Genomic DNA, 57,671 nt, shown 5'->3' with positions numbered 1-57,671 from the left:
CTGTTCGATGCGATCCAGTTCGCCACGGCTACGGGCGCGTTGTAAACCGATTTCCGGAGTCACGTCCAGGTACAAAGTCAGGTCTGGTTTAAAATCTCCCAGCACCGCCTGACGCAATGTATCCATAAGTTGCTGATCGAATCCCCGTCCTCCCCCCTGATAGGCGCGGGAAGAAAGATCATGACGATCGCCGACTACCCAGGCGCCACGACTGAGCGCCGGTTTGATAATATTTTCCACCAGCTGTACCCGCGCCGCGTAAAGCATCAGTAATTCTGCCTTATCCGTGACAGGCTCGTTACTCACCCCCTGCTTAATCAGGGTTCGTAATTGTTCAGCCAGAGGTGTTCCGCCCGGTTCACGGGTCAGCACCACATCTGTAATTCCGTGTTGCGCAAGTATTTCCAATAATAAATCGCGGGCTGATGTTTTCCCTGCCCCTTCAAGTCCTTCAATAACAATAAATTTATTTTTCATTTATAGTTTTCTTATCCTGTCCTGCCGCCGACGGGGATTCGGTTTGCCGGCTGCTATCAGTGGACGTTGTCTTCTGAGGATCGCTACCGGCAGAAACGTTATCACGGGTTGTCCCGGAAGTTAATGATTTCCCGTCACCGTCAGAATGTGGCTCACTTTTTTCGGTCACATTTCTTTCTGCCGCTGATGCCTGCGAAGATGCAGCCTGTTTATCTTCCAGTGTCCGCCAGGCCTGAACTGCCCGGTTGTGGCTGGCAAGATTTGTAGAAAAAGTGTGGCCGCCACTACCATTTGCGACAAAGTAAAGATAACTGGTGGTCAGCGGATGCGCCGCTGCTTCCAGCGATGCCTTGCCCGGAATTGCTATCGGACCCGGTGGCAATCCCGGAATAACGTAAGTGTTATAAGCGGTCGGAGTCTCCAGATCTTTACGGGTAAGTACACCATGGTACTGGTCGCCCATCCCGTAAATTACTGTAGGATCAGTTTGAAGTTTCATCCCCAACCGTAACCGGTTCACAAATACCGAGGCAATTTTTTCACGTTCATCACTCAGGGCAGTCTCTTTCTCAATAATCGAGGCCATCGTGACCAGCTGATTTTTGTCGGTATAAGGTAAACCCGCAGCCCGTTGTGCCCACACCTGATCCACCAGTTTTTCCATGCGCTGATGTGCCAGAGTCAGTAAGGCAATATCACTCATATGAGCGGTATACAGGTAGGTATCCGGATAGAACCAGCCTTCAGGATCTGAGGACGATAGTTTTAGCGCAGTGGCGACGGTTGACAGTTGATCATCCACCAGCTCATGTTTCAGATAAGGCGCGTCCCGCAATGTTTTCAGCCACTCACTCAGACGCTGACCGTCGATAAAGCGTACCGGAAACTGAGCCTCTTTGCCGCTGGCCAGTAATTGCAATAAGCTGCGTACTGTCATCCCCGGCTCCAGCCGGTAAGTTCCGGCCTTAAAACGGGCCAGCTCCGGCTCAGCTTTTAGCAACCAGCTAAACCAGAAGCTCTCAGGAATAATTTTCTGCTGTTCAAGTTGTTGTTCCAAAGCTACCCGTCCGGTACCTGCCGGCAGGGTATAAATCGTCTGTTCTGTGATTAACAACGGCGAACCGGCAAACTGCCGGGTTTTCCAGATGCCGCCGCCAACTATTGCTCCAATAATAATCACTGTAGCCAGTGTCGATTTAATTTTTTTTTGCATGCTTACCCTGGTGTATTACATATTTCTGAAAGTCTGCGTGTCAGTTTGCCGGGGGCATAATTCCGGCCATCAATACTGATGACAGGCACAACCGGCAGTAATGAGTTGCAAATAAACACTTCTTCAGCCGCCTGCAAAATGCTGGCATCTGCGGCTGTCTGTTGCACAGCATATCCTTGTGCTGACAGCAGACGAATAAGATAACGCCGCATTGTACCGTCCACACCTGCTTCGTCCAGTCGTGGGGTAAATAATTCATCTCCGCAGCGCCAAAAAATATTGGCAGTACAACACTCAACCACCCGTCCGTGATAATCCAGCACCAGTGCTTCATCAACTCCGGCACTGTCAATAAACTGCCGAATCAGCACCTGCTCCAGCCGGTTAAGATGCTTAATCCCTGCCAGTGCCGGATTTAGTCCTAAACGAACCGGCGAAGTAGCGAGACGTATTCCCTGTTTCCGCCACTGTGCATAATGCGTCGGGTAGGCCGAAACACTAATAATTCGTCGTGGCTGGTCACAACCGCTTATTGCATAGCCCCTGCCACCGGATCCCCGACTGATTAGGACTTTTACAACGCCCTGCTGATGGCCTGCTGCCAGCTGTTGCATCTCCTGCTCAGTCACTGACCAGTGAGTGAAAGGAATAGCCAGACGGTGGCAAGCTTCCTTTAAACGTTGCAGGTGATCATCGATTCTGACAACCTGGCCATTTACTACTAATGCCGTGGTAAAACAGCCGTCACCGAACTGCAATGCCCGGTCAGTCACAGAAATGCTGTCAGCCTCAGCTCCGTCAATCAGTACCACGGAATTCTCCTCTGTAACGCGCCCATCATCCCGGGCGACAACGGCAAAAAAAAGGCCCGCAAAGCGGGCCTGACAGGTAAACCAACGGATCAGATTTTACGGAAAATCACCGAACCGTTAGTTCCGCCGAATCCGAATGAATTACACAGTGTGTATTCCATTCCATTGACCTGGCGGGCAGTATGAGGAACAAAGTCTAAATCACAACCTTCATCCGGATTATCCAGATTAATGGTTGGAGGAACGGCCTGATCACGCAGGGCAAGAATCGAGAAAATCGACTCTATTGCACCCGCCGCACCCAGCAGATGACCGGTCATCGACTTAGTGGAACTGACCATGACTTTATCTGCAACCGAACCAAAGATAGATTTCACGGCCTGAGCCTCAGCTTTATCTCCCGCAGGGGTAGATGTACCATGCGCATTGATGTAGCCAATCTGCTCAACAGAGAGACCAGAATCACGCAAAGCATTCGCCATAGCTAATGCTGCTCCTGCGCCATCTTCCGGCGGAGAAGTCATATGGTAAGCATCGCTGCTCATACCGAAACCGACAACTTCGGCATAGATTTTCGCGCCACGCTTTTTCGCATGCTCATACTCTTCCAGTACCAGAATACCGGCACCATCTCCGAGTACGAATCCGTCACGATCTTTATCCCACGGACGACTGGCGCCCTGCGGATTATCGTTACGGGTCGAAAGCGCCCGTGCTGCACCAAAACCACCGACACCCAATGGGGTACTGGCTTTTTCGGCACCACCGGCCAGCATGACATCTGCATCATCATAGGCAATCATTCGGGCTGCATGACCAATATTGTGTCCCCCTGAAGTACAGGCAGTAGCAATACTGATACTTGGGCCTCTGATGCCATACATAATGGTCAGATGTCCTGCCACCATATTTACAATGGTGGATGGCACAAAAAACGGACTAATTTTACGCGGGCCGCCGTTGGTGAGTGAAGAATGGTTCTCTTCAATTAACCCCAGGCCACCGATACCGGAACCAATCGCAGCTCCGATGCGCGTAGCATTCTCTTCAGTAACAACCAGACCTGAGTCCTGCATTGCCTGAACGCCCGCCGCAATTCCATACTGAATGAAGATATCCATTTTGCGTTGTTCTTTACGCGAAATGATATCGTCACAATTAAAATCTTTGACCAGACCGGCAAAACGGGTTGCATAGGCACTGGTGTCAAAGTGGTCAATCATGCTGATGCCGCTCTGACCGGCAAGGAGAGCACTCCAGGTAGACTCTACGGTATTGCCGACAGGAGACAGCATGCCAAGACCAGTCACAACTACACGACGCTTAGACACGTTTGTCCTCCAAAGAGGGGGAAAAAAACAACACTAAGTGGGGCGGACATAAAACTCAGGCGGTCGAATGACCGCCTGATGATGTTCATTAGCCCTGATGGCTATTGATGTAGTCGATCGCTGCCTGAACGGTAGTGATTTTTTCAGCTTCTTCGTCTGGAATCTCAGTATCAAACTCTTCTTCCAGAGCCATCACCAGCTCAACGGTGTCAAGAGAATCGGCACCCAGGTCTTCTACGAAAGAAGCAGAGTTAGTCACTTCATCTTCTTTAACACCCAGCTGCTCAGCAATGATTTTCTTAACGCGTTGTTCGATATCGCTCATACTATTTAATTTCCTATCAAAACTCGCTTTCGCGACGGTTTTCGTAGTGTATAAAATGTTGAAAAAGATGCAACTAAAACCAGTCTGGTCTAACCACGGTTTGCCATATTTTGCGTTTTAATGCACAAAAAAAGCAAATTAATTTCGCAGTTATCAGACCATGTACATTCCGCCATTCACATGAAGGGTTTCACCAGTGATGTAACCCGCCTCATCTGAAGACAAAAATGCCACTGCATTAGCAATATCTCCGGGGCCACCCAGACGACCCGCAGGGACTTCTGCCAATATACCGGCACGTTGCTCTTCATTAAGTGCTCGCGTCATGTCCGTCTCAATAAAGCCCGGTGCCACAACGTTTACAGTAATACCACGTGACGCAACTTCGCGCGCCAGTGATTTGCTAAAACCAATCAAACCTGCTTTTGCTGCTGCATAGTTTGCCTGGCCCGCATTACCCATTGTTCCAACAACTGAACCAATGGTAATGATTCTTCCGCTGCGTTTTTTCATCATAGCACGCAACACGGCTTTGGACAGCCTGAATACAGAGGTCAGGTTGGTGTCCAGGATATCCTGCCATTCGTCATCTTTCATACGCATGAGCAGGTTATCACGGGTAACCCCGGCATTATTCACCAAAATATCAATTTCGCCAAATTCTGCACGGATGTTTTTCAAAACTGATTCTACAGAATCGGCATCGGTCACATTCAGGGTCATCCCCTTTCCTGCGGTCCCCAGGTAAGTGCTGATATCATCAGCCCCTCTGTCACTGGTTGCCGTTCCGATAACAGTCGCGCCATGCGCAGCCAGTTTTTCGGCGATGGCTTTGCCAATCCCGCGGCTCGCACCCGTAACCAGGGCGATTTTACCATTGAAGTCCATGATTATCCTCTTATTCTTTTGTCAGAGCCGCATTTAAAGATGCGGGATCATTCACTGCTACAGCAGTCAATGAGTCTGCAATACGTTTTGTTAACCCGGTCAAGACTTTACCAGGCCCTGCTTCCACCAGTTGGCTGACGCCCCGGGAAGCAATAAATTCGACACTCTCGGTCCAGCGAACCGGGCTGTACAACTGACGCACCAGCGCATGGCGAATCGCAGCAGGTGTCTGCTCGCATTTCACATCTACGTTGTTAACAACCGGCACCAGAGGAGCGTTAAAAGTCAGTTTTTCAAGCGCTACAGCCAGTTTTTCTGCTGCAGGCTTCATTAGTGCACAGTGAGAAGGAACGCTGACTGGCAGAGGAAGTGCACGTTTAGCACCCGCTGCTTTACAGGCAGCACCTGCACGCTCAACGGCTTCTTTGTTACCGGCAATGACGACCTGGCCCGGAGAGTTAAAGTTCACCGGAGAAACAACCTGCCCCTGAGCACTTTCTTCACACGCCTGACGAATAGCCGCATCATCCAGGCCAATAATAGCCTGCATTGCACCAGTACCTTCCGGTACAGCTTCCTGCATCAGTTTACCGCGTAATTCAACCAGACGTATTGCATCTGCAAAGTCCAGCACTCCGGCACATACTAACGCAGAATATTCACCCAGACTGTGACCTGCCAGTAAAGCAGGCTGTTCGCCTCCCTGCTCTAACCAGACGCGGTAAATTGCGACCGAGGCTGCCAGCAGTGCCGGCTGAGTCTGCCAGGTTTTATTCAGTTCTTCCGCAGGTCCCTGTTGGACCAATTGCCATAAGTCATAACCCAGTGCAGCAGAAGCCTCGGCAAAAGTTTCACCAACTAACGGAAACTGCGCGGCCAGTTCAGCCAGCATGCCTACAGCCTGAGAGCCCTGACCAGGGAATACGATTGCAAATTGTGTCATTTTCAGTTCCTGTCAATCAAAAACGGACTAACGCTGAGCCCCAGGTAAAACCACCGCCGAAGGCCTCCAGCAATACTAACTGCCCCCGTTGAATACGACCATCACGTACCGCCTCGTCCAGTGCGGTTGGCACTGACGCCGCGGAAGTATTTCCATGACGGTCAAGGGTAACGACGACTTTATCCATCCCCATGCCCAGTTTTTTCGCTGTAGCACTGATGATGCGTAAATTTGCCTGATGTGGCACCAGCCAGTCCAGTTCCTGACGATCAATATTATTCGCCGTCAGCGTCTCGTCCACAATATGTGCCAGTTCGGTTACTGCAACCTTGAACACTTCGTTACCGGCCATCGTTACATAAGGAGGAGTTTCCTGATGCTCTCTGTCCTGATACGCCAGCGTCAACAACTGACCATAATTTCCGTCAGCGTGCAGGTGGGTAGAGATAATGCCTGGTTGTTCGCTCTGGCTCAACACCACAGCACCGGCACCATCACCAAATAAGATGATTGTTCCGCGATCGTTAGGATCCAGCGTACGTGACAGAGTATCAGAACCAATGACCAGCGCATTTTTGACTGCGCCACTCTTCACGTACTGATCAGCCACGCTGAGTGCGTAGGTGAATCCGGCACAGGCTGCTGCCAGGTCAAACGCCGGGCAGTCTTTAATTCCCAGTTGCTGCTGAATCATGCAGGCTGAACTCGGGAAAGCATGTGAGGAAGAGGTAGTTGCAACAATAATCAGACCAATGTCATTGGCGGTGATCCCTGCCATTTCCAGGGCATTTGTCGCTGCAGTGAATCCCATCGTAGCTACAGTTTCATGAGCAGCAGCAATGCGGCGTTCATGAATACCCGTGCGCGTGACAATCCACTCGTCGGAAGTGTCTACCATTTTTTCCAGGTCTGCATTGGTGCGAACCTGTTCAGGCAGATAACTGCCGGTACCAATAATTTTGCTATACATCTAGGCTATGTCACTCCTGGCTAGTACTGTATCAAGCCGAACCGAAATTTTTTCAGGGATATTACGTACTACCGCCTGAATTGCGTGTTCGATGGCCACTGCAAAGGCTCGCTCACTTGCGGCACCATGACTCTTAATAACAATTCCGGGCAGCCCCAACAGGGATGCACCGTTATACTGATCGGGGTCGATTTCACCAAAACGTTTCATCAGACGTCCCTTCATACTGCGAACAACCAGGTGACGCCACCATGATCGCTTCGTTGTCTGTTCCGTGCCTGTCATCAGGTTCAGAAAGGTTTTTATAACCCCTTCCATGGTTTTTAATGAGACATTTCCTGCGAAGCCATCACAAACTAATACATCTGTCTTACCGGTCAGTAACTCACTGCCTTCAAGAAAGCCAACATAGTTTAGCTTATCCATCTGTTCCAGTGTAACCGCAGCATGTCTGATATGCTCCGGGCCTTTGCAGGCTTCCTGACCGATATTCAGTAAAGCGACCCGGGGTGCCGGGATCCCCAGCACTTCTTCGGCCATCACAGCCCCCATTAGCGCAAACTGCACTAACATTGTGCTGTCAGCACTGGCATTAGCGCCTAAATCCAGCAGGACTGTGTGGCCACGATGAATATGCGGCACCACCGTCACTAATGCCGGGCGCCGGATGCCTTCCGTCGGGCGCAGCAACAAGGTTGCCAGGCCCATCAGTGCTCCGGTATTTCCGGCACTGATGCAGGCGGACGCTCGTCCGTCTTTCAACAGCTCCAGTGCAATACGCATCGAAGAGCCCTGGCTGTGACGAATCGCACCCGAAGGGGCGGCATCACTGGCAATAACAGACTCGGCAGGGATAATCGTCACCCGCTGATGTATCGAGGAATCTGCTCTGGCAAGTAATGGCTGAATTTCGTCGGGATAACCGACTAAAAGAAGTTCAAGTTGCGAGTGAGAGGCCAGTGCCTGCAATGCAGCAGGCACCGTCACGGGAGGACCGAAATCCCCGCCCATAGCATCAACTGCCAGGGTCAAACGTGTCAAAGTAACGCCTTGCGTCGCAGCAAGAAATTACTTAGTGATGACCTTACGACCACGGTAGTAACCGTCGGCAGTCATGTGGTGACGCAGATGAGTTTCGCCGGAAACTTTATCTACTGACAGAGTGGTAGTGGTCAGCGCATCGTGCGAACGGCGCATACCACGCTTAGAACGGGTGGGTTTATTCTGTTGTACGGCCATGGACCTTACTCCTATTACTTACGCTTTAAACTGGCTAATACGGCAAACGGGTTTGGTTTCTCAGCCTCTGCAGGCAGTTCACCAAAGACCATATCCGCGTCGGACACTTCACAGTGTTCAGAATCATGCACCGGAACGACAGGCAATGCGAGGATAATTTCATCCTCGATGACCGCAAGCAAATCGACTTCGCCATACTCATCGACTTCAACTGGCTCGTAACCTTCCGGTAGCGCCTCCGCCTGTTCGTCATTACGCACAGGACTGAAGGTATAGCTTACGTGTACAGCATGTGGAAAAGGTTGATTGCAACGCTGACAACTCAGGGTGACCTGAACGCTGGCAGTACCCTGCAGCACAGCCAGGCGCTGATTGTCGATTGCAAACGACATATTACATTCTACATCACTGTCCACACTCACAACTGAAGCCGCAATACGTTCTGTAAGTTCAGGAGTATACACGCCATGATAATCAAGGCGCTTCTGAGCAGAACGCAGCAAATCCAGTGTCAGGGGTAATTTTACCTTTTGCATAGGGCGCGCATATTAACTTTGTAATGTCATAGAGTCAAAGAAAAAGGCCGCATTACGGCATCTTTCACCCAATATTCGCATCTGTAGCGGGCGATAGTTTAAAATGACTGAGTCCAATTCGCTATAGATTATGAAAAAAATATGAAACAACCCCTGCTACTGGCTTCCTCCTCCCCTTTCCGTCAGGCATTGCTGGCTAAACTCGGGCTGCCATTTACCTGTGCTTCGCCGGACATTGATGAGTCGGCACTGCCTGGCGAAAGCGCCGGGCAACTGGTTGTCCGGCTGGCCCAACAAAAAGCCTTAGCCCTGGCAGGCAATGCGCCAGACACGCTTATCATCGGGTCAGATCAGGTCGGTTCTCTTAACGGCCATTTTCTCGGGAAACCCAATACTGCGGAAAAAGCGTATCAACAGTTGCGGGCAGCCAGCGGGCAATCCGTCACCTTTTATACCGGACTTACGCTTTACTGCTCCCGCCGTCGCCAGTTCTGGCAGTGCTGCGAAACTTTTCAGGTTAACTTTCGTCAACTGCGGGACGAAGAAATTGAAGCCTATATTGCCAGAGAACAGCCCCTAAACTGTGCCGGTAGTTTTAAGTCTGAAGGATTGGGGATTACCCTGTTCGACTCACTACAGGGCCGCGACCCAAATACACTGGTGGGGCTGCCGTTAATCGCCTTATGCGAATTTCTGCGTGAAGCCGGACTGGATCCGCTGACCAGTTTGTAATTCTGCCAGAGGCGACAGTCCGGGGGCATTATATCCGCCCCCGGTATTTAAAGTTAATGTTGCCCCACCCACACCACCATTACTTTGTCGTCCCCGAGTTGCCGGGTAAAACCATAGCCCTCTGCCAGCGGCAGTGTGGTCTGCTGACCGGCCCCAATCGCCGGATGCCGTGCACGGAACTGACCGAGTTTCTGCCAGTGTGCCAACAGGGCAGCACTCTTGCCGTTCACATCCGGCCAGTTCATATCTGATCGTGTCCCCTGAATCGGGTCAGAACCAGTCGGCCCGAAAGCCCGGGCTGTTTCATCGCCATAAAACAGCTGGACAGCTCCGGGAGCCAGCATCAGTAATTCTGCACCACGGGGCCCGCCCTCACGGAACAAGCGGGTATCATGCGAGGACAGATAACTCAGGACATTAAAGGTCTGCAACTGTCCTGACATCTGTTGCCAGACACTGTCAATTGACGCAAAACAATTTACCGCTGCGGCGGCCTGTTCCTGATAATCAAAATTGATCATCGCGTCGAAGCCGTTATCGTAATAAATGCTGCGCATCACCCCATGTCCCCAGGCTTCGCCGGTCATCCAGAAAGGTGCATCATCAGGTTTCTGTTCCGGATTCGCCTGTTTCCAGGCCGCCAGAGCCGCAACGGACTGTGCTTTGAGCTGCCGGAGAGTGGCTTTATCAACATGTTTGGCCGTATCCACCCGGAATCCGTCAATTCCGTAATCCCTGACCCACTGGCTTAACCAGTGAGTCAGATAATCACGTACTGTATAGCCCGGAAGGGTTTTTGCGCCCGTGTCTGGCTTATGTTGCAGAAAATATGGCAGAGCGACCGGCTCAGGCGATTCGGTTTTCAGGTCCGGCAGGAACGCCAGTGACATGGTTAAATCATCGTATCCCGGGGCATCATAGTCTCCGATGTCGCTTCTGACCCAGTCTTTCCCCCACCAACGACTCCAGCCTGCTTTATCGGAAAAATTGATATAGTCATTATAACTGTGCCAGGTCTGCCCTTTGCCAGGTGTCCAGTCAGTCCAGTGTTCACCTAAGAGCTGGTGCTGCTGTGTGGCGGATAAATATAACGCCCCAAAGCCAAATTCCTGCATATCTGCCAGCGTGGCATACCCGGTATGGTTAACCACCACGTCAAAAAGTATCCGAATCCCCCGCTTATGGGCCGCTGTAACCAGCGCCTGTAAATCGGCAGCGGTGCCCATGTTGGCATCCAGCCGGGTCCAGTCAAGTGCGTAGTATCCATGGTAGGCATAATGCGGGAAATCGCCCTTTGCTCCGCCCCCAATCCAGCCATGGATTTGTTCCAGCGGGGAGCTTATCCATAGCGCGTTCACCCCCAGCTGTTGCAGGTAGTCGAGCTTACCGGTCAGCCCCTGTAAATCCCCGCCATGGAAAGTGGCGATATTTTGCATCCCGTCATCCTTGCGGCCATAACTATGGTCGTTCGCCGGATTGCCGTTAGCAAAGCGGTCGGTCAGCGCAAAATAGACTGTAGCATTATGCCAGCTGAAAGGAGCCGGACCTGTTGTGTCCGCCGACTCCAGTAACAGTAATCCGTCACTGCCACTCGCCGGGGCAAGGGTAATGTGCCCCTGCTTCACCACACTGACAGTGCTGCTGTAGAACTCTCGGACGCGACTGCCCTCGGCAAAAGTACTGCTGACATCGATACTAAGGGGTTTTCCGTTCCAGACCGGACAGCGTGCAGGGGCTACCGATAAGCTGTCAGACTCCGGCTGACGAACGGTAATCATCAGGGTTGGTGTACCACTGCGAGTATCCAGTTGCAGCCGGTAGTCACCGTCCCGGAAAATCCGCCATTGTGGAGGGGTACCAGTGCAGCTGCGCAAAGACAGGCTTTGGTTCAACCTGACCGCCTGCTCAGGTTGCCAGCATTGTCCCGCCTGTTGCAGAGTAAAATCCCGCACGCCTTTCGTCAGCGAGGCTTCGGATTCAACGACGCCCGGCACCGTTGGCCGAAAGTCTGAAAACCCTGTTGCACTCCACTGAGCCAGTGCCACACCGGGAAATAACAGCAGGGATAATAACAAGGGTTTCATACGCATGCCCGTCAGGAAGGATGTCAGCGTAGTGTGGCACAGATACCACACGGCGCCCTCCTCCTGGCGGGGTAATCCACAGGGTGAGCTGGCAGGATGAGTGTGTGAGCTCACAAATTGCCGGACAGCAGGAACGCCGTCCGGCAGAAGATTAACTTTTTTGCTGGCGCAGACGCGTCAGGCAACGACGCAATGTTTCGTCCATTGGTGCTTCCAGCCGTAAAGTTTCACCGGTTGCAGGATGGGTAAAAGTGATAGCCGCGGCATGCAGGAACAGACGATTGAGTCCGGTGCCAGCCAGTTGCTGATCAAAATCCCGATCACCGTAACGGTCGTCAAAAGCAATCGGATGATCAGCATGCAACGTATGTACACGAATCTGATGAGTACGACCGGTGATTGGGCTGGCCTTGACCAGACTGGCGAACTGATAGCGCTCTTCTACTTTAAACCGGGTTTCTGAAGGTTTACCTTCGGCACTGACCCGCACCACACGTTCGCCGCTTTGCAGGATATTTTTCAGCAACGGTGCTTTAACCGATTTCACATGGGATGGCCACTGACCTCTGACCAATGCCAGATAATCTTTTTGCATTCCTTTCTCGCGCAACTGCTCATGCAGCGAACGCAATGCTGAACGCTTTTTCGCCACCAGCAGTACACCTGAAGTGTCCCGGTCCAGACGGTGAACCAGTTCCAGAAAACGTGCTTCAGGCCGTAATGCCCGTAAACCTTCAATTACACCAAAGCTTAGCCCGCTGCCGCCGTGCACCGCAGTGCCGGAAGGTTTGTTCAGCACCAGAATAGAATCATCTTCATAGATAACGGCATGTTCCAGTTCTGCCACTTTATCCAGCTTCGGTGACACTTCCGGAACCTCTTTCTCAGAGACCCGGATCGGTGGAACCCGAATTTCATCACCGTCCAGCAGCTTATATTCAGGCTTGATCCGTTTTTTATTAACCCGCACTTCACCCTTACGCAAAATACGGTAAATCATACTCTTCGGGACACCTTTCAAAAAGGTACGCAAAAAGTTATCAATTCTTTGTCCGGCGTGTTCCGCCGTGATGGCGACAAATTGTACGCCCAGGTTCTCATTTTTCATGGCTGCGATTGTAATAGAGAGTGGCTGTCAGGTGCTACTAATTTGTAGAAACCGACAACCCGACAAGCCGTCGTGACAGTAAAGCGCACTCTTTTTAAACAATATCCCGGCATTGCTGTCCGGAAGATCAAATAAATAACAAATAAAGTGATCTCTGCAGTGAAAGTCACCTTGCTATATTCGTGTGAGCAATGGAATAATGCTCAGGTATCTTTGCCGGGAAACCCCGGAAAATAAGATCGTGTAAGAAGAATTTTTGCCGGATTGAACAGACACGCAGCAATGGCATAAGACGTAATGTTTAATCAGGCACTTAGCGGGCTGCGGGTTGTAGCCTGGACGTAGTGGGGTGTACGTATCACTGCCTTTATAGTGGGTTTCTCCTCATCTGGTCGCGGTTTCTGTTTGAAACCTCACCTCCGACATTTTTTGCGCTCCTTTAGCGATCGACAGCCGTGAGGCTGACGTGATTGCAATAAGCCACGGAGCCATCGGTTAATCGTCGTCCAGGGCAATGATGCCCGCAGCTGAGTCACTTATGAGAAAATGACGAGTACCTCAAAATGAAAAGAATGTTAATCAACGCTACTCAGCAGGAAGAGTTGCGTGTCGCCCTTGTAGATGGACAACGTCTGTATGATCTGGATATTGAAAGTCCTGGCCATGAACAGAAAAAGGCAAATATTTATAAAGGCAAAATCACCCGTATTGAACCCAGTCTTGAAGCTGCATTTGTAGATTACGGCGCTGAACGTCACGGTTTCCTCCCTCTGAAAGAAATCTCCCGCGAATACTTCCCTGCCAATTATTCCATGCACGGCCGTCCGAATATCAAGGATGTGTTACGTGAAGGTCAGGAAGTTATCGTCCAGATAGACAAAGAAGAGCGCGGAAATAAAGGCGCAGCACTGACAACCTTTATCAGCCTGGCGGGCAGTTATCTGGTGCTGATGCCCAATAATCCGCGGGCAGGTGGCATTTCCCGTCGTATCGAGGGTGATGACCGTACTGAACTGAAAGAAGCGCTCTCTTCACTACAGTTACCGGAAGGTATGGGGCTGATTGTCCGTACTGCCGGGGTTGGAAAATCTGCAGAAGCACTGCAATGGGATCTCAGTTTTCGTCTGAAACACTGGGAAGCGATTCAGAAAGCTGCCGAAAACCGCCCTGCTCCGTTTCTGATCCATCAGGAAAGTAATGTTATCGTTCGTGCCTTCCGCGATTATCTGCGCCAGGACATCGGTGAAATTCTGATTGATAACCCGAAAGTACTGGAACTGGCACGTCAGCATATCGCAGCTCTCGGTCGTCCTGATTTCAGCAGCAAAATTAAACTGTACACCGGTGAAATCCCGCTGTTCAGCCATTATCAGATTGAGTCACAGATTGAATCTGCGTTCCAGCGTGAAGTTCGTCTGCCTTCCGGTGGTTCGATTGTTATCGATAGTACCGAGGCACTGACAGCCATCGATATTAACTCCGCCCGTGCAACCCGTGGTGGCGATATCGAAGAAACCGCCTTTAATACCAACCTGGAAGCCGCCGATGAAATTGCCCGTCAGTTACGTCTGCGTGACCTGGGTGGTTTAATTGTCATCGACTTTATCGATATGACGCCGGTGCGTCATCAGCGTGCTGTAGAAAACCGGCTGCGCGAAGCCGTACGTCAGGATCGTGCACGAATTCAGATTAGCCATATCTCACGATTCGGCCTGCTGGAGATGTCCCGTCAGCGTCTGAGCCCGTCACTGGGTGAGTCCAGTCATCACGTCTGCCCGCGCTGTAGTGGTACCGGGACTATCCGTGATAATGAGTCGCTGTCACTCTCTATTCTGCGTCTGATTGAAGAAGAAGCGCTGAAAGAAAACACCAAAGAAGTTCATGCCATTGTGCCGGTACAGATTGCCTCTTACCTGCTGAATGAAAAGCGTGAAGCGGTCAATGCTATCGAAACCCGTCAGGGTGGAGTGCGGGCGATTATTGTTCCTGATGATCGTATGGAAACTCCTCACTATTCAGTATTGCGTGTACGTAAGGGTGAAGAGACGAAAACTCTTAGCTATCACCTGCCGAAACTGCATGAAATCGAAGTGGCAGCCATTTCCGATGAAGAGCCTGCTGAACGCCGTCGCCCTGAACAACCAGCGCTGGCAGCTTTTGCTATGACAGAAGCACCACCGACAATAACTGAAGCACCGGTTGTGCCGGTAGCAGCTGAACAAGTGCCAGCAGCCAAAGGCAGCTGTATCTTTAGTCGTCTGCTTAAAGGTCTGAAAAATCTGTTTGGCGGTTCTGAGAAAGAGACCGTCAGTGAAGCTCCTGCCAAAGCAGAGACGCCTGCCCGCAACAGCGAAAACGCTTCTTCGGCTAACCGTAACGACCGTCGTCGTAATAATCGTAACAACCGTAACGATCGTAATGACCGCAATGAGCGGACTGATCGTAACGACCGGAATGACCGGAATGACCGTAACGAACGTACTGACCGTAATAACGAGCAGAAAACGGATCGTAACGAACGCACCGAACGTAACGATCGCAATGAGCGTTCAGGACAGACCCGCACTAACGATAATGCCAACAGCCAGGATAACCGCCGGAATAATAACCGTCGTAACACTGTTGCGACAGAAAATCGTGAAGAGACACAGCCGACTCGTCAGAACACACCTCTGACCGACGAAGCACGTCAGCAACGCGAGCAACAACGTCGTGAGCAGCGTGCTGAGCGTCAACGTCGTCGCCAGGAAGAACGTCGTCAGCAACAGGAAGCCACCGCTCCGGAACAGCCGACAGTGGTTGCTGAGGTTCAGACTAACGAGGCAGCTGCCGTAGAAGAACCGGTGCAAATCAGCGTTCGTCGTAAACAGCGTACTCTGACACAGAAAGTTCGTTATGGCGTCGAAGAGACCCGGGACACCGCTCCTGCTGAGGTAGCCGCGACAACAGAAACCACAGTGGTCGGTGATGACGTTGTGGCTGTAGAAAGCGCCCGTGAAGATGGACAGGAAAACCGTGATAATAACGGCAATATTCCTCGTCGTTCACGCCGTTCTCCACGCCATCTGCGCGTCAGTGGCCAACGCCGTCGTCGTTATCGTGACGAGCGTTATCCGCAGCAGTCCGCAATGCCTCTGGAAACTGCCGTTGCCTCTCCGGAGTTAGCTTCCGGTAAAGTGTGGATCAGCTATTCTGCCCCGGTTCTACAGGATGAATTTGTTCAGTCTGAAGACCTGCAGGATCAACCAGTGAACGAAACAGTTGTTGAGCCGGTAGTGGCTGATGTTGTTACAACATCGTTGCCTGCAGCGCCACAGCCAGACAGCGTACCAGAAGTGGCAGAAGCCGCTGCAACTGAAACACCAGTTGTTGCTGAACCTGCCAGTACCCTGCCTGCTGCCTCTGCAGCTCAGGAAGTGGTAAGTGCTGAGGAAAGTACCCCGGTCGCTACGGATGCACCTGTTGTCAGCGAGTCTGTAACTTCTGCTGAGACTGTAGTGCCTGAACCGGCACAATCAGAGGTTGTTGCAACTGAAACGGCCAGTCAGCCGTCACCGGTTGCCGACAGTCCTGCCAGCACTGAGGTTGAAGTTGTTCCGGCAACAGCTGAAGTGAATGCCCCGGCAGAAACTGCTGCTGCGGAAGTGGTTGAAGCGCCGGAAGTTACGGCAGTACCAGAAGCTGTTGAATCAGCCCCTGAGACTGAGGAAGTGCGCTCTGTGGTTGCCGAAACTCCGGCAGCAGTCACTGCTGAGCCAGAAGCTCCGGCTCCGGCCCCACAGGAAGCTAAAACAGCACCGGTCGCCGCAACAGTAGCGGCACCGACGACTAAACCTCGTTTCCATGCGACTGCTCCGATGACCCGTGCACCGGCACCTGAATGGGTTGCTGAACCACCGCGTCACAGTGACTGGGTACGTCCGGTTTATGATTTCGCAGGAAAAGGTGCTGCAGGTGGACATACCGCCAGCCATCATGCGACTGCACCAGTAACCAAAGCTTCATAAGGCTAAACCCTGTGATGCTCCCCGTGTGAGCAAAACACAGCCAAAAAAAACCTGACCCTTACCGGTCAGGTTTTTTATTGCCTGCGTTCAGCTGTTGAGCTGAAACAATGATAATTTCGACATTGCGCTAAAGGTTTGATAGCTGGCCTGCAAAGCCGTTTGCTGCATCGTGTAATCGGAGATCGACTGAGTAATATCGGCATCCGTCAGTTGGCTCATCTGAGAACTGAGGATAACGCCCCGATCCTGCCCCTGACTGTCCAGTTTATCCAGCTCCGAAAGTCCGGTACCAATCTCTGAACGTACGCTCAACACATTATTCAGCGCGTTGTGTAAACCACGGTTCACCTTATCCATAGTGTCGCCGAACTGTTCAATAGTCCCATCAGTCGCACCAGACTGCGGCACACTCAGCGCTTTTATCGCTGAATCAAGCATATTAAAAACGCTGGTTTCGCTGGCTGAGCCATCCGGTTCCGGAGTGGCATTTGCGGTTAGCGACATAAATATCTGATTGCCGGGATGGCCAATCGTCATCGTACGCTGGCTGCTGACTTTCTGGCTGATAGCGTCATCTCCACCCTGATAAATCACACTTCCGCCGCTGTTGATAAACGGCTGTTGCTGGGTTTTATAGCCAGCGAAAATATAGCGACCATTACTGTCCTGAGTGTTCGCCAGGTCCACCAGTTGATCGCGAATTCCGGTAAGCTGGGTGGCAATCGAGGCGCGGTCATCATCATTCAGGGTGCCGGTAGAGCCATAAACCACCTGAGTCAGTGCCGTTTCAATACAGTCGCTGACACTGCTTAAAGCGTTCTCTTCATAGGCCAAAGACTGGTTCGCAAATGACTGTGCCAGCTCATATTGCGCATCTTTATTTTGCGTCTGAGACACATTCACTGCCTGGGACGCCGAAATAGGATCATCGGAAGGTTTAGTCACTCTTTTTCCTGTTGATATCCGCATTCCGCTCTCCAGCCAGCGACTCTGCGCATTACTCATTCCCTGCATCTGTCGTGCAAAAATCAAACTGGTACTGAGCCTCATACCTTTTCTCCTTTATGTTAGCTCCACATCAACCGGTAATACTGATCAACGAATTGAATAATGTGTCTGCCGTCTGCAGTACTTTGGTATTGGCGATGTAATATTGCTGGTATTGCGTCAACATTGAGTACTCTTCATCCAGGTTTACTCCGGAAACAGATTGTTGACGCTGGGTCAGCTGGTCAACCACCAGTTGTTGAGTATCACAGCTGCTTTGCAGGCTGCTGGTTTTATTCCCGACATAACTGACCATCGAACCGTAGGCCTGTGTCAGCGTGGCCTTGCCACCAACCATTTTCTCATCCTGCAACTCCAGCATTTTTTTGACATTACTGTTATCACTGGCTGCTCCGGTTTCTCCGGCTGCTGCAATCTGTGAGCCACTGGTCAGTGCCACCGAGAAATCACGACCGGCTTCACTGAGAGGTTTCACCAGGAAGCTGTCTTTTTCGGCCGGAGAACCATTTACGGTCAAATCCAGCCCGTCAAATGACAAATGGGTCTCTCCCTGGTCATCGCTTATTTGTGGGGTAATCGTTTGGTTATCGGAAAGCCGGGTCACCTTCCACTGCCCGCCCTGATAAGCCACACGGTAATCTGAAGCCTGCAGAGCACTGGTGTCTGAATACGCCGCACTGACTGAAGTATCTGAACTATTTTTACTGTTACCGAAAACCACCGGTGAACCAACAGTAAAAAAATCACTCCCTTCATTGCCATCACTGTCATAACCCTGGTGCTGGATCTGGTTCATCCTGGTGGCAAAGGTCACTGCCATTTGCCCCAACTGACTCTGAACACTGTCCAGGTCTTCGCTGCGAAATTTCAGCAAACCGCTCAGAGAACCACCGGTAAATAATTTATCCGGAAGCGGAGTATCACCCGCAGTCTTATCTGTGTAGCCAGGAACCAGCCGGGTAGGATCCGCCGCTGATGGCATGGCTTTCATCTGAGTTGTCTGATCCCCGTTTACCAGCGTCAAACCGTTGGGCAATGACACCACCATATTGCCGTCCTGCACAGAGACATTCACCGCGGTCAGATTATTAAGGTCACTTACCAGCTGATCACGTTGGTCCAGCAGGTTATTAGGGGCTTCACCGTTACCGGATAACCTGGCTATCTGTTTATTTAACGCAGCAATCTGCCGGGTATCTGAATTTATGCTGCTAATCGTATCGCTGATTTGGTCATTGGTATTTGATTGCAGATTATCCAGATACTGCTGCATGGTACGTAGTTGCCCGGCCAGTGACTGAGCATCACTGAACATTGCCTGACGGGCTGACGGGTCTTCTGCACTATCAATTACGTTCTGGATATTTTTAAAAAATGACTGGAATGAATCGGACAGGTCATTGCCGTTCATGGTCATCAGATTATCGATACCCGACAGCTGGGTATACTGGCTGCCGGCCGCGCTGTTCAGAGCGCTGGCAGTCCGTAACTGACGGGTAATCAGTTCATCATATTGTCTTTGCACACCATCCACTTTCACTCCATTGCCATACCAGGCATTACCACTGAATGTACTGTTGGCCTGTGCCAGTAATACCTGCTGCCGGTTATAACCGGCAACGGTGTAGTTGCTGATATTGGCACTGGTAATATTGAGTGCGGACTGAGCGGCGCTCAGACCGCTCATTGCGGAATTAATCAGAGCTGACATGCTGGTCTCCGGAAATCGGTTATGCCACAGGTCATCATTGGCCTGAGGCCTGGTTATCTGTTTCAGTTATCGGTTGAATTGCGGTGAACCTGAACAAAAATCAGAATAAATCGCGCAGATCACTTGTTACGTTCTGTACCGCCTGCTGGCTGCTCTGTTTAAGCTGACGGATCACTGAAATCAGTTTGCCCGCATAATGAGGATCGGTTGCATATCCTGCTGCCTGCAGGGCATGCGCCCCGGACTCAGCCGAACCCGCAGTCGTTACCTGACGGTAACGAGGATTGCTGGTCAGCAGGCGAGCATAATCCTCCAGAGCTTCACGGTAAGAGTGATAAACCCGGAAACTGGCCAGCTGTTTCGCAGCCATCCCTTGCTGATACTCGGTAGTCACCACCGTGGTTGTTTCTCCCTTCCAGTCACTACTGGCTTTAATTCCGAACACATTGAAGCTGGGTAAACCGTTATTGCGCAGTATTTGTCGGTGTCCCCAGCCGGTTTCCAGTGCAGCCTGAGCAAGGATAAGATGATGAGGAATACCACTAAGGTCACTGACCTGACGGGCGGGCTGTCGCAGACGTTGCAGAAACTCCTCCACTCCGGCAGAAGGCGCTGAAAAGTCAGGTACTGCCGCGCGGATCTGTTGCTGTATCGCCGTGGTCTGCGGCAATACAGCCCGCCGCTCATCTCCCAGAGGTAAAGGAACTGTGCCCGTTCGTTCATCGGGTTTCTCAGCAGGAACCATCTGCCGTGCAATCATCTCTGCCATACCCAGTCCCCGTCCCCCGGCCAACTGGGAGATTTGCTGGTCATAAAGCGAAGTAAACAACTTACCCTGCTGACTACCAAACAGCGGGTCCTCAGGCAGAGTCTCACGCATACTTTTCAGCATCATCTGCATAAACAAGCTCTCTACCTGACGGGCCACCGCCATTGCCTGAGTGCGGGGGTGGGCAATGGCCTCCCGCTTCAGTTTATCCAGCGCATTACTGTCATACGCTAAATCATTTACCGTATCGCCGATTTGCATTAAATGATCTCCAGCTTCGCTCGCAAGCATCCGGCCGACTGCATCGCCTGCAGGATAGACATCAGATCATTAGGTGTAGCCCCCAGCGTATTAAGCGCACGGATAACACTGTTGAGGGTGGCGCTGGCCTGTACATGCTGTAGTGCTCCCCCCTGTTGACGCATATCTATCGTCGTACGTGGCGTGGTGACAGTCTGTCCTCCGGCAAGCGGGGTATTCGGTTGGCTTACCTGCTGCTGGCGGTCAATAGTGACCGACAAACCGCCCTGCGCCACCGCACAGGTGCTGAGCTGAACCTCCCGGTTCATAACCACCGCGCCGGTTCGTGAGTTAATAATCACACGGGCATCTTCCACCGGCACCGTCACTTCCAGATTCTGTATGCCAGCCAGTAACTCCACCTGTTGAGTGTGCGAAGGCGAGGCTTTTACCCGGATAGTACTTCCGTCCAGCGGCGCAGCCGCCGGATAACCGGTATAACGATTAATCACATCAGCAATTCGCTGCGCAGTGGTGAAATCCTGCTGATTCAACTGCAATACAAGTTCATTGCGGGTACCAAAATCACTGGGCAGTTCACGTTCAACGATGGCGCCGCCGGTAATCCGCCCGCCATTTAACTGATTCACCTGCACGCTGCTGCCACCGGACTGGGCTCCGGCACCGCTCACCAGGATATTCCCCTGGGCCAGTGCATACACCTGATTATCCACCCCTTTCATCGGGGTCAACAGCAACGTGCCGCCGCGCAAACTCTTGGCGTTACCCATTGAAGAGACGACTACATCAATATTTTGTCCCTGATGAGCAAATGCCGGCAAACTGGCGGTAACCATTACAGCAGCCACATTTTTAAGCTGAATATTGGTCCCGCCAGGCACAGTGATTCCCAACTGTGACAACATATTGGTCATCGTCTGGGTAGTAAACGGGGTTTGCGTGGTCTGGTCACCCGTACCGTCCAGTCCCACCACCAGCCCGTAACCAATCAGCTGGTTTTCACGGACGCCCTGAACGGTGGTTAAATCGCGGATACGTTCCGCATGGGCGGGCAGACAAAGAACACAGCAGATCAGCAATTCGCTGGCCCGTCGAAATAATGCCATCATCAGTCCGGCCTCCTACATAGGGGAAACATTCAGGAAAAAGCGTTGCAGCCAGCCCATCTGTTGCGCTTCATTAATATAACCATTACCGACATATTCGATGCGGGCATCAGCAACTGATGTAGAAACCACAGAATTACTGGCATTGATGGTGCGTGGATTGACCACTCCGGAGAAACGAATAAATTCGGTGCCCTGATTAATCGCAATCTGTTTTTCACCGACTACATTGAGATTGCCGTTGGTCAGCACTTTATCCACGGTAACAGTAATGGTGCCGGTAAAGGTGTTATTCGCAGTCGCGCCTCCTTTTCCGTCAAAATCATGGCCACCACTGCCGTCAAAACTGGTTTTATCACCACCAAGAAGCCCGTTCAGGAAACGGGGAGTTGCGGTTAGCCCGAAACTGCTGCTGCCCTTGCGACTGGCATTACTGGAAGAACTCTTGCTGGCACTGACATTTTCCTGCAACACGATAGTCAGGGTATCGCCAATATTTCTTGGCCGACGGTCTTCAAACAGTGGCTGATAGCCATAACTGACAGGGGCAACTCCCTGAAATATTGAACCGTCCACCACCGGATTGCCCGGAGGCGGCGGTACCGCAGTAGTGGTGCCTTTTACCAGCGGGGTCTGTGGTATCAGGGCGCAACCGCCCGTCATCAGCAACAGGGCCGGGATCATTCCTTTGTACAAAGCAAACTTCGCCACAGTGGATCTCGCTCTTCAGAAATAATACACCGGCAGCCAGAGGCCACCGGCAGCCAGGATAATCAGAGTTGTGTCAGACGCTGTAGCATCTGATCTGAAGTACTGATTGCTTTGCTGTTAATTTCGTAAGCCCGCTGAGTCTGGATCATCGATACCAATTCTTCGGCAACATTGACGTTTGAGGTTTCAACATAGCCCTGATAGAGCAATCCCGCGCCATTCTGACCCGGAGTGCTTTCTGTCGGAGCTCCGGACGCCTGAGTTTCCTGATAGAGATTTTCTCCTTTACTGTCCAGACCAGCATCGTTAACAAAGGTATTCAGAGTGAGCTGACCCACCTGAGCGGCCTGGGTCTGACCGGGCTGAGTCACACTGACAACACCGTCACGTGAGATGGTAATACTCAGCGCATTTGCAGGAATGGTAATCCCTGGCTGAACCTGAAACCCGGTGTTATTCACCAGCTGACCATTCTGGTCTACCTGAAATGAGCCATCACGGGTATATGCCGAACTGCCATCCGGTAACAGCACCTGAAAGTACCCCTGGCCATTGATGGCAATGTCTTTGGCATTGTCGGTTTTTGACAGGTTGCCTTGCGCATGCAATCGTTCGGTCGTCACCGGGCGAACACCGGTGCCAATCTGTAGCCCTGAAGGTAAAGTATCCTGTTCGGAAGACTGGGTTCCGGGCTGGCGTAACGTCTGATAGATCAAATCTTCAAATACCGCCCGCGAACGCTTAAAGCCGTTAGTACTGACGTTTGCCAGATTATTGGAAATGACATCCATATTGGTCTGCTGAGCATCCAGACCGGTTTTTGCTATCCATAAAGAACGTATCATTGTCAGTCGGTTCCCTTAGCTATTTAATGACAATAACTGGTTGGCTTTCTGTTCGTTCTGGTCAACGCTGCCTATTACTTTCATCTGCATCTCAAAGCGTCTGGCCTGATTGATCATGGCCACCATAGTTTCGGCCGGGTTGACGTTACTACCCTCAAGTACCCCGGGCATCACCCGCAGATTCAGGTCAGCAGGTAAGACTGGTCCCGACTGCTGAACCACCTGTGGCGTTGGCCGAAAAAAACCATCGTCAGAACGTTGCAGGGTTGTCGGACCCGCATGAACCAGTTTCAGCCGTGCCACCTGTACAGTGGCATTGGGCTGATCTCCCGGGTTCAGAGCGGTAATTGAACCATCGGCAGCGATGGTCAGCTGCGCATTCTGAGGAAGCGCAATCGGCCCGTCTTCACCAATCACCGGGTGACCGGCAATGGTCAGCATTCCCTGTGAATCCAGCTGCATATTGCCGTTACGGGTATAAGCTTCGCTGCCATCAGCCATACGAATTGCCAGCCAGCCATCAGGCTCCACCGCAACATCCAGCGGACGTTCGGTGTAATCCAGCTTCCCGGCAGACATATCAGCCGCTGGTGTGGACGCAGCCACTAAGGTCCGGGTAGGTATCGTCGGCCCGTTCACCGGAACTGCCCGCATTGCACTGAGTTGCGCTCTGAAACCGGGAGTTGAGATATTTGCCAGATTGGCGGTGGTAATGGCCTGCATTTCCAGAGTCTGGCTGGCCCCTCCCATCGCGGTATAAATTGCATGATCCATTGCTCAGCCCTTCGCTTAACGCAGGTTAACCAGCGTGTTGAGGATCTGGTCCTGGGTCTTAATTGTCTGCGCATTTGACTGATAATTGCGTTGTGCCACTATCATATTGACCAGCTCTTTGCTCATATCCACATTGGATGCTTCAAGCGCTCCTGCAGTCAGTGAACCAAAGTTGCCAGTGTCTGCCACGCCAATCGCCGGCTGACCCGAGGCACTGGTTTCAGCCCAGACATTATCTCCCTGTGACTGAAGCCCCTCGGGGTTAGCAAAAGACGACAACACAATCTGTCCCAGTAACTGAGTTTTCTGATTGGAATAGGTACCGGTGATGGTGCCGTCTTCATTAACGCGATAGCCCGTCAGATCGCCCGGTGCAAATCCATCCTGCTCAGGACTACCAAATGTGCAGGTCCCGGTGTTCTGCTGCATACTATTCAGCATGCTCAGGGTGATCGACTGATTGGCGGCAGCACCATTGCTGCCCTGAATCACCAGCGTTTGTTGCGGTGCGCTGGTCAGTACCCCGTTCTCGTCAAACGTCATATCGAAAGAGGTACAGGCTTGTCCGGTGGTTGAATCTATCGGATTACAGGTCCATTGATTATCAGCATCTTTGACAAAGTAGAGGTCAAGCTGGTGCTGGTTCCCCTGCGAGTCAAATACCGTGACGGTACTTTTGGCATTGAAACTATCAACATCGGTAGGATCAAACGGTGTGACATCAGGAACCGAATCGGTCGAATTCAGGTTTGCCACCAGCGAGGCTTTGGTGGTGGCATTTGCCTGCATCTGGGTGTCCGGAATATTTAGCGGCCCCGGGTTCGCTCCGGTCTGAATTACTGCCGGAATACCACTGGCAGGATAACCGGTAACACTCAGCCCCGCAGTGTTCACCAGATTGCGGTTAGCATCGAGAGAAAACTGACCATTGCGTGAATAGTAAACATTACCGCTGGTATCAGTCAGGCGAAAAAAACCGTTACCACTCAGTGCCACATCCAGTGAACGCCCGGTAGAGGTCGTTGCCCCGTCCCCGAAGTCCTGAATCACTTTCGACACCTTGGTTCCCAGCCCGATTTGCGAGGCAGCAAACATATCGGCAAAGGCTGCCGTGCTGGCTTTAAAACCAGAAGTTGCTGAGTTGGCAATATTGTTACCAATGACATCCAGATTCGCTGAGGCGGCATTAAGGCCACTGACAGCCTGAGAGAAAGACATAATAGCTCCTGAGAGTGTTAAAGAATTTGACGTATCTGATCGAGAGTTGCGGTACCAAAAGCCCCGAGATTCAGTACTCCCGGATTACCGTTATCTCCCGGAGTGACCCCATAAACCCTGGCATAGCTCAGATTGGTCACATCTACCGGGGTATCATCGGTACTGGCACTGATGGTCACCGTGTATTTTCCTTCCGCAGCAGGACTACCGTCTTCACCGGTTCCGTCCCACTGGAAGGTATGTACTCCTGCATCCATACTTCCGAGATCCAGTTTCGCCACGACATTCCCGTTACTGTCGGTAATGGTGGCTACCGCATCACTGACGCTGACCGGAGTTTCCACCCCGAATGGCGTGGTGGTCATTCCGCCGTCATCAGAACTACTGTCTTTACCGGCGAGGATGCTATTGCCTGGCACCATAACGCCGTGACCGATCAGCAGGGTATTTTCCATCGACTGGCCCGCCGAAATTTGCCCGGACACAGAACTCAGTGTGGTATTGAGCTGTTCAATACCACTTAGTGTATTGATCTGTGCCAACTGCGAAGTCAGTTCGCTGTTATCCATCGGATTGGTGGGATCCTGATTTTTCAGCTGAGCCACCAGTAAAGTCATAAACTGATCCTGAAGGTCAGCGGCACTGTTGCCGTTGCTGCTGGTCGTGCTGTCGCGCATTACCGGCTGGCTGCTAACGTTGCCCACCGTGGAATTTATACTCATCGTTTTATCCTTTACTGGCCCAGAGTTAGTGTTTTCATCATCAGGCCTTTGACGGTATTCATCACTTCCACATTGGCCTGATAACTGCGTGAAGCAGAAATGGTGTTGACGGTTTCAGCAACCACATCCACGTTGGGCATGCGTATATAGCCTTTACCATCGGCCATGGGATCACCCGGCGCATAAACCAGTTTGAACGGAGCAGGATCATCCACTATTCCGGCCACGTGTACCCCGCCGGCACCGGTCATGGCAGAAGCATTGCTGCGAAAAATGACCTGTTTTGCCCGGTAAGGCTGTCCGTCCGGCCCTGTACGACTGTCAGCATTAGCCAGGTTACTGGCACTGACATTCAGTCGTTGCGACTGCGCCGTCAGTGCTGACCCCGAGATATCGAAAATAGAAAAGAGGCTCATACCGTCAGTTATCCTTGCATTACGCTGATCATCTGTTTGATTTGTGAAGATAAAATTGTCAGATCGGTTTGATACTTCACACTGTTATCGGCGAACTGCACCCGCTCTCTGTCCATATCGACGGTATTACCGTCAGCGGCGGGCTGGTCTGGCACGCGGTACAGTAAATCCGGGTGAGTGACAGAGTGACTTTGTGCAGCAATGTGTCGTCCGGAAGTCAGACTGAGTGACAGCGCCTGAGAATGTGGTGATTGCTGCCGGATGGCGTGAGCCAGCTGCGCAGTAAAATCAATGTCTCTGGCCTGATAGCCGGGAGTATCTGCATTGGCAATGTTAGACGCGAGTATCTTCTGGCGCTGATCGCGTAGATTTAGAGCCTGGCTGGCAAAGCTCAGGCTGGCATCCAGTCTGTCGGACATAGGTCCCTCCGGTGAAAAAATGAGTTAGCCCAGAATACGGGACCAGAGCAGCAGGACATCGGCAGAATAGCCAAAAAAAACAACCCTAGTTTAGCGATTGAGAATTGCAGTTAATGCATAAAATTAATCTAAATTACAGTCAATTAGAGTTGTCACTTCATGAAAAAATGTCTGTTTTTACAGTTGCTAATCCCGGCATTTTTCGCTCACGCCGACAGCCTGTCACAGCAGCTAAATACATATTTCGCCGGCCGGGATCCGCAATATGCTGCTGGTATGCAGGTGATCGTCCGAACCCCGGAACCACAGTGGCCGCACTGCACTCAGCCAGTATTTAGCCTGCCCGGAAACAGCCAGCGTTGGGGACGAATGACTATTGCCGCACGTTGCGGACAGCGACGACATTTTCTACAGATCGAACTCCGGGTTACCGGTAAATATTACGTTTCAGCGCAAGCCATCAGCCGGGGCGGTCTGGTTAACCGGCAAATGCTGTCAGTGCGGAGCGGAAGGTTAGATACTCTTCCGGCACGCACCTTACTGTTCCCCGAAACACTGTTGCCAGCTATCGCACTGCAGTCTGTTCCACCAGGTAAGGTGATTATTTCCAGCCTGTTCAGGCAACCCTGGCAGGTAAAAAGTGGCGACAATGTTCAGATTGAACTGTCTGGTGAGGGGTTCAGCGCCAGCGCGGCAGGTACCGCACTGAATAATGCCGCTGCCGGTGGCGAGGTCAGAGTTCGTACCGAAAACGGACAGATCGTTAATGCGCTGGTCGATGTCCACGGAAAGCTGAGGGTAAAGATCAATTAAGGCAGAACTTAAACCTAATGTTCTGACGTCAGTTGCCGATAATCCGGGTATCCCGCCTGAATGTCCCGGCGGTGTACCATCCGAAATGGAGCGAAAATTATGAGCATTGATAAAACCCCGCCAGCCACAGTGATAAAACCGACAGTTAAGCCGCGAGGTCCGGTCATTCTGCAGCGGGATACCTCACCGGCACCTGATACCCGGTCCCCGGCGCCACGGATTAACCTTCGAAAAACGCAGCAGATGCTGCACTGTGACAATAGCCAGGACATCCGCCAGTCCCGGGTAGACGAAATACGCCAGGCTCTGGCTGAGGGCAGCTACCAGACTGACAGCAGTGCTATCGCCCGTGGGATAGCCGGAAGCCTGTTAAGGATGGAAAGTGATGCAGACTAGTATCAGCGGGTCGCTGGTGATTATTCTACAGAATATGCGGCAGGTGATTGCCTCACTGCAACTAATGATGCAGAAAGAACAGCAGGAACTGAGCAGCGCCCGGCCTGACAGTTACCGGTTACAAAGCCTGACTGAGGATAAACAGGCCGCACTCAATACCCTGAGCTATCTCGATGACCGTTTGTCAGAGACAGGAAATAAAAGCGGTTTAACCGCCCCGTTTGCGCAGTCTGAAGAGCTAAATTCGTTGTGGCTGGACCTGTGTCGTGAGTTGTCAGTTTTACAGCAAACCAATCAGCATACCGGCCTGCTTTTACAACAGCAGATGCAGTGGACACAACAAGCGTTGGCAGTGTTAGCCCCGCTTAAAAACCAGCATTTTTACGGCCCGGATGGCCAGGCCAAATAACAGATAAAAAAGTGTCGTCATCCATTCCCGGACCAGGGACGCTCCCCCTGTCCGGTGTTTTTTTATCTGAATTTCGCACCCGGCTGATAAACCGGTACAGCCTTGATAAGGCTGTAAGTTATGAATATCTGATGTGATTCACAGAGAAAGCAGTCAACGAACAGACGACCAAAGGAAGGAAAATGACCGGCAGTCACAGGACTGAAACTACCGGTCAGGTTGCATCAGGTCAGGCTTCGACGGGCAAAATCTTTCACTCTGAAGCCCAGCAGCCCGAGGCTGCCAAAATAGACGGCACCACCGACCGCACACACTCCGGCAAGTCGCAGGATACGCCACACCATCTCACCTTCACCCCATGACGGCATGTAATGCAGCACAATACATAACACCGAAGCCATAATCAGTACCGAGATGATCAGCCGGACCAGAAAACTGGTCCAGCCAGGCTGTGGCTGGAAGAAGTTTTTCTTACGTAATTGCCAGAACAGCAGTGCCGCATTCAGACACGCTGCCAGACCAATCGACAGTGATAATCCGGCATGTTTCAGCGGGCCGATAAATGCCAGGTTCATGATTTGTGTTGAAATCAGAGTCACGATGGCAATCTTCACCGGAGTCTTGATGTCCTGACGGGAGTAAAAACCCGGTGCCAGCACTTTCACCACAATCAAACCAACCAGGCCCACAGAATAAGCCACCAGTGCCCGTTGGGTCATCAGTGCGTCAAACGCGGTGAATTTACCGTACTGGAACAGTGCTGAGGTCAATGGCCCGGCCAGGATACCAATGGCGACCGAGCTGGGGATTGCCAGTAACAGGCATAACCGCAATCCCCAGTCCATCAGGTGAGAATATTCGGTAAAATTGCCACTGGAAAAACTGCGCGATAGTGACGGCAGCAGTATCGTTCCAAGCGCCACCCCAAGAACTCCCGAAGGAAACTCCATCAGGCGATCAGCGTAGTACATCCATGAGACAGAACCTGACACCAGAAATGAAGCAAATATGGTGTTGATGATCAGTGAAATCTGACTGACAGAAACCCCGAGAATGGCAGGCCCCATCTGACGTAAAACCCGCCATACACCAGCATCACGCAGGTTTATACGTGGTAAAACCAGCATACCGATTTTACGCAAATGCGGCAGCTGGTAACCGAGCTGTAATACCCCACCAACAACCACCGCCCACGCCAGTGCCATGACATGCGGATGAAACCAGGGAGCAGCCACCAGCGCAAAGAAAATCATGCTCACATTCAGTAAGGTCGGAGCAAACGCCGGTACAGAAAAACGGTTCCAGGTATTCAGAATAGCGCCAATTAAGGAGGCTATCGAAATAAGCAGAATATACGGAAAAGTCACCCGCAACAGAGCCGTGGTCAGTGCAAACTTATCGGCGGTGTCTGCGAAACCCGGGGCCGTAATATAGATGACCCAGGGAGCGGCGAGCATTCCCAGTAACGTAACTACCGCCAGTACCAGTGTCAGTAATCCGGAAACATACGACACAAAAACACGGGTAGCTTCTTCACCCTGTTTATTCTTGTATTCAGCCAGAATCGGCACGAATGCCTGAGAGAATGCTCCTTCAGCGAAGATGCGACGCAACAGATTGGGTAATTTAAATGCGACAAAGAAGGCATCAGTTGCCATCCCTGCCCCAAAAACCCGGGCAACAATTGCATCGCGGGCAAAGCCCAGCACGCGCGAAAACAGCGTCATAGAACTGACAGCAGCCAGTGATTTAAGCAAATTCATAAGTGTTCAGACATCCTGCAATTTCGACATTTATGTCCCGAACGGTAGTCAGGCTTCCGTCCAGTGGCTCGCTCATCCAGCGAACCGGCGTTAGTCTACTGAGGCTGATAAAAATCACCAGCCATGTTTGTTACAAGACATGAGTCATCAGTATTTATCAGCACTGCCTTCCGCCCAGGTCAGTGCTGTCAGCACGTGGTCTTCCCAGACGCCATTAATTAATAAATACTGACGCGCATAGCCTTCCTTCTCGAATCCCAGCCTGGCCAGCAGATTGCCACTGCGCTGATTACGTGGCATATAATTTGCCATAATGCGGTGAATTTTATGCTGTCGTTGCATATAACGAATAGCTGCCTGCAACGCTTCCTGCATTAGCCCCTGCCCCTGCCATTTTTCGCCCAGCGAGTAGCCCAGGTAACAGGCATAAAAACAGCCCCGCACCACATTGCTAAAATTCGCGACACCCATCACTTCCTGCTCGGCAGGATCCAGCAGGATAAAATAGTAGGCAGATCCCTGACGTTGCTGCTCAGTCATGATCGAAAGACGGGTCTGCCAGCCGGAAGGCTGAAAATAGCTCTGGTCACGGATAGGCTCCCATGGCGTCAGGTAAGCACGGTTACCTGCATAGTAATCTGCCATTCGCCACGCATCACGATCGTTCACCAAACGCACCACCATCCGGTCAGTTGTCAGACTCACCCGCGATGATGCTGTACGATATCCAAACATAAATACTCCCTGACTGATGAGCAGATAATAGGCGGCACTGTCCTTTCTGACCGGCCGGCAGGATATGTTAATACCAGCAGTGAATTTATCCCATTAAAAACGCACTGTTTTGCGACTATTCTGCACCACTGTCGGCTACTTCTGACAACAGCTGTAACATCGCCATCCTGGCCCTGCGGATGACACTCCCCGATAACTCAGGCAAAATGTTTCCCGGCCAAGCGAGTATGTTATCTGTAAGTTGAGGAATAAATGCGTAAATTTGTTATCTGCCTGTCGGTTTTTTTTGCAGCATTGCTGCTCAGTGGCTGTAATCATCTGACAGAATATTCAATCAGTGAACAGCAAGTGAACAAAGAACTTCAAAAGCATGATAATTATCAGAAAGATATTGGAGTTAACGGGCTGGCAAACGCTCACATAGCCCTGAGCAATCTGCAGGCAGCCATCGGCCGGGAAGAACCCAATAAAGTCACTCTCTCCGGAACGGCAGATATCCGGTTACAGTCTCTGTTTGGTTCACAGCATGCTGCTGTTAATCTGAAAATGAAAGCACAGCCGGTATTTGATCCACAACAGTCAGCAATCTATCTGCAGGATTTGCAAATTACCGATACACAAGTGACTCCGGATAAACTGCACGATGTCATTAACGCGCTGATGCCGCTATTAAATCAGTCTCTGAAGGATTATTTTGAACATCACCCTGCTTATGTCCTGAGTGCTGATCACAGTACCGCTGAGGCGTTGGCAAAAAAACTGGCTAAAGGTCTCGAAGTTAAGCCTGGCGAGCTGGTGATCTCCCTGACACAGTAAGCCCCGTTAACATAAACACCCCTGTGGCATAAAATCAGTACAAATAATCAGTGCATTCCTGCCACGGGGGCTTTATTCTTAGTCCCCGGTAAAAACCCGCAAACGTTTACTTTCCACGCCGGAGCCTGATGCATGACTGCCCATCCAGAAAAGATCACTTTACGCCGTCCCGATGACTGGCATATCCATTTACGTGATGACGAAATGCTGAACACCGTTCTGCCCTATACCAGTGAGGTATTTGGCCGCGCGATAGTCATGCCTAACCTTGTTCCTCCTGTCACCAGCGTGGCGGCAGCCAAAGCTTACCGTGAACGTATTCTGGCAGCGTTGCCGGCAGAACATCGTTTTGAACCGCTGATGACCTGCTATCTGACAGACTCCCTGGACCCGGATGAAATCGAAACCGGCTTTCGCGATAAAGTATTCACAGCAGCCAAGCTCTACCCGGCGCACGCTACCACCAATTCCAGTCATGGAGTTACCAGTATTCAGCATATTGCCGGAGTACTGGATCGTATGCAGTCACTGGGAATGCCGTTACTGATTCATGGCGAAGTGACAGATTCACATGTCGATATCTTTGACAGAGAAGCACGGTTTATCGAGCAGGTACTGATTCCGTTACGTAACCAGTTCCCTGAGTTACGGGTAGTGATGGAACATATCACCACTAAAGATGCCGCAGAGTACGTCAGTGCCGGGGATCAGAATCTGGGTGCCACCATTACCCCTCAGCATCTGATGTTCAACCGTAACCATATGCTAAGCGGCGGAATCCGCCCACATCTGTACTGCTTGCCAATCCTGAAACGCAACATCCATCAGGAAGCATTACGTGCTGTCGTAGCCAGTGGTCATCCTCGTTTCTTCCTCGGGACTGACACGGCACCGCATCTGCGCCACCGTAAAGAAGCCAGTTGTGGTTGTGCAGGGGTGTTTAACGCACCAAGCGCACTGCCAGCCTACGCGACCGTATTCGAAGAGCTGGGTGCTCTCCAACACCTGGAAGCGTTCTGTTCACTGAATGGCCCGCAGTTTTACGGATTACCGGTGAGTACCGAAACCGTGACCCTGCAGCGCCAGCCCTGGACCGTGCCAGAAACAGTCACCGCGGGTGATGATGTTCTGATCCCTTTCCTGGCTGGAGAAACTCTGAACTGGTCAGTGGTCGCCTGAACTTCAGAGAATGCTTGATCTAAATCACACTATACTGTAATTATATACAGCATAAACTAATGCCGCCGGCAGGTTGCTGTGCCGGTAGCTTTTCTGTTGTCACTGACAACGATGTCACGATTAAGCGTTAATACGCCTGCCGGGTGTCGCCATCCGGTTTTTTTATTCTCACTACCTGACGGGTCTGCGACTGGACGTAGGGTGTTCTGTTGCCTATTCTTTTTTCCAGTATGTTTTTTTAAGGGAAGAATGAGCGATGAATAACAGTAAGCCTGAAGAGGCCATGACGTTTGGCGAGTTACTGACCCTAATCCATCAACAACAGCAGCGATTGCAGGTGCTGGAAAGCAGTTTCTCGCAACTAATTACTCTGCTTAGCCCGGGGCTGCAACAGCAGCTGGTAAGCTATCTGTCTGTCCAGGCCGGAGTTTTGGAAAACGAACCTGATCTGCAGAAACAATATGCCGATCTTGCCTCTGATATCCAGAACCGCACGTTGCCAGACAGTACAGTAAGCCCAGACATCCCCGGATGATTTGCACTGTTGTTTTCTCAGGCTGCTTAGCAAAATTTTATCGTAGTTCTCCCGGTTTTCAGGATACATGTTATAATTAGATTGCCTTGTATCATGTTTATGAAGGCTGGATTTAAACCTCATTCTACACGTCGTTTAACGAGTAATCAGGGGGTTTTATGGATAGAGAGAACGATGTTATTCAGACCCATTCATTGGTCGGCTGGGATATTAGTACTGTCGATGTCTATGATGCGATGATGATTCGCCTGCATTCACTGTCTTCGTTACAACAGAAGGAAGAAGAAGCGGATATCGGACCGACATACTGGTTAACCACCGACGTTGCACGACAGTTTATATCGATACTTGAAGCCGGTATCGCCAAGATAGAATCCGCAGAAAACCGGACCGGGCAACCTTCCCGACATTAATCTCTCATCTGCAGGCACCCTGACGGGTGCCTTTATTGTTGTTATCACCCCCCGCTCTGTTATCCTGTTTCTCCGCACTTTCACAGGGGATTAACGGGTAATGATTTACGATTTAATAATTGCCGGCAGCGGGTCTGCCGGAGCGGCGGCAGGTTATTATGCCAGCCAGGCAGGGCTGAAAGTGCTAATGATCGACGCTCATCATCCTCCTCACACTGAAGGATCACATCACGGCAAAAGCCGGCTGATTCGTTATGCCTATGGCGAAGGTGAAAAATATTTACCTCTGCTGCTGCGATGCCAGACATTGTGGCAGGAATTCGAGCAACACGCCGGGGTGAAAATCCTGCATCCCTGTGGCGTACTGAATGCCGGACCACAGGGTTCTGAGTTTATGAATAATATCCTGCAAAGCGCTGAACGCTGGTCACTAAATACCGAAACACTTACCGCTGCCGCAGCACAACAACGCTGGCCGGAAATTACCCTGCCAGAGCATTTTCAGGTGGTATTTGAAACAGATGCCGGTTACCTGGACGCTGAGCCTGCCATCGAACACTGGGTGCGTTTAGCCCGCGAACAAGGTTGTGGTCAGTTGTTTAACTGTCCTGTCAGTGCGGTCACCCAGCAGGATAATCTGCAAAAGGTTCAGACCGCTGACGGAGAATACTTTGCAAAAAAACTACTGATCAGTTGCGGTACCCGCGTACAAAGCTTGCTCCCTTCATTACCGGTAATGCCGACCCGTAAAGTCTTTGCCTGGTTTCAGGCAGATGGCCGCTACAGTGAAAATAACCATTTCCCGGGCTTTAGTATTGAGCTGGATGATGGCAGCCAGTATTACGGTTTTCCTGCACAGGACAACGCCCTGAAAGTAGGTCGCCACGATGGCGGACAACCATTGTCACTGGATCAACCACGCCCGGCATTTGGTAGTGAGGCCAGCGATGGCAGCGAATGTTTTCGCTTTCTGCGGCAATGCCTGCCGGGAGTTGGTGGTTGTCTGTATGGTGAATCGTGCAGTTACGATATGTCACCGGATGAGGACTTTATTATTGATACGCTGCCGGGAAACCCTGGCTGCCTGGTCATTACAGGGCTGAGCGGACATGGTTTCAAATTTGCGCCATTATTTGGTGAAATTGCCAGCCAGTTTGCTGCCGGACAGCCACTGCCAGACAACCTGTCGCCTTTCTCACTGAGCCGCTTTAACGGCTAAGATTTACCCTGCTGCACAGCCAGCCTGCAGTGCAGCAGGGTGAAAACAGTTTGCCTGTTTTTCATCTGACTGTAACTTTCACAAAAATGTCATCTTTATCTCACTGGCCGGTAAACACTGGCTCTTTACGGGGTTATTACACTTCATCCCCCTTATCTGCTCAGCACTGTAATAATTCCTTAATCTGACCCTTATAGGATTCAGCCTGCTTTCACCCTGATGAAACTATTAAGGTTATCTGCAATGAAAAAACCAGAACAAGAGCAGCAAGACGACAACGGAATTCAACCCGAAGCACAGTCATCCAATCCGGATAATCCCGCCCGTCGCCGTTTCCTTGCCGGAGCCTCAGTTATCGGCCTCAGCTCGGGGATTCTGCCACTGGCCGGAGCTAAAGCCGCCCCTGCTCATGAGCACATTGCTTTGAGCAAACTGCCTGCGAAACAACAGGATCAGTTACTGAGAAAGCATATTCGCAATATTGTGGTTATCTATGCAGAAAACCGCAGTTTTAATAATCTGTTTGCCAATTTTCCCGGGGTAAGTCAGCCACTGGCCGAACTTCGCCCTGAGCATTATCAGCAGCGTGACCGCGATGGTTCAGAGCTCAGTCACTTCCCGCCGGTCTGGAAAGGACTGGTCCCGGATGAACAGACGGTAAACCATACCGTGTATCATGTGGCCGAAGATGCCGCCTATATGCAGCAGTTGCCTAACGAACCGTTTCCGCTTAAAGGGCCTGACGGTGAAGCATTGCCACAAGGTGTTATCACCCGTGATTTATGGCATGTGTTCTATCAGAACCAGATGCAGATTAATGGCGGGAAGAATGACAAGTTCGTTGCCTGGGCCGATTCAGGTGCCCTGACGATGGGCTATTACGGTGACAGCGCCTATAACATGCGTTTATGGAACCTGGCCCAGGAATATACCCTGTGTGACAACTTCTTCCAGGGCGCCTTTGGCGGCTCGTTCCTGAATCATCAGTATCTGGTGTGTGCCCGTCCTCCGTTTTATCCGGATGTGCATCAGTCGCCTGCCAAAGACCAGGTCGCAACACTGATGAGTGATGATCCTGCCGATCCTCGCCTTAAACCGAAAGATGATTCTCCGGCCAGTGCATTGCAGGGAATACCGAAATTCGGACCCAGCCAGCTGACTCCGGATGGTTTTGCTGTTAATACCATGCTGCCTCCGTACTGGCCATCAGGCAGCCGCGATAAAAATAATCCGGCACTGGCTGATATGTCCTCCCCGAAAACCCTGCCGCCTCAGACCCACCAGCATATTGGTGATCTGCTTTCGGAAAAAGGGATTGACTGGGCCTGGTATGCTGGCGGCTGGCAGTTTGCGGTTGACGGTAAAAAAGACAGTACCACCTTCCCTGCGCGCCCGGATTTCCAGTTGCATCATCAGCCACTGAACTATTTTGCTGATTTGGGCCCTGAACATCCGGAACAGCGTAACCAGCATCTGCGTGATGGCGGGTTAGGTGACAGTGCTGAAACGAATAAATTCCTGGCGGATGTGGATGCCGGTAAATTACCTCCGGTCACCTTCTATAAACCTCAGGGTAACCTGAATATGCATGCCGGTTATTCCGATGTCGAATCCGGTGACCGTCATATCGCGCATATCGTTAACCGCCTGCAGAAGAGCCCGCAGTGGGAAAACACTCTGGTAGTCATTACCTTTGATGAAAACGGTGGCTGGTGGGATCATGTGGCACCGCCTAAGGGTGACCGCTGGGGTCCGGGTACACGTATTCCTGCGCTGGTCGTTTCGCCGTATGCTCTGAAAGGTCATGTGGAACATACTCAGTATGATACGGGTTCTATTCTGCGTTTGATTACCCGTGTGTTTGATTTACCACAACTGCCGGGCCTGAAAACCCGTGATGAAGGGCTGGCAAAAAATGGCTCTAAACCGATGGGCGATTTAACCGAGATCCTGCGGTTCCCGGGCTGATTTTCTAAAAACGCCTAAAAAAAACGCCTGACTTTGTCAGGCGTTTTTATTGGTGGGTTACTCTGGTTTCACCGGTTGTGGCAGTGTCATACGCAATACCCCCCGCGATTTATTGAAAATCTTGTTACTGGTCTCTCGCCCGGCACGACGCAACCGTTGCTCTTCCGGCGACAGCTGAGACTCTTCCATGCACATCGGGCTGCAGCAGCCATGATATTTTTCAGCGCATTCTGCACACTGAATAAACAACAAATGGCAGCCATCATTCAGACAATTAACATGTGTATCACAGGGAGCACCACACTGATGGCAATGCGCCAGTACGTCATCAGAAATTCTTTCCCCCATCCGCTCGTCAAAGACAAAATTCTTGCCTTTAAAACGAACCGGCAACCCTTGTTCACGGGCCCGGCGGGCGTACTCAATAATTCCGCCTTCGATATGGTAAACATTTTCAAAACCATTGTGCCGCATCCAGGCACTGGCTTTCTCGCAACGGATCCCGCCGGTGCAATACATGACAATTTTTTTGTCTTTCTGTTGCTCCAGCATTTCGACCGCCATCGGCAGCTGATCACGGAAGGTATCTGCCGGAATCTCCATCGCATTATCGAAATGACCCACTTCATATTCATAGTGGTTACGCATATCGACAAATACAGCATCAGGATCATCCAGCATCTGGTTTACCTGATCGGCTTTCAGATAATCCCCGACATCTGCGGCATTAAAACTGCTGTCTTCAATTCCGTCAGCCACAATCCGGTCACGAACTTTAAGCCGCAGAACCCAGAATGATTTCCCGTCATCGTCCAGGGCTATATTCATTCGCAGATTATTCAGTGCCGGATCAAAATGATACAGCGCCTGCTTCATCTCTTCGTAACGACTCGCGGGCACACTAATCTGGGCATTAATCCCTTCATGTGCCACATAAATCCGGCCAAAAACCTGCAAAGCAGTCAATAACTGATAGAGGTTGTCGCGGAATATCTGAGGATCGTTAATCTGAAAATATTTATAGAAAGACACGGTAGTGCGCGGTTCAACTTCCGCCAGCATCCGTTCTTTAAGCTCTTTATTTGAAACAAGGTTATGCAACACTGGCATGGTGTTCTTTCCTGTCATCTATACTGTTATCTGAGGGCCGGTATGATACCTGAATTGTTATCTGCACAAAATGATCCTGCCATTTTCTTTGACAATTCATGCTAAATCAACGGCCCGGAACCTTTTGCAGGCGCCCGGTGGCCAGGATCGTCCGTTTTCGGTTTGCCAAAAAAATGGCACAATAGTCAGAAATTCAGGGGAAATGATTCTCCTGCCGGGATAAAAACATGGAAAAGAATAAAGATTATGACTCAGTTACCTCAATTTAACCGCAGCTTACTACATCCACGTTACTGGTTTACCTGGATTGGTATCGGTTTGTTATACCTGTTGGTATTACTGCCTTATCCGGTACTGTACTTTATTGGCAGTAACCTGGGCCGCTTGTCGATGCGTTTTCTGAAAAGTCGCGTCATCACAGCCAGACGTAATCTGGAACTCTGTTTCCCAAACATGCCGGTGGCTGATCGCGAAGCATTGCTGGTGCATAATTTCGAATCGGTAGGTATGGGCCTGATGGAAACCGGTATGGCCTGGTTTTGGCCGGAATGGCGTATCCGCAAATGGTTTCGTGTCTCCGGGCTGGAACATATTGATAATGCGCTGGCTTCTGGTCGTGGCGTTCTGCTAATAGGAATGCATTTCCTGACTCTGGAACTGGGGGCGCGTATTTTCGGCGTTTTTAATCCGGGGATCGGTGTTTACCGGCCAAATGATAACAAACTACTGGACTGGTTACAGACTTACGGTCGCATGCGGTCGAATAAAGATATGATTGACCGTAAAGATATCAAAGGGATGATCCGCTCACTAAAAGCGAACCAGATTATCTGGTATGCGCCGGATCATGACTATGGCCCGCGTGCCAGTGTGTTCGCGCCGTTTTTTGGTGTGGATACAGCAGCCACCACCCGGGGAACCTATATGCTGATTCGTACCAGCCACCCAACGGTCATTCCCTTTGTTCCGCGCCGGTTGCCTAACGGCCGTGGCTACGAAATGGTGATACTGCCGGATGCCAGTGATTCTATTCCGCTGACTGATGAAGTTGCTACCGCAACACGGATGAATCAGATTGTCGAAGAGGCGATATTGCTGGCACCCGATCAGTACATGTGGTTGCACCGCCGTTTTAAAACCCGCCCGGAAGGCGAACCTTCACTTTACTGATTTTCTGAACGTATTCTGTGCCCGGCAGAGTACGTTCAGTTTTCCTCTCACCTGCCGGTTGTCCGGCTCGTATTTTGATCTATGCTTTAGTTTTACCCCACCGATAACCTGAGGTCTTACTATGGATCTTTATCTGACCCTGTCTGAAGCTATTGAAGCTGCGCGCGAAGAATATCTGGCAAATACTCCTGATGAGGATTCCGATCCGGTCATCAGCCAGCTTTCACTACAAAAATATGTCATGCAGGACGGTGACATTATGTGGCAGGCTGAATTTTCCAATGAAGAAAATGAAGAACAGAGTGAATGTCTGCCACTACTGTACGATGAGGCTGCCCAGGCTGTCTGGTCCGGAGACTTTGAGCCTCAGGAACTGGAACAGGAATGGCAGGAAGAAAATACGCTGCACGAGTGGGATGAAGGGGAATTCCAGCTGTCGCCTCCGACAGATACTGAAGAAGGCGCTGCAGCCGCAGATGAATGGAGCGACGATGACAGCGAATCGGAACGCTGGTAATCGCACACAGACAATCAATCAGTCGTAAGCGCCGTGTTGTGCGTCTACAGGCAGTAGTAACGTATCAACAATCAGCGATAATGGCAGATCAAGCAATGTCAGATAGCGCCATGATCCGTCCCGCATATCCCACTGGACACCAGGATAATACTGGTGTCCATGCCCCTGTCCCGGCACTGTGCGGCTGATGATACTGCCACAACCGGTCAGTAACATCATGCAGGCAACTATCATTATGACTCTCATTTCCCGACAACCCTTCACTTTTGACAGCCCGTTAGTCTAGCCCGGATTGGGCCGTAGTTCCGATAAGGAATGGTCTGTTTTCTGCCAGTATTATGTTAATTTCACCAGCTCAAAGGCAAAAAAAACCCCCGGATTGTATCAGGGGGTTTTTCTGTCATACCGTTACGGGTGAGGTAGCGCGGCCGGGTTCAGCTCATTTTTCTGATAGCTGCTGAGCCACTGGTGATACTTCTCACCAGACTCCCACAACCGGCTATGCACCCTTGCCAGTACAACCGGATCACTGATGATACCTAAGCGTTGATCACGGTTGAGTTTTTCCGGTGCATCACTGAGTGCCTGATCGACTCTGCGATCCCTGGCATGATCCAGTATCTGGCTTTGCTTATGCCGGGAGGTAGCCATTGCAGTCGCCAGCGCATTGAACGCCGGGTTAAACAAGGCATGCATAAAGCCATTCTCCAGGGCTCTGCCACGGTTAAGTTGCAGATAAGCATCGGTATCAACCAGCTCTTTCGGTGGATCATACTCTTCAGGGATCAGGAACAGTTTGGCACGCTGGGTTTTCAGGCCAATCGTTGCCCGGCTGGAAAACACCGATACAAACGGTGATAAAATCAGCGAGAAGACGATTGGAGCCAGCCACCACAGGAAGTTCAGGTCAAGGTAACCCATTCCCCACGCCCAGATAATCCCCAGAGCCATCTGTGAACCATGACGGGCAAAGGCTTCTTTCCACGGCGTGGCATCATCATCACGTTGCGGTGAATTCCAGACCGCTTCCCAGCCCAGAAAAGCGCTGACAACAAACACGGTATGGAACAACATCCGCACCGGTGCCAGTAATACTGAGAACAGCATTTCCAGCATCAGGGAGATGAACAACCGTACCGGACCACCGTAAGCTTTCGAGCCTTTAAACCAGATAAGAATAATACTTAGCAGTTTTGGCAGGAACAGCAGCACCAACGTGGTTGAGAACAATGCAATGGCCAGTTCAGGCCGCCATTGTGGCCAGACCGGGAATAACTGCCGCGGCTGCAGGAAGTATTGTGGCTCAATCAGCGTGTGCACCACCTGTAAAGCGGTGGACAACGCCAGGAACATAAACCATAACGGCGCAGACAGATACGACATAACTCCCGTCAGGAACACGGCACGGTGAACCGGGTGCATCCCTTTGACCAGGAATAACCGGAAGTTCATCAGGTTACCGTGACACCAGCGGCGATCACGTTTCAGTTCATCCAGCAGATTGGGTGGCAGTTCTTCATAAGAACCTGGCAGATCATAGGCAATCCACACTCCCCAGCCGGCACGACGCATCAGCGCAGCTTCTACGAAGTCGTGAGACAGGATTGAACCGGCAAATGACCCTTCCCCGGGCAATGGTGCCAGCGCACAGTGCTCGATAAACGGCTTCACACGAATAATGGCGTTATGACCCCAGTAATGCGACTCTCCCAACTGCCAGAAGTGCAGACCTGCGGTAAACAACGGGCCGTACACACGGGTGGCAAATTGTTGGCAACGGGCATACAGGGTATCCATGCCTGAGGCTTTCGGTGCTGACTGGATAATACCGGCATTTGGATTCGCTTCCATCATCCGTACCAGCCCTGTCAGACACTCGCCACTCATCACACTGTCGGCATCCAGCACCACCATATAGCTGTACTCGCTGCCCCAGCGACGGCAAAAGTCATCGATGTTACCGCTTTTACGTTTTACGCGGCGACGGCGACGGCGGTAAAAGATTTTACCTGCCCCGCCAACATCACGTACCAGTTCCATCCAGGCTTTCTGCTCTGCTACTGCAATATCTGCATCGTAGCTGTCACTCAGAATGTAGACGTCAAAGTGCTCGCTGTTACCGGTTCGTACGACCGATTCCCAGGTTGCACGCAAACCGGCGAATACCCGTTCTACGTCTTCATTACAGATAGGCATAATCAGAGCGGTACGATTTTCCGGATTGAGTGGCTCGTCACCGGTGGTGGAATAAGAAATACTGTACTTATCCCGGCCAATCATCAGCTGTAAAAAGCCCATCAGAGCGGTCCAGAAGCCGGCAGAAACCCAGCAGAACAGGATTGCAAACAGAATCAGTATCCCGGTTTGCAATACATACGGCAGTAGCTGCAGTACCGTCTGTTCCCAGCTCTGGCTCAGCAGATCTGAAGAGTCAATCATCCCCCAGCCCTGGTATGGCAGAATAGTCTTCATATACCAGGTGGCGATAACTGTCTGAACCATAGTCAGAAACAGCAGGATGTAGCGACGTATCGTCCCGACATTACGCCATTTCTCTTCAGCAATACGCTCATCAATACTGGCCTGATCATGGTGGACATGCTTTTTCGCCCGCCCACGCATCGCACCCCACATCCGGGTTATCGGATTGGTTTCCCAGGGGTCAGGGTACATCCCTGCCCTCTGCACCGGTGGCATAGCTTTCAGGGTTGTCCGGTCCAGATCATCTTTTCCGAACTGATGGCCACTATCCACGGAGTCCGGCCAGGCCATCTGAATCCTGGCAGATACCGATTTCAGCGGTGCATCATCTTCGCGTTCACTGGCGGCATTATCATGACCAAGTTGCTGCTGAAAATCCGCAAAGCTGCTTTGCGCGGAAGATTGCAGATGTGCCTGCTCCGCCGCAGACAGCGGCAGAGCTTCAGCATATTTTTCGGGAGTAAAAGTTGATTTATTCATTGGCTGGTAACTGATAGCTCCAGGTTTCCGTCAACGTTTTATCGCCACTCACTAACGAAGCGCGCATTTCAGTGGTTTTTTTCGGGTCTTTAACTTTAACCCGCAACACCAGACGCCAGCCTTTGGTGACCGGGTTATAACGGACATTTTGTTCTACCACGTCGCCGTTATCACCGATGCTCACCTGAGGTGAAACCTGAGTGTCTTCCGGAAGTTTGCTCATCGCGGTACCGGCAAAATCAATCACAAACGCGATAGAGCCATCCGGCTGGCGAACCAGATTAGATTGTTTAACATCCCCTGCTGAACGCAGCGTATCTTTCACCCAGGCAACATCCGGTGAATGGAGTTCGGCTTCATTGCTGGTAAAGTGCAGACGATAGTTGAAATCAGACTCTTTTCCTGGCTGCGGCATTTGCTCCGGTGACCAGAAAGCTACGATATTATCGTTAGTCTCATCATTCGTCGGAATCTCAACCAGCTCTACATGGCCTTTACCCCAGTCACCCTGAGGTTCAACCCAGCCACTTGGACGCAGATCATAACGATCATCCAGGTCCTGATAATGGCTGAAATCGCGGTTTCTCTGCAACAGGCCAAAGCCTTTCGGATTCTCCAGCGTGTAAATACTGACGGCCAGACGTTTAGGATTGTTCAGTGGCCGCCAGATCCATTCGCCATTACCGTTATGGATAGATAAACCATCGGAATCATGTAATTCGTTACGGTAATTGATGTTTGGTGAAGGCTGATTCGCTCCAAACAGGAACATACTGGTAAGTGGAGCGACACCCAGTTTGCCGACATTATCCCGCAGGAAGATTTTTGACTGTACATCGACAGTTGTATCTTTGCCCGGATGTAACACAAACCGGTATGCCCCGGTAGCACGTGGTGAATCCAGTAACGCGTAGATCACCAACTGTTTATCCTGAGGTTTCGGACGTTCAATCCAGAACTCTTTAAATCGTGGGAACTCTTCACCGGAAGGTAAAGCAGTATCAATGGCCAGGCCACGCGCCGAAAGGCCATAAACCTGACCCGCACCAATCACACGAAAATAGCTGGCGCCCAGGAAGCTGGTTATTTCATCCAGTTTATTTTTATTGTTAAGCGGGTACAGAACTTTAAATCCGGCAAATCCCAGATTTTTCACCGCATCAGCATCGTGCGGAACATTAGCAAAATTAAAATAGTCAGGGCTGTATTTGATTTCCCGCACCGATGAAGCCGTAACTTCATTCAGTTTCACTGGCAGGTCAAAGTACATTCCCTGATGATAGAATTCGAGTTTGAAAGGCGTGCGCAATTTGCCCCAATAGGCTTTGTCCCGGCGGAACTGAATTTTCTGATAATCAGCAAATTTCATATCGCGGAACTGAGAAGGCAGATTACTTTTTGGAGCATCGTAGCTTTTAGCGGCCAGAGATTTCGCTTGTTTAGCAACATCATTAAGATCAAATGCCCAACTGCTATTGGCATACATGGCAAACAGGACCGCAGCACCAACCCAGTGCATTTTCATCAATCCTGATTTTTTATGTTCTTTAATAAGCACATCTCCCCCTTGCGTGCGTGTGCCTGAATCAATCGCGCTCATAGTAATTGATTATTTGAGATTCTGACAGCGGTGGCAACAGATTGTCCTCAATCATCTTGCGGAACGCTTTTTTTTAAGAATGTTTAACGAAACCCGGCCCCCCGGGCACTTGTCTGATACAATTATAGTATGATTTTTCCGGTGCTTACTGCCGGAAAGTTCTAATTTATCTGACGAGTGAGTTTTATGGTTAATGCAAAACCCCAGCGGGAGTATTTTCTGGATTCTATCAGGGCCGCGCTGATGCTACTCGGTGTCCCCTTCCATGTATCACTGATCTACTCCAGCCAGAAGTGGACGGTCAACAGCCCGGTGGATTCTTTGTGGCTGACCTTGTTTAACGAATTTATTCACTCTTTCCGGATGCAGGTGTTTTTTGTTATTTCCGGTTATTTTTCATACATGCTGTACTTGCGTTATCAGCCATTACGCTGGCTCAAAGTCAGAATGGAACGTGTCGGCATCCCTTTTCTGGCGGCCATCCCACTGATTACCCTGCCACAATTCTTTATGCTAAAGAATTTGTCCGACAAATTTCCTGACTGGCCACAACTTACGCTCTATCAACGCTATAACACTCTGGTGTGGGAACTGATTTCACACCTGTGGTTTTTACTGGTATTGCTGCTGCTGACAGCCTCAGGAATGCTGTTATTCTCCATGGTCAAAAACCACCAGCAGCGACTCAGTACACTGAAGATGAGCTGGCCGCGGGTGTTCCTGGCACTGGCGGCCTGTATTGCTGCGTGGGGAATATTGCGTCGGCTGCTGCTGTGGCAGTTGCCTGGTCTGCTCGGAGACGGGCTGTTTAATATTGCTGTTATGCAATCGCTATTCTATCTGCCGTTCTTTCTGCTTGGGGCGATTGCCTGGACCAACCCGGAGGCCAAAGCGCTGTTTGTTCGTCCACACCCGCCCATCTGGATTGGCGCCGTACTGGTGTTTATTGCCTATCACCTGAATCAGCAATACAGTTCTGGCGATGGCTGGCTCTATGAACTGGATGCATTTATCTCTATGGCGATGGGGCTGTGTATGCTGAATATCTGTTTCAGCTTCGGCCACCGGTTTCTTAACAGTTCCTCTGCCACAGTGATGTATCTGGTGAATGCTTCCCTGTTTATCTACCTGGTACACCATCCGCTGACTCTGATGTTTGGTCTGTTTCTGATGCCCTATATCCATAGTGACACACTGGGATTCTTTATCGGGTTGTTCTGCGTGTTTGGTATCTCTTTTATGCTGTATGAAATCCATTTGCGCATTCCGCTGTTACGCTTCCTGTTTTCGGGTAAGCCTGCCAAATCTTAGTCTGAAGGCCTCCTGTCACGGAGGCCTTTTTACTGGCATCTTAACTGGCTGAAAACAGGGTTCATCATATATAATCCATCTATTACCCCTTCAGGTAGTATTCACCCCTGTATCTTTGACCGATGATGAGCCCCCGACCCCATGAATCAGGAAAATAGCCCGGCGTCCGAGTCTGCGACACCTCACCACTCTCCCGGTATAGCCTCAATATTGCGTTCTCCGGCCTTAATGACCCGTGAGTCTCTGGCCGGGGTAATCACTGCTCTGGCACTGATTCCCGAAGTAATTTCATTTTCGGTAGTTTCCGGCGTTGCGCCACAGGTTAGCCTGATAGCCTCAGTGGTGATTTGTCTGACTCTCAGTATTCTTGGTGGTCGCCCTGCCATGGTCAGTGCTGCCGCAGGTTCGGTCGCGCTGGTTATTGGTCCAATGGTCAGGCTGCATGGAATTAACTATATTCTGCCGACGGTGGTGCTGGCGGGCGTTCTGCAGATAATCTTCGGCCTGTCCGGGATGACCCGCATGATGCGTTATATCCCACGTTCGGTAATGACCGGTTTTGTTAATGCCCTGGGAATACTGATTTTCGCGGCCCAGGTGCCCCATGTCTGGGGGCAATCCCCTATTGTCTGGGTGTTTTTTGCCATCACTCTGGTGGTGGTTCTGCTGTTACCCCGGGTGTTCAGCGCGATCCCTGCTCCGTTAGTGGCCATTGTGCTGGTCACGGCCATTACCTGGGGAATGGGTTATTCTGTCCCTAATGTAGGTGATGAAGGCTCTATGAGTGGCGGATTACCTGGCCTGACACAATTACTGGTACCACTGAACATGGCGACGTTGCAGATTATCTGGCCTACCGCCGTCAGTGTGGCACTGGTCGGAATGATAGAGACCTTGCTGACAGCCAAGTTAGTGGATGATCTGACCGATACCCCCTCTTCAAAGCTACGTGAAGCAACAGGCTTAGGTATTGCCAACATTCTTGCCGGATTCTATGGCGGAATTGCCGGTTGCGCCATGATTGGCCAGACCGTGGTGAACGTCGGGCTGGGGAAAGCAAGAAGCCGCGTATCTACCCTGGTTGCAGGTTTGGTCCTTTTACTACTGGTCAGTGTGCTTAGCAAAGTTCTGGCGCATATCCCGATGGTGGTACTGGCCGCCATTATGATGGTTGTGGCAGTGAAAACCCTGAACTGGCACAGCGTGCACCCGCAAACACTGAAACGCTTTCCGCTATCAGAAACAGTAATTATGCTGGCAACAGTCGCCATCACCGTCGCTACCGGTAATCTGGCGCTGGGAGTCGTCAGCGGAGTACTGCTGGCTATTCTGTGGTTTGCCCGCCGGCTGAGCCATGTAATTCATGCTGATCGTCAGTTGTCGGAAGATGGCAGATCAGTCTGTTATCGGGTTCACGGACCGCTGTTTTTTGCCAGCAGCAATGATCTGTACGAGCATTTCAATTATGCCGATGACCCTTCTGAAGTCACTATCGACCTCTCTTCCGCAGTGATCTGGGATGCATCCACAGTTGCCGCACTGGATGCTATTGAACAGCGCTACCAGCGTTATCATACCAGAGTCACGATTACCGGATTAAACGGACGTAGTAAGGAACTTCATCAGCGTCTGAGTGGCAATCTTGACTGAATAATCTCTGCACAACCGACGGCGATCAATGCACCTGTATGATGCACTGATCGCCATCCTCCCCTTTCTGATGCGCTCTGACAGCGCCCGCAACCCCACCCGGAAGATTGGCACGCTTTCTGCTTAGTAGTTGGTATACAAGTTTGAATACCACTTTAGCTATCAGGAGATGCTTATGACCCGCGATAAAAATAACAACTATTCTGCACAACGCCGTCGCTTTCTTCAGCTGTCAGGACTGGCCCTGGGCGGGCTCGCACTTAATCCGCTGACCGGAATCAGTCAGGCCTATGCAGCTGATGATGAAATACTGATTGGCTACTGGCCGATTGTTGGTGGCCTGCCACTGTATGCAGGGATTGAGAAAGGGATTTTTAAACAGGCCGGACTGAATGTCAGAGCCGTAAAATTCGCCAGCCCGCAGCAGGTCGTGGAATCGATGCTGACCGGAAGAATCCACGGTTGTGCCAACGGAACCGCGACAGGGGCGCTGGGATTGGGTGAAATCTCCAGTCCGGGACTGTTCAAAATCATCTGTGCAAATCCGTCCAATAAAAATATGGTTCTGGATGAGTTTCTTATCCCGGCCAACAGTACAGCCAAAAGCATTGCCGATCTGAAAGGCAAAAAAATTGCCAGTGGCCCGGGGATTCAGAATGTCACTATGGCTAAAATTATTCTCGAAAAAAATGGCTTTGAAAACCCACAGGTAATTGAATTGCCTGTAGGGCAACATGCGCCGTCACTGGCCGCAGGCCAGATTGACGGAGTCTATACGCTGGAGCCTACCGGGACTGTGGCACGGGTCAATCATATGGGGAAAATACTGGAAACCGGTGTGATCTCCCGCTACGTACTGGGAGATGAAAATGCCCCGTGGTTCGGTGGTGCTGCCGCGCTCACCAGCCAGTTCATCAGTTCAGATGCATCAAAAGCTCAGGCATTTATCAAAGCCTATGGAGATGCGGCTGATTTTGTCACTAAAAATCCGGTTGAAGCACGTAAATATATTGCCGGTTACACCAGCATCACTCCGGCGCTGGTCAGTGAAGTGCCGTTACCTGGTTTTGTGATGTATCCGCAGCTTACCGGGGATAATCTGCAATGGTTCCAGAAATTCTATGATGTATTCACAGAACGTAAGATTTTCCGTCAGAAAGTCGACGTCAGCAGCCTGATCTACCGCGCATAAGGAGTGGCCATGACTCGTTTTCGTGCCGGAACATTTTTACCGCTGATTGGCCCGGTGGTGTTATTGCTGCTGTGGCAGACGGCCGTCAGTGCCCGCTGGTTAAACCCTGTGCTGTTGCCGGCACCGCTGGAGACACTCTCTTATCTCTATCATGCGTTAATCAGTGGCAGCATGAATACTGATATTGCAGCCACACTGTACCGAACCCTGATGGCATTTGTGATAGCTGCGGCCATTGGTGTTCCTCTCGGTGTGGTACTTGGCAGCAGCGAGAAAGTGTATCGCAGTGTTGAATTTCTGGTGGATTTCTTTCGATCTACCCCCTCTTCAGCACTTATCCCGTTATTTATGCTGATTTTCGGGATTACAGATGCCAACAAAATCGCGATTGCTGCCTTTGCTGCCGTGCTGGTGATCCTGTTTAACAGTGCCTACGGGGTGATGAATGCCCGTAAAACCCGAATCATGGCTGCACGGGTCATGGGGGTTTCCTCCTGGCATGTGTTCAAAGATGTAATGCTGATAGAAAGCCTGCCCCAGACCTTTGTCGGTCTGCGTACCGGGGTGTCAATGGCACTGGTGATAGTGATTGTCGCCGAAATGTTTATCGGCTCAGAAACCGGTCTGGGCCACCGGATTATTGATGCTCAACAGCTATTTAATATTAATGACATGTACGCATCTATCCTGTTCACCGGGGCTTTTGGCTATCTGCTGAACCTTGCGTTCTTACTGATTGAGAAACGCTTTATCCACTGGAGTGGGAAATCATGAGTCTGCCTGATTATGCAAAACCCGATTCACAGGTCTCGGTTCGTGGACTGTGTAAAAGCTTTGCCGGACAGCCGCTGTACCAGAACTTTAATCTGGACCTGCCGCGCGGGAAAATCATTTCAGTCTTCGGACCAAATGGCTGCGGCAAATCGACGCTGATGAATATGATTGCCGGGCTGATGCCAATGGACAGCGGTCAGGTTCTTTTTGACGGCAAGACCCTGGCGGAAACCCGTATTGGTTACGTTTTTCAGAATTACCGCGATGCATTATTCCCGTGGATGACCAGCTGGAAAAACATCGCCTATCCGTTAATTCGTCATGGATACAGCAAAGCTCAGGTAAAAGCCCGTGTTGATGAACTGGCGGCATTGTTTGATATTCGCTTCGATTTACAACGCTATCCGTATGAATTGTCCGGCGGTCAGCAGCAAACGGTTTGTATCATGCGCGCGCTGGCTATCTCTCCGGAAGTACTGTTCCTCGATGAACCCTTCTCTGCGCTGGACTTTGAGATGACGCTGTTCATCCGGGATAAGTTACAACAGGTACAGATGGCTACCGGTATCACCATGTTTATTGTTTCTCATGATCTTGAAGATGCCGTTTTTCTCGCCGATGAAATTTTATTGCTGACGCGACGCCCCACCCGAATTGCGGAAATTGTGCCTTTCTCCTTAGCACGACCACGCACGGCTGAAGCTATGAGTGACCCGGAGTTTATTCGGGTAAAAGCTCACACTTTGCAGGTATTTAAACGGGAAATGGCAGCTTTGTAGCTCTTTTTGTGATTAACCCTGTGCGCTGCAATACCGGGCAATCAGGGTTCACCAGATAACAACCCTCCTCAGATTAAGGACAAAAAATGCTTTTTCTTGTCCTGAAAACTAATTATTTTTAACAAATCCTTTTCTTTTGATTATAGAATGTGACTTCCATCACAAATAGAATGACAGATGTGGGTTTCCAATGAAGCAAATATTTGAGCAAAGTCATACCGATCTACCGGAAAATGGAACCGGTTCCAGTCGCAGAGGATTTATTAAGTCCGCTCTGGTATTAACTGCCAGTGGTCTGGTCGCGTCTCTGCCATTGCGTAGTTTCGCCAGCAGTGTGGTTCATGGTGGCGATACCACTCAGGACTTTATCAGTGTTTCGCAGGCAATCACCGAACACAAACATATCAACCCACAGTTAGCCGCTCATTTCCTGAGTGCGTTTATCAAAAGGGATAATCAGTTCAGCAGCAAAATTACCCGACTTGCGCAGCTCTACCAGACGGGTGATACAGCTATTGTATTTAAAAACAAAGCGGTAGCCGCCGGGCTTGGCGATTTTCTGCAGCAGATCCTGACCGCCTGGTATACCGGAACGATTGGTGATGACTACAAAGGCACTCTGGTCGCTTACAAAGAAGCGCTGATGTACGACACCGTGAGCGATGGCTTAGTGGTCCCGACCTATTGCGGCAATGGCCCGCTTTGGTGGACAGTGCCGGTCCCCGACCCACTCGATCCTGAACTGATCAACAACCTGTAAATAAAACTTAAAAAAACGATGATGATGAAAAAACCAGAATTTACTCCGGGTGGCGATGCCTCCGCGGATATTGTTATTGTGGGCTCCGGTATTGTTGGTGGACTGATTGCAGACAGACTGGTCAGTCAGGGATATTCCGTACTGATACTTGAAGCAGGGTTACGAATCAGCCGTGCACAGGCAGTAGAAAACTGGCGTAATATGCCGTTTGCTAACCGTGCCGGTTCAGATTTTCAGGGCTTATATCCGCAGTCACCACTGGCGCCTGCCCCGCTCTATTTTCCGCCGAACAACTATGTCAATGTCACCGGACCAAGCGCCGGCAGCTTCCAGCAAGGCTATCTGCGAACTGTCGGAGGCACCACCTGGCACTGGGCGGCTTCCTGCTGGCGCCACCATCCAAGTGACTTTGTGATGAAAAGCAAATACGGTGTCGGCCGCGACTGGCCTATCTCTTATGACGAGATGGAGCCATGGTATTGTGAAGCCGAATATGAAATTGGTGTGGCCGGCCCGAGCGACCCGTCCATGCAGTCACCGAGTGAACGTAGCCGTCCTTATCCGATGGATATGGTGCCATTTGCTCACGGTGATACTTATTTTGCCAGCGTGGTTAACCCGCATGGTTATAACCTGGTGCCAATCCCGCAGGGTCGTAGTACCCGTCCGTGGGAAGGACGCCCGGTTTGCTGCGGTAACAATAACTGCCAGCCTATCTGCCCAATCGGTGCAATGTATAACGGTATCCACCATATAGAGCGTGCTGAAAGCAAAGGTGCGGTGGTTCTGGCAGAATCAGTGGTCTACAAGATTGATACTGATGATAATAACCGTGTTACTGCGGTGCACTGGCTGGACAACCAGGGCGCATCACACAAAGCGACCGGTAAAGCGTTCGCACTGGCCTGTAACGGGATTGAAACCCCGCGTCTGCTATTACAAGCAGCCAATAAGGCTAACCCGACCGGGATTGCCAACAGCTCAGACATGGTTGGCCGTAACATGATGGACCACTCCGGCTTCCATTGCAGCTTCCTGACCGAAGAGCCTGTGTGGCTGGGTCGTGGCCCGGCTCAGAGTAGCTGTATGGTCGGCCCGCGTGACGGTGCCTTCCGTAGCGAATATTCGGCTAACAAAATGATCCTGAATAATATTTCACGGGTTGTTCCAGCCACCAAACAGGCTCTGGCTAAAGGACTGGTCGGCAAAGCTCTGGACGAAGAGATTCGTTATCGTTCTATTCATGGTGTCGATCTTTCCATCAGTCTGGAACCGTTACCAGACCCGGAAAACCGTCTGACTCTCAGCAAGACTCGTAAAGATCCACATGGCCTGGCCTGTCCGGATATTCATTACGACGTGGGAGATTATGTGCGTAAAGGGGCGACTGCGGCTCATGAACAACTGCAACACATCGGTTCTCTGTTTAATGGTAAAGAGTTCAATATCACGACTGCCCTGAACGCCAATAACCACATTATGGGCGGAACCATCATGGGTAAAAGCGCCAAAGATGCCGTGGTCGATGGTAACTGCCGGACCTTTGACCATGAGAATTTATGGTTGCCTGGCGGCGGAGCCATTCCTTCAGCCAGTGTGGTGAACAGTACTCTGAGCATGGCAGCACTGGGCCTGAAAGCTGCACACGATATTTCTCTGCGCATGAAGGAGTTCGCATGAAACGATTCTCGCGGGTAAAGCTTACCTTACTGGGGTTGTTGTGCGGCGGTCTGACTTCACTGGCGGCAAATGCAGCTGACATTGACCAGGCGCTATTGCAACAAGGTGAACAGGTGGCAACAGCCTCTGACTGTCAGGCTTGTCACACCGCACCAGGCAGTAAAACCGCATTCAGTGGTGGTTATGCAATTGCTTCTCCGATGGGAGCAATATATTCAACCAACATCACTCCGGATCCGGCAACAGGTATCGGCAAATACACCGAGCAGCAGTTTATCGAGGCGGTTCGTCATGGTGTTCGGGCCGATGGTGCCCAACTGTATCCGGCCATGCCTTATACTTCGTACCGGATGATGACTGACAGTGACATCCATGCGCTGTATTACTACTTTATGCATGGTGTGAAACCGGTCGACCAGCAGAATACAGAAACTCAGCTCTCCTTCCCGTTCAACATGCGTTTTAGCATGAAGTTCTGGAATCTGCTCTATGCCGACACTAAGACTTTCCAACAGGATCCGCAAAAGAGCGCGGAATGGAATCGCGGAAATTATCTGGTCAATGGCCTTGCGCACTGTGACACCTGTCATACACCACGTGGCTTTATGATGAATGAACAGACCGACCAGCCGCTGGCAGGTGCTCCTCTGGGAAGCTGGTATGCACCGAACATTACTTCAGATAAGGTCAGTGGTATTGGCGGCTGGAGTAACGATGAGATAGTTCAGTACCTGAAAACTGGCCGTGCAGCAGGTAAAAACCAGGCGGCTGGCGGGATGGCAGAAGCCGTGGAACACAGTCTGCAATATCTGCCGGACAGTGATTTACAGGCTATTGCCACTTATCTGAAGCAAACCACACCGATCCGCACCCCGGGCGAGACTCAGGCGGCATACAGCTATGGCTCGTCTTCGACCAATGTTGATGATCAGGTCCGTGGAATGGCACCAAATAATGCCCGTGACTCATTAACCAGCGGAGCTGCTTTATTCAGCGGAAGCTGTGCCAGCTGTCACCAGCCAGACGGTGCAGGAAGCAAGAATCAGACTTATCCTTCGCTGTTCAATAACACGGCGACCGGCATGATTCACCCGCAAAACCTGATTGCAACTATCCTGTTTGGTGTCCAACGTAACACTAAAGACCATCAGGTGCTGATGCCAGGTTTCGGTGCTTCAACCTCCTATGTGGATAGCCTGACCGATCAACAGATTGCGGATATCAGTAACTATGTACTGCATAATTACGGTAATCCTGCGGTTACAGTGAAAGCAGGCGATGTGGCGTGGGTTCGTAAAGGCGGGCATCCGCCGGCACTGGTTGCGCTGCAGCCTTATATGATTCCGGCAATTGCGGTCGGGGTCATTATCATTATCCTGCTGCTGGTAGCATTCAGACTTCGTCGTAGCCGACGCAAAAGTTAGTCATCACTAAAATCGAGGGGGCCATTTGGCCCCCTTTTTTATTGTTGCTGGAACTGCTGTTGCAACTGCTGACGGGTCAGACTGCTCAGGAACAGTGAGCTCCCCGGCTGAAATAACCGTGCTTTATCCAGGCCACCGACCACCAGCGGGTCAAATCCGGCAGCGCTCACTAACGATGAAACTTCCTTCAGTGCCTGCGGATCGTCCCCGGCCAGTGGTACAGCCAATTTTTCCCCTGAACGGTGAGCTTCTGAATTCAGTGTCGCGGCAGCAATCGAATTAAAGCCACGCACCAGTCTTGCTTCAGGAAACAGCCCGCTACTGTAAAGCCCTACCCCTTTACTGAGGGCCTGTTCTGCGACGTTACCATCTCTGCCCGGATAAGGATTGGTCACATCCAGCACCACTTTTCCTTTCAGTTCACTTCCCAGCGACTTAGCCAGCGATGGCAGTGCGCCGTAGGGAACTGCCAGTACAACAATTTTCGCTTTTGCAGCCGCCTGTTGTGGGCTGGCCGCACTGGCCTGCTGGCCAAGTTGTGTCACCTGATCTTTGAGCTGTTCCGGGTGGCGTGAAGATATAATCACCGGGTAACCGGCTTTACTCCAAAGTGTTGCCAGCGTGCCGCCCATCTGACCGGCACCAATAATACCGATGGCAGGTAATGATTCTGCATGTGCAGTAACAGCTCCGGCCAGCATTAGCCCCCCAAGTAACCAGCGTCTGAATCCAGTCACAAAAACCTCCTCGCTTAACAATAAATGATATTTATGCCCGGGCATCCCACAACGTCATTAATGGCTGTGCCTGACCACTCACAGGGTCCTGATGCGGATACGCCAGAGTATCAATGCTTTTCTGCATCGCTTGTGTGGGTGCAGAACGACAAATATCCCAGTGCTGGTCCGGCGGGTAGGCCCCGACGACCAGAAAGTCATCGCTACTGCCAAGATTGCAATGGCCGGTACCGGCCGGCAGCAGTGCTACATCTCCGGCATGGACCGTGACAGTTTTGCCTCCCGGCCCACCGAGCATAAGTTTGGCTTCACCGCCAACAAACCCCAGTACTTCATGTGCAGTACTGTGATAGTGGTGAAAATTGAATACCCCGGCCACCCATTGAGGCGGCCAGCCATGCTGCTGAAACGCACTTTCTGAATGTTGGGTAATATCGTCGGATAATGGCAAAACCTGGCGATAAAGTAGTACCGGCAGATTTGGGTTATTGGGCACCCAGCCATTTGCGGATAATCTGAAATGTTCCGGAGTTATGCGGGACACTGTTTCTCCACGGGCAGCCGCAGATAACAGTAACGGTGTGGTTAGCGCAATTCCGCTTATCACACGCAAAAAATCCCGGCGGGAATCAACAGACATTTTTCCCCCTTGCATTAGTTAACAGTACCTGAACATTCGGTACTGAGAATGACATGCGACAGACCGGTAGTGTCTGACACGAGCTGAAACGATCCTGCTCTTTCAGGTATAAAACCCGCCCGGCCATTTGTAAAGCCGGGGAGGTGGATGTTTTCCGGAAAATTGTCTCAGAGAATGTCTGAAGCTTAAGAAACGCAGGAAGATTGCTTCGCTTTTTTGCGGGACAATGAGCAGAGGTAAGCCAGTAATCCGATGATACCCAATGCACCGCCGACACCGGCTGTTGAAGTCCATCCGTATCCGGCATCAATGACCATCCCGCCGAAAAATGCCCCCAATGCATTAGCAATATTTAAGGCTGAATGATTCATCGCCGCAGCCAGGGTCTGAGCTTTGCCGGCAACATCCATTAACCGGATTTGCAGGCAAGGGATCAGCATCGACGTAGTACCTATCAGGAACGTGGCGATAACGCCGGTCACTGCATGAGTCGCCATCAACGGGAACAGCACCATCACTACCAGATTCCACACCAGTGCGACGGTAATTCCTTTTCTGACACTCCAGTCGGAAAGCCTGCCACCCGTGGACATGCCAACAATCATCCCCAGACCAAAAGCCGCCATGACCCAGGGAATCGCCCAGCCAGGCATCCCGGCCACATGAATCAGAGTCGGGGTAATGTAGCTAAATACCGCAAACATCCCGCCAAATCCGGCAGCCCCGGTCAGCAACACCAGCAATACCTGAGGCGTTTTCAGCGCGGTCAGTTCATGTAACGGATGAGCAGTTTTGTCACCTGGCAGATGCGGAACATAACGAATGACCATCAGCAGAGAAACCAGCGCACAAATGCCAACAAACAGGAAAGCGTAGTGCCAGTTAAGATGATGCCCCATCCATGCCGCCAGTGGCACACCCAACAAAGTAGCCACCGTCAGACCTGTCATCATCCGCCCGATTGCTTTGCCACGCTGTTCTGCCGGTACCATTGAAGCAGCCACCAGTGATGCAATGCCGAAATAAGCGCCATGCGGCAACCCGCTGACAAACCTCGACAGCACAAAACTGATATACTCCGGGGCCAGTGCGCTGGCGATATTACCAACAGCAAATAATCCCATTAAAAAAATCAGTAACCGCTGACGCGAAGCCTGAGCACCTAATACCGCAATCAGCGGTGCGCCAAAAACTACGCCCAGAGCATAACTGGTAATCGCATTACCGGTACTGGTGACCGAATGCCCAAGCCCATGAGCCACGTCAGGCAACAGCCCCATAATCACAAATTCACCGGTTCCGATGGCAAATCCACCAATGGCCATGGCCAGCAAAGCCATTCCAATACCTGTATTCTTATTTTGTTGCACGCAAACTCCAATACATTTAATTAATATTCAGTAAACAAAATTACATACATTCATGAGGTGCATAGCTTTCGCTCATTCGTTATTATGATTTCACCCCCATCATCTCATCCCTGATAAGCAAGAGTCATGCCTGGATTGATAAATAAATCAAATAAGTCCGTCTCCGCTGTTGCATTACTGGTTGCCGGTGCATTTTTTATGGAGTTCCTCGATGGCACCGTTATCGCTACTGCATTGCCTTATATGGCAAAAACCTTTAACACTGAAGTTACCCGACTCAATCTGGGGATCAGTGCCTATCTGCTGACCCTGGCTGTCCTGATTCCGGTCAGTGGCTGGATTGCAGATCGTTTTGGTGCAAAAAACGTTTTTTCTCTGGCTCTGGCGATTTTCACTCTTTCATCAGTGTTGTGCGGACTGTCGGATAATCTGCCCATGTTCGTTGCAATGCGTATTTTGCAGGGCGCCGGTGGCGCACTTATGGTACCCGTCGGCCGGCTGGCAGTATTAAGGAACACGCCAAAAGATCAGTTGATCACCGCCATCGCTACCCTGACCTGGCCGGCACTGGTGGCCCCGATTATCGGCCCGCCGTTAGGTGGCTTTATTACGGACTATTTTAACTGGCGCTGGATATTTTTCCTGAACCTGCCACTGGGTATCATTGGCGTGATACTCGCCCGCCGGTTGATGAACAATAGCAGTGACACAGAGAAACGCCCGTTTGATGTGACTGGTTTTATCCTGTCCACCCTGTCGATGATTGGTTTCGTCTGCAGTATGGAGATGGTTTCTTCATCGGTTCCTGTAACGCTGACTCTTGGCTTACTGGCCATTAGTCTGGCCGGATTCTGGCTGAGCTGGCGGCATATGACCCGGGTACCGGAGCCAATGATTCGTATGGATGCCCTTGCCATTCCAACGTTCCGCGCAACTCTGGTCGGCGGTTTTCTGTTCCGCGCGGCTATCTCAGCTGTACCGTTTTTGCTTCCGCTGATGTTCCAGATTGGCTTTCATATGGATGCTTTTCACTCGGGTTTACTCGTTCTGGCGGTATTTGCCGGAAACCTGGCCATTAAGCCTGCAACCACCTCCATCCTCAGGGCTTTTGGCTTTAAAACGGTT

Annotated in this window: 54 protein-coding genes and 1 pseudogene (2 of these 55 running past the window's edge); 22 read left to right on the top strand and 33 right to left on the bottom strand. The window is 51.1% G+C overall.

The window, feature by feature from the left end; all coding sequences use genetic code 11:
* The 11 genes and pseudogenes from tmk to yceD form a co-directional block, all read right to left on the bottom strand.
* Positions 1-477: the 5' portion of a dTMP kinase gene (gene tmk / locus A7K98_RS07645; RefSeq protein ID WP_087488010.1), read on the bottom strand. 156 nt of this gene lie to the left of the window's left edge; only the first 477 of its 633 coding nucleotides appear in the window; the start codon lies at positions 475-477; its stop codon lies beyond the left edge, outside the window.
* A 223-nt stretch (positions 478-700) separates the two neighbouring features.
* A pseudogene (gene mltG / locus A7K98_RS07640) lies at positions 701-1,690 on the bottom strand (endolytic transglycosylase MltG); the annotation flags it as partial.
* A gap of 2 nt (positions 1,691-1,692) precedes the next feature.
* Positions 1,693-2,502, bottom strand: coding sequence for an aminodeoxychorismate lyase (pabC, locus tag A7K98_RS07635; protein ID WP_087488008.1), 810 nt, complete (start codon positions 2,500-2,502; stop codon positions 1,693-1,695).
* Positions 2,503-2,591: 89 nt separating this feature from the next.
* Positions 2,592-3,833, bottom strand: a complete 1,242-nt coding sequence (fabF, locus tag A7K98_RS07630; RefSeq protein WP_087493478.1) for a beta-ketoacyl-ACP synthase II — start codon at positions 3,831-3,833, stop codon at positions 2,592-2,594.
* A gap of 88 nt (positions 3,834-3,921) precedes the next feature.
* Complete coding sequence (gene acpP, locus A7K98_RS07625) at positions 3,922-4,158, bottom strand: acyl carrier protein (RefSeq protein ID WP_025901771.1); 237 nt, start codon at positions 4,156-4,158, stop codon at positions 3,922-3,924.
* A 153-nt stretch (positions 4,159-4,311) separates the two neighbouring features.
* Positions 4,312-5,046, bottom strand: a complete 735-nt coding sequence (gene fabG, locus A7K98_RS07620; protein WP_087488006.1) for a 3-oxoacyl-ACP reductase FabG — start codon at positions 5,044-5,046, stop codon at positions 4,312-4,314.
* A 10-nt stretch (positions 5,047-5,056) separates the two neighbouring features.
* The gene (fabD, locus tag A7K98_RS07615; RefSeq protein ID WP_087488005.1) at positions 5,057-5,989 is read right to left on the bottom strand and encodes an ACP S-malonyltransferase; all 933 of its coding nucleotides are present in this window, start codon (positions 5,987-5,989) and stop codon (positions 5,057-5,059) included.
* Positions 5,990-6,005: 16 nt separating this feature from the next.
* Positions 6,006-6,959: a beta-ketoacyl-ACP synthase III gene (locus tag A7K98_RS07610; protein ID WP_087488004.1), complete on the bottom strand. Its 954-nt coding sequence runs from the start codon at positions 6,957-6,959 to the stop codon at positions 6,006-6,008.
* A complete protein-coding gene (gene plsX / locus A7K98_RS07605) occupies positions 6,960-8,000 on the bottom strand; it encodes a phosphate acyltransferase PlsX (protein ID WP_087488003.1) in 1,041 nt (346 codons plus the stop codon). It abuts the gene before it with no gap.
* A gap of 27 nt (positions 8,001-8,027) precedes the next feature.
* Positions 8,028-8,198, bottom strand: a complete 171-nt coding sequence (gene rpmF, locus A7K98_RS07600) for a 50S ribosomal protein L32 (RefSeq protein WP_025901766.1) — start codon at positions 8,196-8,198, stop codon at positions 8,028-8,030.
* A gap of 14 nt (positions 8,199-8,212) precedes the next feature.
* Entirely contained in the window at positions 8,213-8,734 is a 522-nt protein-coding gene (yceD, locus tag A7K98_RS07595) for a 23S rRNA accumulation protein YceD (protein ID WP_087488002.1), read from the bottom strand.
* Between the two features lie 141 nt (positions 8,735-8,875).
* On the opposite strand from yceD, the gene A7K98_RS07590 reads away from it, so the two are divergent.
* On the top strand, positions 8,876-9,466 hold the full coding sequence (locus A7K98_RS07590; protein WP_087488001.1) for a Maf family protein: 591 nt from the start codon (positions 8,876-8,878) through the stop codon (positions 9,464-9,466).
* 53 nt (positions 9,467-9,519) lie between these two features.
* On the opposite strand, the gene A7K98_RS07585 is transcribed toward A7K98_RS07590, so the two are convergent.
* Both A7K98_RS07585 and rluC read right to left on the bottom strand, forming a co-directional pair.
* Positions 9,520-11,550, bottom strand: coding sequence for an alpha-amylase (locus A7K98_RS07585; protein WP_087488000.1), 2,031 nt, complete (start codon positions 11,548-11,550; stop codon positions 9,520-9,522).
* Positions 11,551-11,701: 151 nt separating this feature from the next.
* Positions 11,702-12,658: a 23S rRNA pseudouridine(955/2504/2580) synthase RluC gene (rluC, locus tag A7K98_RS07580; RefSeq protein ID WP_087487999.1), complete on the bottom strand. Its 957-nt coding sequence runs from the start codon at positions 12,656-12,658 to the stop codon at positions 11,702-11,704.
* A 563-nt stretch (positions 12,659-13,221) separates the two neighbouring features.
* Between rluC and rne the strand changes: the two genes are divergently transcribed.
* Complete coding sequence (rne, locus tag A7K98_RS07575; protein ID WP_087487998.1) at positions 13,222-16,665, top strand: ribonuclease E; 3,444 nt, start codon at positions 13,222-13,224, stop codon at positions 16,663-16,665.
* Between the two features lie 87 nt (positions 16,666-16,752).
* On the opposite strand, the gene flgL is transcribed toward rne, so the two are convergent.
* From flgL to flgB, 11 genes are all read right to left on the bottom strand, one after another.
* Positions 16,753-17,715: a flagellar hook-associated protein FlgL gene (gene flgL / locus A7K98_RS07570; protein WP_087487997.1), complete on the bottom strand. Its 963-nt coding sequence runs from the start codon at positions 17,713-17,715 to the stop codon at positions 16,753-16,755.
* A gap of 28 nt (positions 17,716-17,743) precedes the next feature.
* Entirely contained in the window at positions 17,744-19,384 is a 1,641-nt protein-coding gene (gene flgK, locus A7K98_RS07565) for a flagellar hook-associated protein FlgK (RefSeq protein WP_087487996.1), read from the bottom strand.
* A 100-nt stretch (positions 19,385-19,484) separates the two neighbouring features.
* The gene (flgJ, locus tag A7K98_RS07560; protein ID WP_232461603.1) at positions 19,485-20,414 is read right to left on the bottom strand and encodes a flagellar assembly peptidoglycan hydrolase FlgJ; all 930 of its coding nucleotides are present in this window, start codon (positions 20,412-20,414) and stop codon (positions 19,485-19,487) included.
* Positions 20,414-21,523 (bottom strand): flagellar basal body P-ring protein FlgI, encoded by a 1,110-nt coding sequence (locus A7K98_RS07555; protein ID WP_232461602.1) that lies wholly within the window; start codon positions 21,521-21,523, stop codon positions 20,414-20,416. Before A7K98_RS07555 ends, flgJ begins: the two co-directional genes overlap by 1 nt.
* 12 nt (positions 21,524-21,535) lie before the next feature.
* Complete coding sequence (locus tag A7K98_RS07550; RefSeq protein WP_087490412.1) at positions 21,536-22,204, bottom strand: flagellar basal body L-ring protein FlgH; 669 nt, start codon at positions 22,202-22,204, stop codon at positions 21,536-21,538.
* 89 nt (positions 22,205-22,293) lie between these two features.
* Positions 22,294-23,076, bottom strand: coding sequence for a flagellar basal-body rod protein FlgG (flgG, locus tag A7K98_RS07545; RefSeq protein ID WP_087487993.1), 783 nt, complete (start codon positions 23,074-23,076; stop codon positions 22,294-22,296).
* A gap of 15 nt (positions 23,077-23,091) precedes the next feature.
* A complete protein-coding gene (locus A7K98_RS07540; protein ID WP_087487992.1) occupies positions 23,092-23,850 on the bottom strand; it encodes a flagellar basal body rod protein FlgF in 759 nt (252 codons plus the stop codon).
* 15 nt (positions 23,851-23,865) lie between these two features.
* The gene (gene flgE / locus A7K98_RS07535) at positions 23,866-25,068 is read right to left on the bottom strand and encodes a flagellar hook protein FlgE (protein WP_087487991.1); all 1,203 of its coding nucleotides are present in this window, start codon (positions 25,066-25,068) and stop codon (positions 23,866-23,868) included.
* 17 nt (positions 25,069-25,085) lie between these two features.
* A complete protein-coding gene (locus tag A7K98_RS07530) occupies positions 25,086-25,790 on the bottom strand; it encodes a flagellar hook assembly protein FlgD (protein WP_087487990.1) in 705 nt (234 codons plus the stop codon).
* A gap of 11 nt (positions 25,791-25,801) precedes the next feature.
* Positions 25,802-26,206, bottom strand: coding sequence for a flagellar basal body rod protein FlgC (flgC, locus tag A7K98_RS07525; RefSeq protein WP_087487989.1), 405 nt, complete (start codon positions 26,204-26,206; stop codon positions 25,802-25,804).
* An 8-nt stretch (positions 26,207-26,214) separates the two neighbouring features.
* Entirely contained in the window at positions 26,215-26,625 is a 411-nt protein-coding gene (gene flgB, locus A7K98_RS07520) for a flagellar basal body rod protein FlgB (RefSeq protein WP_087487988.1), read from the bottom strand.
* Between the two features lie 159 nt (positions 26,626-26,784).
* Here flgB and flgA point away from each other — a divergent pair, with 159 nt between their 5' ends.
* The 3 genes from flgA to flgN all read left to right on the top strand — a co-directional run bounded on the left by flgA (position 26,785) and on the right by flgN (position 28,243).
* Positions 26,785-27,438, top strand: coding sequence for a flagellar basal body P-ring formation chaperone FlgA (flgA, locus tag A7K98_RS07515; protein ID WP_087487987.1), 654 nt, complete (start codon positions 26,785-26,787; stop codon positions 27,436-27,438).
* Positions 27,439-27,537: 99 nt separating this feature from the next.
* Positions 27,538-27,834 (top strand): flagellar biosynthesis anti-sigma factor FlgM, encoded by a 297-nt coding sequence (flgM, locus tag A7K98_RS07510; RefSeq protein ID WP_157665897.1) that lies wholly within the window; start codon positions 27,538-27,540, stop codon positions 27,832-27,834.
* The gene (gene flgN, locus A7K98_RS07505) at positions 27,824-28,243 is read left to right on the top strand and encodes a flagellar export chaperone FlgN (protein WP_087487985.1); all 420 of its coding nucleotides are present in this window, start codon (positions 27,824-27,826) and stop codon (positions 28,241-28,243) included. Before flgM ends, flgN begins: the two co-directional genes overlap by 11 nt.
* A 224-nt stretch (positions 28,244-28,467) precedes the next feature.
* On the opposite strand, the gene murJ is transcribed toward flgN, so the two are convergent.
* Together murJ and rimJ are read right to left on the bottom strand one after the other, a co-directional pair.
* Positions 28,468-30,006, bottom strand: a complete 1,539-nt coding sequence (gene murJ, locus A7K98_RS07500; RefSeq protein WP_087487984.1) for a murein biosynthesis integral membrane protein MurJ — start codon at positions 30,004-30,006, stop codon at positions 28,468-28,470.
* A gap of 147 nt (positions 30,007-30,153) precedes the next feature.
* A complete protein-coding gene (rimJ, locus tag A7K98_RS07495; RefSeq protein ID WP_087487983.1) occupies positions 30,154-30,741 on the bottom strand; it encodes a ribosomal protein S5-alanine N-acetyltransferase in 588 nt (195 codons plus the stop codon).
* Between the two features lie 252 nt (positions 30,742-30,993).
* On the opposite strand from rimJ, the gene A7K98_RS07490 reads away from it, so the two are divergent.
* From A7K98_RS07490 to acpA, 6 genes are all read left to right on the top strand, one after another.
* Positions 30,994-31,557, top strand: a complete 564-nt coding sequence (locus A7K98_RS07490) for a lipoprotein (RefSeq protein ID WP_087487982.1) — start codon at positions 30,994-30,996, stop codon at positions 31,555-31,557.
* Positions 31,558-31,689: 132 nt separating this feature from the next.
* Positions 31,690-32,736: a dihydroorotase gene (gene pyrC, locus A7K98_RS07485; RefSeq protein WP_087487981.1), complete on the top strand. Its 1,047-nt coding sequence runs from the start codon at positions 31,690-31,692 to the stop codon at positions 32,734-32,736.
* 256 nt (positions 32,737-32,992) lie between these two features.
* Positions 32,993-33,271, top strand: a complete 279-nt coding sequence (locus A7K98_RS07480) for a hypothetical protein (RefSeq protein WP_087487980.1) — start codon at positions 32,993-32,995, stop codon at positions 33,269-33,271.
* Between the two features lie 158 nt (positions 33,272-33,429).
* A complete protein-coding gene (bssS, locus tag A7K98_RS07475; RefSeq protein WP_087487979.1) occupies positions 33,430-33,684 on the top strand; it encodes a biofilm formation regulator BssS in 255 nt (84 codons plus the stop codon).
* Positions 33,685-33,784: 100 nt separating this feature from the next.
* Positions 33,785-34,903, top strand: a complete 1,119-nt coding sequence (solA, locus tag A7K98_RS07470) for an N-methyl-L-tryptophan oxidase (protein ID WP_087487978.1) — start codon at positions 33,785-33,787, stop codon at positions 34,901-34,903.
* A gap of 243 nt (positions 34,904-35,146) precedes the next feature.
* Entirely contained in the window at positions 35,147-36,871 is a 1,725-nt protein-coding gene (acpA, locus tag A7K98_RS07465) for an acid phosphatase (protein ID WP_087487977.1), read from the top strand.
* A gap of 57 nt (positions 36,872-36,928) precedes the next feature.
* Here acpA and trhO read toward each other — a convergent pair whose 3' ends face one another.
* Positions 36,929-37,981 (bottom strand): oxygen-dependent tRNA uridine(34) hydroxylase TrhO, encoded by a 1,053-nt coding sequence (trhO, locus tag A7K98_RS07460; protein WP_087487976.1) that lies wholly within the window; start codon positions 37,979-37,981, stop codon positions 36,929-36,931.
* 246 nt (positions 37,982-38,227) lie between these two features.
* Between trhO and A7K98_RS07455 the strand changes: the two genes are divergently transcribed.
* Both A7K98_RS07455 and A7K98_RS07450 read left to right on the top strand, forming a co-directional pair.
* The gene (locus A7K98_RS07455; protein WP_087487975.1) at positions 38,228-39,151 is read left to right on the top strand and encodes a Kdo(2)-lipid IV(A) acyltransferase; all 924 of its coding nucleotides are present in this window, start codon (positions 38,228-38,230) and stop codon (positions 39,149-39,151) included.
* 121 nt (positions 39,152-39,272) lie between these two features.
* Entirely contained in the window at positions 39,273-39,668 is a 396-nt protein-coding gene (locus A7K98_RS07450) for a MysB family protein (protein WP_087487974.1), read from the top strand.
* Between the two features lie 18 nt (positions 39,669-39,686).
* Here A7K98_RS07450 and A7K98_RS07445 read toward each other — a convergent pair whose 3' ends face one another.
* From A7K98_RS07445 to A7K98_RS07435, 3 genes are all read right to left on the bottom strand, one after another.
* Positions 39,687-39,914, bottom strand: a complete 228-nt coding sequence (locus A7K98_RS07445) for a YceK/YidQ family lipoprotein (protein ID WP_087487973.1) — start codon at positions 39,912-39,914, stop codon at positions 39,687-39,689.
* A 162-nt stretch (positions 39,915-40,076) separates the two neighbouring features.
* Complete coding sequence (mdoH, locus tag A7K98_RS07440) at positions 40,077-42,629, bottom strand: glucans biosynthesis glucosyltransferase MdoH (protein WP_087487972.1); 2,553 nt, start codon at positions 42,627-42,629, stop codon at positions 40,077-40,079.
* Positions 42,622-44,157 (bottom strand): glucan biosynthesis protein G, encoded by a 1,536-nt coding sequence (locus A7K98_RS07435; RefSeq protein WP_198361167.1) that lies wholly within the window; start codon positions 44,155-44,157, stop codon positions 42,622-42,624. Before A7K98_RS07435 ends, mdoH begins: the two co-directional genes overlap by 8 nt.
* 258 nt (positions 44,158-44,415) lie before the next feature.
* On the opposite strand from A7K98_RS07435, the gene mdoC reads away from it, so the two are divergent.
* The 8 genes from mdoC to A7K98_RS07395 all read left to right on the top strand — a co-directional run bounded on the left by mdoC (position 44,416) and on the right by A7K98_RS07395 (position 53,799).
* Positions 44,416-45,540, top strand: a complete 1,125-nt coding sequence (mdoC, locus tag A7K98_RS07430; RefSeq protein ID WP_087487971.1) for a glucans biosynthesis protein MdoC — start codon at positions 44,416-44,418, stop codon at positions 45,538-45,540.
* A 228-nt stretch (positions 45,541-45,768) separates the two neighbouring features.
* Positions 45,769-47,190: a SulP family inorganic anion transporter gene (locus A7K98_RS07425; RefSeq protein WP_232461632.1), complete on the top strand. Its 1,422-nt coding sequence runs from the start codon at positions 45,769-45,771 to the stop codon at positions 47,188-47,190.
* 175 nt (positions 47,191-47,365) lie between these two features.
* Positions 47,366-48,382 (top strand): ABC transporter substrate-binding protein, encoded by a 1,017-nt coding sequence (locus A7K98_RS07420; RefSeq protein WP_087487969.1) that lies wholly within the window; start codon positions 47,366-47,368, stop codon positions 48,380-48,382.
* 9 nt (positions 48,383-48,391) lie between these two features.
* Positions 48,392-49,156, top strand: a complete 765-nt coding sequence (locus tag A7K98_RS07415; RefSeq protein ID WP_087487968.1) for an ABC transporter permease — start codon at positions 48,392-48,394, stop codon at positions 49,154-49,156.
* Positions 49,153-49,935, top strand: a complete 783-nt coding sequence (locus tag A7K98_RS07410) for an ABC transporter ATP-binding protein (RefSeq protein WP_087487967.1) — start codon at positions 49,153-49,155, stop codon at positions 49,933-49,935. Before A7K98_RS07415 ends, A7K98_RS07410 begins: the two co-directional genes overlap by 4 nt.
* Positions 49,936-50,125: 190 nt before the next feature.
* A complete protein-coding gene (locus tag A7K98_RS07405; RefSeq protein ID WP_087487966.1) occupies positions 50,126-50,695 on the top strand; it encodes a sugar dehydrogenase complex small subunit in 570 nt (189 codons plus the stop codon).
* 24 nt (positions 50,696-50,719) lie between these two features.
* Positions 50,720-52,375, top strand: coding sequence for a GMC family oxidoreductase (locus A7K98_RS07400; RefSeq protein ID WP_087490410.1), 1,656 nt, complete (start codon positions 50,720-50,722; stop codon positions 52,373-52,375).
* The gene (locus A7K98_RS07395) at positions 52,372-53,799 is read left to right on the top strand and encodes a cytochrome c (RefSeq protein ID WP_087487965.1); all 1,428 of its coding nucleotides are present in this window, start codon (positions 52,372-52,374) and stop codon (positions 53,797-53,799) included. The genes A7K98_RS07400 and A7K98_RS07395 overlap by 4 nt, the downstream gene beginning before the upstream one ends.
* 38 nt (positions 53,800-53,837) lie before the next feature.
* Here the strand turns inward: A7K98_RS07395 and A7K98_RS07390 are convergent, their stop codons facing one another.
* The 3 genes from A7K98_RS07390 to A7K98_RS07380 all read right to left on the bottom strand — a co-directional run bounded on the left by A7K98_RS07390 (position 53,838) and on the right by A7K98_RS07380 (position 56,546).
* Complete coding sequence (locus A7K98_RS07390) at positions 53,838-54,536, bottom strand: NADPH-dependent F420 reductase (RefSeq protein WP_232461601.1); 699 nt, start codon at positions 54,534-54,536, stop codon at positions 53,838-53,840.
* A gap of 31 nt (positions 54,537-54,567) precedes the next feature.
* Positions 54,568-55,176 (bottom strand): cupin, encoded by a 609-nt coding sequence (locus tag A7K98_RS07385; RefSeq protein ID WP_087487964.1) that lies wholly within the window; start codon positions 55,174-55,176, stop codon positions 54,568-54,570.
* A 185-nt stretch (positions 55,177-55,361) separates the two neighbouring features.
* Positions 55,362-56,546 (bottom strand): MFS transporter, encoded by a 1,185-nt coding sequence (locus A7K98_RS07380; RefSeq protein WP_232461600.1) that lies wholly within the window; start codon positions 56,544-56,546, stop codon positions 55,362-55,364.
* Positions 56,547-56,672: 126 nt separating this feature from the next.
* Here A7K98_RS07380 and A7K98_RS07375 point away from each other — a divergent pair, with 126 nt between their 5' ends.
* Positions 56,673-57,671, top strand: the 5' portion of a protein-coding gene (locus A7K98_RS07375; protein ID WP_087487962.1) for an MFS transporter. The gene runs 420 nt beyond the window's last position; only the first 999 of its 1,419 coding nucleotides appear in the window; it begins with the start codon at positions 56,673-56,675; its stop codon lies off the right edge, out of view.

This window comes from Tatumella citrea, assembly GCF_002163585.1.
Lineage (GTDB): Bacteria > Pseudomonadota > Gammaproteobacteria > Enterobacterales > Enterobacteriaceae > Tatumella > Tatumella citrea.
This window is presented reverse-complemented; position numbering and strand designations above follow the sequence as displayed.

What these genes read in the sequence shown, in the direction of transcription:
- A7K98_RS07395 (WP_087487965.1), top strand. Translation starts at nt 52,372, where the DNA reads ATGAAACGATTCTCGCGGGTAAAGCTTACCTTACTGGGGTTGTTGTGC.
- A7K98_RS07425 (WP_232461632.1), top strand. Translation starts at nt 45,769, where the DNA reads ATGACCCGTGAGTCTCTGGCCGGGGTAATCACTGCTCTGGCACTGATT.
- flgN (WP_087487985.1), top strand. Translation starts at nt 27,824, where the DNA reads ATGCAGACTAGTATCAGCGGGTCGCTGGTGATTATTCTACAGAATATG.
- A7K98_RS07420 (WP_087487969.1), top strand. Translation starts at nt 47,366, where the DNA reads ATGACCCGCGATAAAAATAACAACTATTCTGCACAACGCCGTCGCTTT.
- flgJ (WP_232461603.1), bottom strand. Translation starts at nt 20,414, where the DNA reads ATGCAAATCGGCGATACGGTAAATGATTTAGCGTATGACAGTAATGCG.
- A7K98_RS07540 (WP_087487992.1), bottom strand. Translation starts at nt 23,850, where the DNA reads ATGGATCATGCAATTTATACCGCGATGGGAGGGGCCAGCCAGACTCTG.
- A7K98_RS07530 (WP_087487990.1), bottom strand. Translation starts at nt 25,790, where the DNA reads ATGAGTATAAATTCCACGGTGGGCAACGTTAGCAGCCAGCCGGTAATG.
- A7K98_RS07590 (WP_087488001.1), top strand. Translation starts at nt 8,876, where the DNA reads ATGAAACAACCCCTGCTACTGGCTTCCTCCTCCCCTTTCCGTCAGGCA.
- acpP (WP_025901771.1), bottom strand. Translation starts at nt 4,158, where the DNA reads ATGAGCGATATCGAACAACGCGTTAAGAAAATCATTGCTGAGCAGCTG.
- A7K98_RS07405 (WP_087487966.1), top strand. Translation starts at nt 50,126, where the DNA reads ATGAAGCAAATATTTGAGCAAAGTCATACCGATCTACCGGAAAATGGA.
- fabD (WP_087488005.1), bottom strand. Translation starts at nt 5,989, where the DNA reads ATGACACAATTTGCAATCGTATTCCCTGGTCAGGGCTCTCAGGCTGTA.
- A7K98_RS07410 (WP_087487967.1), top strand. Translation starts at nt 49,153, where the DNA reads ATGAGTCTGCCTGATTATGCAAAACCCGATTCACAGGTCTCGGTTCGT.
- A7K98_RS07490 (WP_087487982.1), top strand. Translation starts at nt 30,994, where the DNA reads ATGCGTAAATTTGTTATCTGCCTGTCGGTTTTTTTTGCAGCATTGCTG.
- rne (WP_087487998.1), top strand. Translation starts at nt 13,222, where the DNA reads ATGAAAAGAATGTTAATCAACGCTACTCAGCAGGAAGAGTTGCGTGTC.
- A7K98_RS07450 (WP_087487974.1), top strand. Translation starts at nt 39,273, where the DNA reads ATGGATCTTTATCTGACCCTGTCTGAAGCTATTGAAGCTGCGCGCGAA.
- rimJ (WP_087487983.1), bottom strand. Translation starts at nt 30,741, where the DNA reads ATGTTTGGATATCGTACAGCATCATCGCGGGTGAGTCTGACAACTGAC.
- trhO (WP_087487976.1), bottom strand. Translation starts at nt 37,981, where the DNA reads ATGCCAGTGTTGCATAACCTTGTTTCAAATAAAGAGCTTAAAGAACGG.
- flgC (WP_087487989.1), bottom strand. Translation starts at nt 26,206, where the DNA reads ATGAGCCTCTTTTCTATTTTCGATATCTCGGGGTCAGCACTGACGGCG.
- A7K98_RS07480 (WP_087487980.1), top strand. Translation starts at nt 32,993, where the DNA reads ATGAATAACAGTAAGCCTGAAGAGGCCATGACGTTTGGCGAGTTACTG.
- acpA (WP_087487977.1), top strand. Translation starts at nt 35,147, where the DNA reads ATGAAAAAACCAGAACAAGAGCAGCAAGACGACAACGGAATTCAACCC.
- A7K98_RS07455 (WP_087487975.1), top strand. Translation starts at nt 38,228, where the DNA reads ATGACTCAGTTACCTCAATTTAACCGCAGCTTACTACATCCACGTTAC.
- mdoH (WP_087487972.1), bottom strand. Translation starts at nt 42,629, where the DNA reads ATGAATAAATCAACTTTTACTCCCGAAAAATATGCTGAAGCTCTGCCG.
- A7K98_RS07400 (WP_087490410.1), top strand. Translation starts at nt 50,720, where the DNA reads ATGAAAAAACCAGAATTTACTCCGGGTGGCGATGCCTCCGCGGATATT.
- A7K98_RS07610 (WP_087488004.1), bottom strand. Translation starts at nt 6,959, where the DNA reads ATGTATAGCAAAATTATTGGTACCGGCAGTTATCTGCCTGAACAGGTT.
- pyrC (WP_087487981.1), top strand. Translation starts at nt 31,690, where the DNA reads ATGACTGCCCATCCAGAAAAGATCACTTTACGCCGTCCCGATGACTGG.
- A7K98_RS07555 (WP_232461602.1), bottom strand. Translation starts at nt 21,523, where the DNA reads ATGATGGCATTATTTCGACGGGCCAGCGAATTGCTGATCTGCTGTGTT.
- flgM (WP_157665897.1), top strand. Translation starts at nt 27,538, where the DNA reads ATGAGCATTGATAAAACCCCGCCAGCCACAGTGATAAAACCGACAGTT.
- A7K98_RS07445 (WP_087487973.1), bottom strand. Translation starts at nt 39,914, where the DNA reads ATGAGAGTCATAATGATAGTTGCCTGCATGATGTTACTGACCGGTTGT.
- flgG (WP_087487993.1), bottom strand. Translation starts at nt 23,076, where the DNA reads ATGATACGTTCTTTATGGATAGCAAAAACCGGTCTGGATGCTCAGCAG.
- solA (WP_087487978.1), top strand. Translation starts at nt 33,785, where the DNA reads ATGATTTACGATTTAATAATTGCCGGCAGCGGGTCTGCCGGAGCGGCG.
- bssS (WP_087487979.1), top strand. Translation starts at nt 33,430, where the DNA reads ATGGATAGAGAGAACGATGTTATTCAGACCCATTCATTGGTCGGCTGG.
- flgA (WP_087487987.1), top strand. Translation starts at nt 26,785, where the DNA reads ATGAAAAAATGTCTGTTTTTACAGTTGCTAATCCCGGCATTTTTCGCT.
- rpmF (WP_025901766.1), bottom strand. Translation starts at nt 8,198, where the DNA reads ATGGCCGTACAACAGAATAAACCCACCCGTTCTAAGCGTGGTATGCGC.
- flgE (WP_087487991.1), bottom strand. Translation starts at nt 25,068, where the DNA reads ATGTCTTTCTCTCAGGCTGTCAGTGGCCTTAATGCCGCCTCAGCGAAT.
- flgB (WP_087487988.1), bottom strand. Translation starts at nt 26,625, where the DNA reads ATGTCCGACAGACTGGATGCCAGCCTGAGCTTTGCCAGCCAGGCTCTA.
- A7K98_RS07585 (WP_087488000.1), bottom strand. Translation starts at nt 11,550, where the DNA reads ATGAAACCCTTGTTATTATCCCTGCTGTTATTTCCCGGTGTGGCACTG.
- yceD (WP_087488002.1), bottom strand. Translation starts at nt 8,734, where the DNA reads ATGCAAAAGGTAAAATTACCCCTGACACTGGATTTGCTGCGTTCTGCT.
- rluC (WP_087487999.1), bottom strand. Translation starts at nt 12,658, where the DNA reads ATGAAAAATGAGAACCTGGGCGTACAATTTGTCGCCATCACGGCGGAA.
- A7K98_RS07385 (WP_087487964.1), bottom strand. Translation starts at nt 55,176, where the DNA reads ATGTCTGTTGATTCCCGCCGGGATTTTTTGCGTGTGATAAGCGGAATT.
- mdoC (WP_087487971.1), top strand. Translation starts at nt 44,416, where the DNA reads ATGGTTAATGCAAAACCCCAGCGGGAGTATTTTCTGGATTCTATCAGG.
- A7K98_RS07415 (WP_087487968.1), top strand. Translation starts at nt 48,392, where the DNA reads ATGACTCGTTTTCGTGCCGGAACATTTTTACCGCTGATTGGCCCGGTG.
- flgL (WP_087487997.1), bottom strand. Translation starts at nt 17,715, where the DNA reads ATGAGGCTCAGTACCAGTTTGATTTTTGCACGACAGATGCAGGGAATG.
- A7K98_RS07550 (WP_087490412.1), bottom strand. Translation starts at nt 22,204, where the DNA reads ATGATCCCGGCCCTGTTGCTGATGACGGGCGGTTGCGCCCTGATACCA.
- flgK (WP_087487996.1), bottom strand. Translation starts at nt 19,384, where the DNA reads ATGTCAGCTCTGATTAATTCCGCAATGAGCGGTCTGAGCGCCGCTCAG.
- fabG (WP_087488006.1), bottom strand. Translation starts at nt 5,046, where the DNA reads ATGGACTTCAATGGTAAAATCGCCCTGGTTACGGGTGCGAGCCGCGGG.
- murJ (WP_087487984.1), bottom strand. Translation starts at nt 30,006, where the DNA reads ATGAATTTGCTTAAATCACTGGCTGCTGTCAGTTCTATGACGCTGTTT.